Source organism: Streptomyces sp. NPDC047028 (assembly GCF_040644095.1).
Classification (GTDB): domain Bacteria; phylum Actinomycetota; class Actinomycetes; order Streptomycetales; family Streptomycetaceae; genus Streptomyces.
The window spans coordinates 57,672-105,693 of sequence record NZ_JBEYVS010000032.1 but is presented as its reverse complement, the minus strand read 5'-3'; the positions used below and the strand labels follow the sequence as shown (position 1 = coordinate 105,693).

Here is a 48,022-nt window from a genome sequence, read left to right as displayed (position 1 = left end):
GCAACGTCGCACCCACGTCCGACGTCCGCGTCGTCGTCATCGACTGCACCGACACCGGCGCGTCCCCGCCGACCGCCACGGATCCGACCTGGATCCGCCGGGACGGGCGGCGGGGCGCGACGGGCCGGGCCGGCACCTCGGGCAGGCCCAGCGGCACGGCCGTCACGGCGTCACTCCCGGTTCCCGGAGACGGTCTCGCGCATGGCCCGCAGCGACTCCTTCAGGGAGCCCATGGTGGCGAGGACGGCGGTCGGCTCGTAGCCGCAGTGCGCCATGCAGTTGGCGCAGCGCGGGTCCTTGCCCCGCCCGTACTTGTCCCAGTCCGTCTCCTCGATGAGTTCGCGGTACGTCGGCACGTAGCCGTCGCTCATCAGGTAGCAGGGGCGCTGCCAGCCGAAGAGGGAGTAGTTGGGGATCGCCCACGCGGTGCACGGGAAGTCGACCTTGCCCTCCAGGAAGTCCAGGAAGAGCGGGGAGTGGTTGAGCCGCCACTTGCGCCGGTTGCCGCCCGCGAAGGCCTTCTTGAACAGCTCGCGGGTCTGGGTCACACCGAGGAAGTGCTCCTGGTCGGGGGCCTTCTCGTAGGCGTAGGCGGGCGAGATCATCATCTCGTCCACCTTCAGGTCGTCGTTGAGGAAGTTGAGGACCTCGACGACGGTCTGCGGGGTGTCGGTGTTGAAGAAGGTGGAGTTGGTGGTCACCCGGAAGCCGCGCCGCTTGGCCTCCTTGATGGCCTCCACCGCCTCGTCGAACACCCCTTCCTTGGCCACGGACTCGTCGTGCCGCTCACGCAGCCCGTCGATGTGCACCGCGAACGCGAAGTAGGGCGACGGCGTGAATTTGTCCATCTTCTTGCGCAGCAGCATGGCGTTGGTGCACAGGAAGACGTACTTCTTCTTGGCCACCAACTGCCGCACGATCTCGTCGATCTGCGGGTGCATCAACGGTTCGCCACCGGCGATGGACACCATCGGCGCGCCGGACTCCAGCACCGCGCCCACGGCCTGGGCGACCGGCATGCGCTGCTTGAGCACCCCGGCCGGGTGCTGGATCTTGCCACAGCCCTCGCATTTGAGGTTGCAGGCGAACAGCGGTTCCAGCTCGACGATGAGCGGGAACTTGTCGCGCCTGCGCAGCTTCTGTTCGGCCAGGTATGTAGCGACCTTGATGGACTGACGCAACGGCATGGCCATCTGGCTCACCTCCGAGGGAGCAACAAAGAACGGTGCCATTCGAAAAAAGCGGGAAGGACCGAGCGAAGAACGCGGAAAGCCGATATTCCACCGCGCACCGTGCCGATCCGGACGAGTTCATGTTCTGGAGCGTCCACGACCACCCGGACGGCCGCAACCGGGCGCTCGCCCGCCCGGACGGCGCCCAGCAGCGTGGCCGCCGACTCCATGTCGACGGCGATCGCGCCGGTTCCGAGCAGGTCGGCGCGCTCGTGGCCGCGGACGACGTGGTCGGAGCCGGTGACCGGCCCGGTGTGGACGGTGCGGCCGGGCAGGGCCCGGACGAGTTCCTTGACCAGCAGGTCGGTGCCCACGCAAGGGACGCTGCCGCGCGGGTCGCGGGTCTCCTCGGCGACGACCAGGTCGCCGGGGTGCATGCCGGGGGCGAGCCCGGCACAGAACCCGGTGGCCAGTACGGCCGCGTCGGCCAGGGCCGGCTCGGCGAGCAGCCGGGTGACGGACCGTTCCGCCGCCCGGGGGCCCATCCCGGTCCGCACGAAGGTCACCGGCCCGGACGCGCCCTGGGTGCCCGGCTCGCCGCCGGGGCGCGTCCGGCCGGTGGCCCTGCGCCGGGCGCCGCGGTCGCCGGTGCGCAGGGCGAGGTGCTCGATGCCGAGCGCGCAGGCGATCAGCAGCGGGACCGGGGCGGGCTGGGCGCTCATGTCAGGTCCCCTGGGCCTCGGCGCCGGCCCGGGGGGACCCGCCGCCCTCGGTGAGCGGGATGGCCTTGGTGAGCGAGCCGGCCTCGGTGCGCAGACCGGACTCGGTGCGCGGGCCCGCCTCGGTGGGCGGTTTCGGCGTCTCCCGGCGCGGCTTCCTGGCCTGGGCGAGCGGCGGCCGCTCGAACGGGTCGCCGTGCAGGTACCGGCCGAGGGCGGTGAGCGGGAAGACCTGGCGGTAGAGGTGGTAGTTGATGGAGAAGTCCCAGGGGAAGCCGGTCCCGGTGAAGTACGGCTCGTCCCAGGAGCCGTCCTCGGCTTGAGTGCCGGCCAGCCACGCGATGCCTCGCTCGACGGCCCCGGACTCCCTCTCCCCCGCCGCGAGCAGTGCCATCAGCGCCCAGGCGGTCTGGGAGGCGGTGGAGGCGCCGCGGCCGCTCCACTCCCTGACGTACTTGTAGGAGCGCAGGTCCTCGCCCCAGCCGCCGTCCTCGTTCTGGACCTTCTCCAGCCAGGCGACCGCCCGGCGGATCGCGGGGTGCGAGCCCGGCAGGCCCGCCGTGGTCAGCGCGGGTACGACGGAGCCGGTGCCGTAGACGTAGTTGACGCCCCAGCGGCCGAACCAGGAACCGTCCTGCTCCTGTTCGGCGAGCAGCCACTCGATGCCGCGCCGGGTGCGCGGGTCGTGGGCGAGACCCTCGGCGGCGAGCATCTCCACGACGTGCGCGGTGACGTCGGCGGACGGCGGGTCGATGACCTCGCCGAAGTCGCAGAACGGCAGCCGGTTCGGGAACGGGCTGGTGTTGTCGACGTCGAAGGCGCCCCACGCGCCGTTCTTCGACTGCATCCCGAGGTTCCAGCGCACCGCGCGCCCGATGGCGTGGTCCATCCGCTCCGGGTCGTGGTGGCGGACCCGGCGCAGGGCGAGGGCGACCTCGGCGGTGTCGTCGATGTCGGGGTAGTTGTCGTTGTGGAACTCGAACGCCCAGCCGCCCGGCGGCAGCTGGGGCCGCTTGACGGCCCAGTCGCCGGGCCGGACGATCTCCTCGCCGAGCATCCAGTCGGCGGCCTTGACCAGTTGCGGGTGGTCGGCGGGCAGCCCCGCGTCGGCCAGCGCGATGGTGGCGAGGCAGGTGTCCCACACCGGGGACTGGCAGGCCTCGATCATCCGGGCGCCGTCCTCGCGCCAGACCGCGAACCGGTCCAGCGAGGCGAGGCCCTCGCGCATCACCGGGTGCTTCAGGTCGTAGCCCATCAGGTGCAGGGCGATGACCGAGTACACGGCCGGTGGCTGGATGCCGCCCCAGCAGCCGTCGTTCTCCTGCCGCTCGATGATCCAGCGGGCGGCGGTGTTCATCGCGGCCCGGCGCAGCCGGCGCGGGGCGACCTTGCGGAGCCGGTGCAGCGCCTTGTCCAGCCGCTGGAACGCACCGTCCCAGCTCGCCACGGGCGCCAGCGGCTGTTGCGGGTTGGGCCGGGCCGGGTCGGTGTGCAGCTCGTCCAGCGCGAACGGGGCCGGGCGGACCGGGCGCTTGGCCGAGACGATGGTGAGCGGCACGATGGTCTGCCGCGCCCAGCAGCCGAAGTCGTAGATGTTGAGCGGCATCCAGCTGGGGAACCAGATCAGCTCCGGCGGGAGTTCGGGCAGGTCCTCCCACTTCCACCAGCCGAACAGGGCCAGCCAGATCCGGGTGAAGACGCGGGCGGAGGCGATGCCGCCGCGCTCGCGGACCCAGGCGGAGGCGCGGGCCATGTGCGGCGCGTCGGGCGCGTCACCGGCCAGCCGCAGGGCGACGTACGCCTCGATGGTGGCGGACAGTTCGCCGGGGCCGCCGTAGAAGGTCGCCCAGGTGCCGTCCTCGCGCTGCTCGCCCCGGATGAACAGGGCGGCGGCGCGGGTCGTCGCCTCGTCGCGGATGCCGAGGAACTGGCGGAGCAGCAGGTCCTCGGCGTCCATGGTGACGTTCGTCTCCAGGTCGCCCTTCCACCAGCCCTGGGCGTCCTGCCGGGAGAGCAGGAAGTCGGTGGCCCGGCGGGCGGCGAGTTCGGCGGCTTGGTGTACCCCGGCCGCCGCGGGGGAGGTGAGGTCGGTGTCGCTGGCCGCGGCAGCGCGGGGCGGCAACGTCGCCCCGGTGCTTCCGTCGGTCGTCGCTGTCATGGCTTCCCCTTCGTGCAGTCGTGCGAGTCGTGCTGCTGTGGGTCCGCCGTCGGCCGGTGCGCTGGCTGCTCGCCGCACCGGCCGGCGACTACGCGAGGACTATTGGCCGATAGTGATCATCTCTTTCGTACGACGACGAAGTCGGCGAGTGCCGTGAACGCGGCCCGCACCCGGTCGGGCATGTCGACGGCGTCGAGGGCTTCGATGGCGATGGTGTGCTGACGGCGGGCCTCCTGGGCCGTCCACTCGCGGCCGCCCGCCTCCTCGATGAGGGCGGCGCGGGCCGCGAACTCCTCCTCCGAGAAGTTCTCGAAGTCGCTGGCCTTGGCGTCGGCGGCGAGGATCTCGCCGAGCCGCTCCGAGGCGTCGCCGCCCGCCGCGAGCGCGGCCACCACCGGCAGAGACTTCTTGCGCTGGCGCAGGTCGCTCCAGGTCTGCTTGCCGGTGGCGTCCGGGTCGCCCCAGATGCCGAGGAGGTCGTCGACGGCCTGGAAGGCCAGGCCCAGGTGGTAGCCGTACCGCTCCAGGGTGTCGGCGGTGCGGTCGTCGGCGCCGCCGAGGACCGCGCCGATCGAGGAGGCGCACGCGAGGAGCGCGCCGGTCTTGTTGCCCTCCATCTCCAGGCACTCCTCGACGCTGACCCGGTCACGGTGCTCGTAGGAGATGTCCTGCGCCTGACCGTCGATCAGGGCGCGGGTGGCGGTGGTCAGTCGGCGGGTGGCGCGGCCGGCCTCGACCGAGCCGAGTTCGAGGAGGACCTCGTTGGCGAGGGCGAACAGGGCGTCGCCGACCAGGATGGCCTGGGCGGGTCCGTGCACCTTCCAGACGGTGTCGCGGTGCCGGCGCTGCTCGTCGCCGTCCATCAGGTCGTCGTGCAGCAGGGAGAAGTTGTGGACCAGTTCGACGGCGACCGCTCCGGGGACGCCAATCTCCGGCATGGCGCCGGTGACCTCGGCGGAGAGCACGGCGAGGGCGGGGCGGACGGCCTTGCCGCCGTCGCCGTCGGCGGGGTTGCCGGCCGCGTCGATCCAGCCGAAGTGGTAGGCGGCGACCGTGTCCATGGGAGGCGCCAGGCGGTCCACGGCCGCCCGCAGGACCGGGGTGGCCAGCGTCCGGCCGCGCTCCAGCAGCGCGGTCACGTCCACCGCGTCGGCGGCTGTCGGGGCCGGGGGCACAGCGGGCACAGTGTCTCCTCTTGTTGCGGTACCGGAGATGCGGAAGCCTGCCACCGGCCCGTCCTGATCGAGCATCAGGCCGCCTCCTCGAACGCGAAGAGGTGGCTGGGGCGGGGCCGGCCCAGGGTGCGCAGCGCGGCGTCGGCCGCGCTGACTCCGCTGCGGACCGCACTCTCCATGGTCGCGGGCCACCCTGTGGCGGTCCACGCTCCGGCCAGGTACAGGCCGGGTGCCTTGGTGCGGGCGCCGGGCCGCAGCCGTCCGACGCCGGGGGTGGGCGCGAACGTCGCCGTACGCTCCCGGGTCACGAAGAAGTCCTGCACCACGGCGCGGCGGGTACCCGGAACGAGCCGTTCCAACTCGGGCAGGTAGCGCTCGCGCAGGACGGCGACCGGCGTGTCGATCTCGTCCTGGGCGGCGGACTGGGACACCGCCAGGTACTGGCCGGCGCGCAGCCCGGACGCGGCGGTGCGGTCGAACACCCATTGCACGGGGGTACCGAGGGCCGCGAAGAAGGGCCGGGCGAGCACCTTGCGGTCGTACACGACGTGGAGGTTGAGGATCGGGGCGGTGCCGATCCCGAGGAGCCGTTCGGGGGCGTCGAGGGCGCCGGGCGGCAGCAGGTCGTGGGCCTCGCGCTGGGCCACGGCGAGGACGACGGTGTCGGCCGTGAGCGTCTCGCCGGGAACCTGAACGCTCCACCCGCCCTTCTCGTAAGGGGAGATGGAGGTGACGCGTGTACGGACCTCGGTGCGCACGCCCGCGGAGTCGAGCGCCTTGCGGGCCAGCCGGTCGTGCAGTTCGCCCAGCGGGACGTGGGCCCAGCCGATGTCGGCCGCGCCCGGCTCGGACAGCAGACCGGTCTTGAACACCATCGCGGCGAGCCCGAGCGAGGCGTCGCCGGCGACCGCGTTGAGGGTGGCGACCCCGACCAGGTCCCACAGGGCCTCGACGGCGCGCGCCGACTGGCCGTGCCCGGCCAGCCAGCCGCCGAAGTCCTGGGTGTCCAGAGCCGGGTCGGCGAGGTCGAGCCCCTTGAGCGCGAGCGCGGCCCGCCCGACGGCGGCGCGCTCGGCGAGCGAGAGGTGCGGATAGGTGGCCAGGCTGCGTCCCAGGTGGAGGGGGACGGGCAGCGGGTCGCGCCGCAGCCGGCCGAGTCGTCGTCCCTCGGGCTTGGCGAGGTCGACGACGGGCACGTCCAGGCGGTCCTGCAGCGGGGCCAGCGCCGCGCCCTCGATCCGGTCGAGGAACCAGCGGTAGGCGGTGCAGCAGCGCAGGTACACGTGCTGGCCGTTGTCGACGGTCAGGTCGCCGCGCTGGAAGGAGAAGGCGAGGCCACCCAGTCTGGGCCTGCCTTCGAGCAGGGTGACGCGGACGCCGGCGTCGGCGAGGGCGAGCGCGGCGGTGATGCCGGCGAGTCCGCCGCCGATCACGACGGCGCTGCGGCCTGCCGGTCCGGGTGTGTCAGCGTGCGCCCCCTCCGGGCGCGAGCCGTCGCTCATCGTGCGTCCTTCCGTGCGTGCCGGCTGTGCTGGTTGAACCGTGCACGTCCGGCCGTCGCAGTCAGGGACGCCACGCCGCAGCGGAGGGTTGCGTCATGGAATACACCGGTGGCGGACACCGGGGCCACGGGGTCCATCAGGCACGCCTCCTGACGGCGCGCCGGGTCACGTGCCGGGTGTCGAGGCCGGACAGGCCGCGTACGGCGACGTAGGCCTTCTCGCGTCCGGGCAGCGAGACCCGGCCGCGCAGCACGGCCTCCGGCTCGCGCTCGATGCGGTCCAGCAGCCGGCGGTAGATGCCGGCCATGGCGGCGACGCAGGCGCCGCTGCGCCGGTCGAGCATGGGCAGCAGCCGGTAGCCCTCGGCGAACAGGGCGCGGGCCCGGCGGACTTCGAAGTGCACGAGGCCCGCGAAGTCCGAGCCCTCCGGCGGGGTGGGCCCGTCGAACCCGGCCGAGCAGCCGAACTTGGCGAGGTCGTCGGCGGGCAGGTAGGTGCGGCCGCCCTCGGCGTCCTCGCGGACGTCCCGGAGGATGTTGGTCAGCTGCAGCGCGAGACCGAGGGTGTCGGCGTACTCGGACGCGCGTTCGGCGCCGCGCGCGCCGGGTTCGGTGCCGAACACGCCGAGCGAGAGACGGCCGATGGCCCCGGCCACGCAGCGGCAGTAGACCTTCAGGTCGTCCCAGGTCTCGTAGGTCTCGCCGCGCACGTCCATCTGGACGCCGTCGATCAGCTCGTCCAGGCCGCCGAGCGGGATCGGGAAGGCGCTGGCGGCGTGGCTGAGGGCGACGGCCACCGGGTCGGTGTCGTCCTCCTCGACCTCGCCGGCCCGGATCCGGGTGAGCAGCGCCCGGGTGTCCTCCAGGCGCGCGACCTTGGCCTCGCCGGGCAGGTCGCCGTCGCCGATGTCGTCGACACGCCGGGACAGGGCGTAGAGCGCGGACATGGCGCGCCGCTTGGGCGCCGGCAGCAGCCGGATGCCGTAGGCGAAGTTGCGGGCCTGCTGCCCGGTGACGGTCTCGCAGTAGCTGTAGGCGGCGAGTACCGGTGCGGACGCGTGTGGCTCGGGATCCACGGTCCGGATCACCTCTCTCCTCGCAGGGTCACGCCCACCTCACGCAGCAGCTGAACCCTGCCGGATCCGGGCGGGCCGGGAAGTACGTCGTAATCAGCGGCGGCGATCGCCCTGATCGCCGCCCTTCCCCCCGCCACGAACCCTGCGAGCAGCAGCTTCAACCTGCCGTGGACGCTACCCACCAGGGGGGCGCCTTCATTCAGCAGATCGCGGGCGCGTTGGGCTTCGTATGCAACCAGGGCGCGCACCGACGCGCCCGTGGTTTTCGCGGCGAGGTCCGCTTCCTGGACGTGAAAGCGTTTCATGTCCTCGGCGGGCAGGTAGATCCGGTCGCGGCCGAAGTCCTCGGCGACGTCCTGGAGGTGCTCGACGATCTGCAGTGCGGTGCAGACCGCGTCGGACAGCCGGACCCGCTCGGGGCTGGTGGTGCCGGTGACGGCGAGGACGAGGCGGCCGACGGGGTTGGCAGACAGCTCGCAGTAGGCGAGGAGGTCGTCGTAGGTCTCGTACCGGGTGACGAGCTGGTCCTGGCGGTTGGCCGCGATCAGGCCGAGGAACGGCTCGGGGGTGAGCGCGCGGCGGCGGACGGTGGGCTGCAGTCGGCGCAGCAGGGGGTGGTGCGGGCGGCCGTCGAAGACGCGGCGCAGATCGGTCTCGAAGGCGTCGAGGACGACCATGCGGTCCTCCGCCTCCGTGGCCGACACGCCGAGGATGCGGGCGTCGGCGCCGCCGGGGGCGAGGTCGCCGTCGCCGATGTCGTCGACGAGACGGGCGAAGCCGTACACGGCCATCAGGTCCTCGCGCCACGCCCGGGGCAGGAAGAAGGGGGCCACGGGGAAGTTCTCGCTCGCGGCCTTGTCGAGGGTGGCGCGCTCCGTGTCGGGCGCCGTGTCGCCGCCGGTCACCGCTCGCTGCCCGGGAAGGGGACGGCACATGCTGCGTTGAGCTGGGGAGTTTCCGTAGCCATTGCCGTCACATCTCCCGTTCTACACTGCCGACCCAATACACACTATTTCGGACACGCCGCCCGGCCGTCCGTGGGGCCGCACCGGCGGAGGGTGTCGCGCATTATCGCCCCACTTGCCGCTTTCCGGGACCGGTACAGCTTACGTTGTACAACGCGACGTGGCCCGTCGGGGGTGTCCTGCACAACACAACAACACACCGATTGGTGTCAAGATTCCTGAGCCTGACCGGAGTTGACGCTTCCTTTGCAGACTCGGGCCCCGCCGGACGGGTTCCGGCGGGGCCCTGGGCCAAACGGGTCACTTGCCGGTGAACTTCTCGTACTCCTTGAGGACCTCTTCGGTGGGGCCGTCCATGCGCAGCTCACCGCGCTCCAGCCACAGCACCCGGTTGCAGGTGTCGCGGATGGACTTGTTGTTGTGGCTGACCAGGAAGACCGTGCCGGCCTCCTTGCGCAGCTCGCGGATCCGCTCCTCGGAACGCTTCTGGAAGGCGCGGTCACCGGTGGCGAGCGCCTCGTCGATCATCAGGACGTCGTGGTCCTTGGCCGCGGCGATGGAGAACCGCAGCCGGGCCGCCATGCCGGAGGAGTACGTCCGCATCGGAAGGGTGATGAAGTCGCCCTTCTCGTTGATCCCGGAGAACTCGACGATGCCCTGGTAGCGCTCCTTGACCTCCTCGCGGGACATGCCCATGGCGAGGCCGCCCAGGATGACGTTCCGCTCACCGGTGAGGTCGTTCATCAGGGCCGCGTTGACGCCCAGCAGGGAGGGCTGGCCGTCGGTGTAGACCTTGCCCCGCTCGGCGGGCAGCAGGCCGGCGATGGCGCGCAGCAGCGTCGACTTGCCGGAGCCGTTGGAGCCGATGAGGCCGATGGCCTCGCCCCGGTAGGCGACGAAGGAGACGCCCTTGACGGCGTGCACCTTGCGCACGCCGCGCTCCTCGCCCCGCTTGATGATCCGGCTGAGCGCGGCGGTCGCGCTGCCCTTGCCGGTCTTGGCCCCGTTGACCCGGTAGACGATGTGCAGCTCGTCCGCGATGACGGTCGGACGCCGGTCCTGGATGTTCTGCTCAGCCACGGCCGTACCTCTCCTCCGCCTTCCAGAAGTACACGAAGCCGCCGGCGAACACGGCCACGGCCCAGAACAGGGCGAGCGCCCACACGTGCGGCGGCAGGTTCGAGGCGCCGTAGCCGTCGATCAGCGCGTAGCGGATCAGGTCCATGTAGACGGCGGCCGGGTTGGCCTGGAGCGCCCGCGCGATCCACTCGGGGCGGCCCGCCAGCATCGTGGTGATGGAGAACATGACGCCGGACGCGTACATCCAGGTGCGCAGGATGAACGGCATCAGCTGCGCGAGGTCGGGCGTCTTGGCGCCCGCGCGGGCCACGATCAGCGCGAGTCCGGTGTTGAACAGGAACTGCAGCGCCAGCGCGGGGATGATCAGCAGCCAGGACAGGCTCGGGTAGCTGCCGAAGCCGATCGCCACGATGAACAGAACGATCATCGAGAACAGCAACTGCTGGAGCTGCTGGAGCGCGAAGGAGACCGGCAGCGCGGCGCGCGGGAAGTGCAGGGCGCGGACCAGGCCGAGGTTGCCCGAGATCGCGCGCACGCCCGACAGGACCGAGCTCTGCGTGAACGTGAACACGAAGACGCCGGTGACCAGGAACGGGATGTACACGTCGTGGGACATGCCCCGGCTGGCCTTGAGGATCAGGCCGAAGATGAGGTAGTACACGGCCGCGTTCAGCAGCGGGGTGGCGACCTGCCACACCTGGCCGAGCTTCGCCTGGCTGTACTGGGCCGTCAGCTTCGCCTGGGAGAAGGCGAGGATGAAGTGGCGCCGTCCCCACAGCTGCCGGACGTACTCGCCGAGCGAGGGCCGGGCGCCGCTCACGGCGAGCCCGTACTTGTCGGCGAGCCGTGCCGCCGTCAGTCCCTCGTCGGGCGACGGGGCCGCGCTCACCGCGACGCCTCCGTCATGGGTTCTCTCACTCACGGGTGGAAACTTTCGTCCTCGAGTTCGTCGTCGAGCTTGTCTTCGAGCTTGTCAGATGATGGGGGGCCGGCCCAGTCGGGTCAGCCGCCACACCGTACGCCACCGCATGGGCCGGCGGGGACCGCAGGGGCTGGTCCAGCCCTCCCGGAAGCCGCCGAACCAGGCCTTCAGGGCCGCTGTGGAGGGGCGGCGCGCCAGCGTGAGCAGCAGCCAGACCCCGAGGTAGACCGGGACCAGCGGCGCGGGGAGGTTGCGGCGGGCGAGCCAGACCCGGTTGCGGGCGACCATGCGGTGGTAGACCGCGTGCCGGGACGGGGCGGTCGTCGGGTGGAACAGCACCATGTCGGACCGGTAGTCGATCAGCCAGCCCGCGTCCAGGGCCCGCCACGCCAGATCGGTCTCCTCGTGGGCGTAGAAGAACTCGTCCGGCAGGCCGCCGACCTCGGCGAAGACCCGGGTGCGCACCGCGTTGGCGCCGCCCAGGAACGTGGTGACCCGGGAGGAGCGCATCGGGTCGGAGGCACGCAGCCGCGGCACGTGCCGGCGCTGGGTGACGCCGGTCTCCGGGTCGGCGATGCGGAAGCTGACGATGCCGAGCCTCGGGTCCGCGGCGAAGGCCTCGCGGCACAGTTCGGCGGTGTCGTCCTGGGCGAGCAGCCCGTCGTCGTCGAGGAAGAGCAGGACGTCGACGTCCTTGCCGCCGGGCCCGAAGGCCTCGATGCCGACGTTGCGCCCGCCGGGGATGCCCAGGTTCTCGGGCAGTTCGACGGTCCGCACGCCCGCGGGGACGTCCGGGACGGGCGAGCCGTTGCCGACGACGACGACCTCGACCGGGTCGCCCTTCTGCCTGGCGACCGAGTCGATCAGGGCGCGCAGTTCGTCGGGGCGGTTGCCCATGGTGATGATCACCGCGCCGACTTTCAGGCCGGAAGCCATCGCACTCACCTCAGCCTGCTGGACGCGAGGATGGACACCAGGTGCAGGAGGGTCTGCAGTACGGCGATGCCGGCGAGGACGGCGGTGCCGAGCCGGGTGAAGAACAGGTCACCGCGGATCTGGTCGATGATCGCGAGGACCAGGATCAACAGGGCGGCCTCGATGCCGAGGATCAGCCGGTGGAACTTCAGCGCGGAGGCGGCCCGGCGGGCCAGCGCCATGCCGGAGGAACGCGGCTCGGACGCCGCCTCCTTGACCGGTGGCCGCCCGGTCTGGTGCCGGGCGACACCGACCAGGTCGGTCTCGGCCTTGATCAGGATCGCGCCGAGGGCGGCGAGGGTGCCGAGGAAGGCCCACAGCCAGTCGATACGGCCGTCGCCCCACAGGTCGGCGGCGCGCAGCCCGAGTCCGACCAGGACGGCCGCGTCGGTCAGGTAGGCGCCGACCCGGTCGAGGTAGACCCCGGCCAGCGAGTACTGCTTCCGCCAGCGGGCGATCTCGCCGTCGACGCAATCCAGCAGCAAATACAGCTGGGTGGCGACGACTCCGAGGACGGCGCCCGCGACGCCCGGCACCAGCAGGGCCGGGGTCGCGAGGACGCCGCAGACGGTCATCAGGTACGTGAGCTGGTTGGGCGTGATCCTGGTGTTCACCAGGAAGCGGTCGACGCGCAGGGACACCTCGCGCATGTAGAGGCGTCCCGCCCAGTGCTCACCGCTGCGCCGGTCCTTCACCCCGGCGGGGTGGACGACCGGTCTGAGTTCAGCTACCGATGGCCTTGACATAGTCGGCGTAGATGTCCTTGATCTGGGTCGTCTTGAGGTCGAGGTGTTCGAGGATCGTGTAGCGGCCGGGCCTGGTCTCCGGGGCGAAGGCCACGGCGCGGACGAACTCGTCCACGGTGAAGCCGATCTCCTCCGGCAGGACCGGGAGGCCGTGCCGGCGCAGCACCGTGGCCATGTACGCCGACTCCTCGTGCGCCCCGCGCAGGTACATCGCGAAGGCGGCGCCGAGGCCGCACTGCTCACCATGGGCGGCGGCCCGCTTGGGGTAGAGCAGGTCGAAGGCGTGGTTGATCTCGTGGCAGGCGCCGGAGGAGGGGCGGGAGTCGCCCGACACGGACATGGCAATGCCGGTGAGGACCAGTGCCTCGGCCAGGACCTGGAGGAAGCCGTCGTCGCCGACGCCGCCGGGGTGGCGCAGCACCGCCTCGCCGGCCTGGCGGGCCATGGCGGCGGCGAGTCCGTCGATCTTCTCGCCGTTGACGCGGTGGGACAGTTCCCAGTCGGCGACGGCGGAGATGTTGGAGATGGCGTCGCCGATGCCCGAGCGGACGTACCGGACGGGTGCCTCGCGGATCACGTTGAGGTCGATGACGACCGCGATCGGGTTCGGCACCCCGTAGGAGCCGCGGCCCGCGTCGTTGTCGAGGGTCGCGACCGGTGAGCACAGGCCGTCGTGCGCGAGGTTGGTGGCGACGGCGACCAGCGGCAGGCCGACGCGGGCCGCGGCGAACTTGGCGCAGTCGATGATCTTGCCGCCGCCGAGGCCCACGACCGCGTCGTAGTGGCCGCCCTTCATGTCGCCCGCCAGGCGGACCGCGTCGTCGATGGTGCCGCCGCCGACCTCGTACCAGGTGGCGCCGGGCAGCGAGGGCGCGATGCGCTCGCGCAGCCGGGCGCCCGAACCGCCGCTGACGGCGATGGCGAGCCGGCCCGACTGCGAGATCCGCTCGTCGGCGAGCACGCATCCCAGGTCGTCGAGGGCACCCGCGCGGATGTCGACGACGACCGGTGAGGGGATGAGCCGGGTCAGTACTGGCACGCGATCTCCCGTCCCCGGGCGAGATCGTCGTGGTTGTCGATCTCCACCCACGCGACGTCGCCGATCGGCGCCACGTCGATCCGGAAGCCGCGGTCGACCAGTTCCTGGTAGCCGTGCTCGTAGAACTGCTGGGGGTCGGCCTCGAAGACGGTCTTCAGCGCGTCGGCCAGCTCGGCCGCCGCGTCGCCCTCGATGAGGGTGACGCCGATGTACTCGCCCGTCGCCTCGGCCGGGTCCATCAGCTTGGTGATCTTCGTCATGCCCTTCGCGGGATCGACGACGACCTTCATCTCCTCGTCGGCGAGCGACTTCACCGTGTCCAGGGCGAGGATGATCCTCTTGCCCTCGCCGCGGGCCGCGAGGAGCGTCTTCTCGACGGAGACCGGGTGCACGGTGTCGCCGTTGGCGAGGATCACGCCGTCCTTGAGGGCGTCCCGGCCGCACCACAGGGAGTAGGCGTTGTTCCACTCCTCGGCCTTGTCGTTGTCGATGAGGGTCAGCTTGACGCCGTACTTCTGCTCCAGGGCGGCCTTGCGCTCGTACACGGCCTCCTTGCGGTAGCCGACGATGACCGCGACCTCGGTCAGACCGATCTCGGCGAAGTTCGCGAGGGTCAGGTCCAGGACCGTGGGCTCTCCCTCTATGCCCGCGGGGCCCACCGGCACCAGAGCCTTGGGGAGGCTGTCGGTGTAGGGGCGAAGACGCCGTCCGGCGCCGGCCGCCAGCACGAGGCCGATCATGCGGGTTCTCCTTCATCGTGTACGGCTGGGGCTCCTGCGGAGACCCAGAAGCGGATGCTCTCGAAGAGCACCACGAGGGCGACGGCCACGGCGAGGACCGTGAGCGCGACCGTGAACTGTGCGGCCGTGAGCACCGCGGCGAGGACGGTGGCGAGCAGCGTCCGCCCTTCGTGCCCCCCGATGGCGCGCACCAGCCCGGCCGGCGGCGCCCCGGCGTTACCGCGGATGCGGTACACCGTGTCGTAGTGATGGTAGGCGACCGCCGCGACCAGGCCGAAGGCCGCGGGGAGGGCCCCGTGCACGTCCGCGTGGGCCGCGAGGATCAGGACGGTGCCGTACTCGGCGGCACGGAAGAGGGGCGGGACCAGCCAGTCGAGGGCGCCCTTGAGGGGGCCCTCGACGGCGAGGGCCGAGGTGAGGACGTAGAGCACGGCCCCGGCGACGGGCAGCGGCCCGCCGAAGCCGGTCAGCGCCGAGCAGGCCGTGACGGCGACGCCGCCCAGCAGCGCGACGGCGGGTACGGCGAGGCCGGGCAGCCGCTTCCCCGACACCCGGGCCACGGCCTGCGCGAGGGGGCCCGAGTCGGCGAGGTCCGCCAGCGCCCCCGCCGCACGGTCGGTGCGCCGCGCCTTGCGCGTCAGCGAACGCAGCACCCGGCCCGCCGTGGTGTAGGTCGCGGCGAAGGCACAGCCGATCAGGAGGACGTAGAAGGTGATCCGGGGGGTGGTGACGGCGGTGAGGACCGCGATCATCGCCCAGCGTTCGCCGATCGGCAGGACGATCATCCGGCGCAGCCAGACCGTCCAGCCGACGCTGTCCAGCTTGTCGGAGAGGGCGGCGGTGGGGCTGGTGTTGGCGGTCGCGTCGTGGTTGGCCTCGTTGAAGGAGAAGTCCACGACGTGCCGGCAGGTCTGCAGGACCATCGCGCCGAGGGCGAGGGCCCACACGTCGTCGCCGCCCCGGGCCGCGCCGAGGGCGAGGCCGGCGTAGTAGGCGTACTCCTTGGCCCGGTCGAAGGTGGCGTCGAGCCAGGCGCCGAGCGTGGAGTACTTCAGCGCGTAGCGGGCGAGCTGGCCGTCGGTGCAGTCCAGCACGAACGACGCGATCAGCAGCACGCCGGCCGCGACGAACCCGCCGCGGCTGCCGGTCGCCGCGCAGCCGGCCGCGATCAGGGCGGTGAGCAGCGAGGCGGTGGTGACCTGGTTCGGGGTGAGGCCGCGGCGGGCGCACCAGCGGGCCAGGTAGCGCGAGTACGGGCTGATGCAGAAGGTGGTGAAGAAGCCGTCGCGGGACTTGACGGCCGACTTCAGGCGTACGGCCTCCTCGTCGACGGCCGCGACGGCCTGCCGGACCTCGTTGCGGGCCTGCGGGTCCGCGGGTACGGCGGCGACGAGGCTGCCCAGTTCCGGGCGGTGCACGGCACTGCCGTCGGCGTCGAGGGCGGTGCCGACGCGGTCGGCGAGACTGCCGACGTCCCCCAGGGTCGTCTGGGCCCGCGCGGGCGCTCCCGCACCGGCCGTGGCGCCGCCGGAGGTCTCGCGGGCCATGGCCCGGGTCAGCGCCTGCCGCGCGGCGGGCTGGGCGGTGACGGCACCGGTGACCGCGGCGAGCGGGAACCGGGGGTCGGTGAGGCCGAGGCGCAGCGCGTGGGTGTGTCCGACGAAGCGGGCGTCGACGAGGGCGACGCGGCGGTCACCGGGGACGGCCGCGAGCAGGGACTCCGCCTCGGCGGCGTCGGCGGCCACTCGCACGTCGAAGCCGAGGGACCGCAGATCGTTCTCGAGGGACGATCCGGGGACCGGCTGACCGGTGACGATGGCGGTCGACAACCGAACTCACTCCCTGGGTGCCGGCGTGTCGACGCCGGTCTGCTGCGTGGTGGGGCACCCTTGCTGCGCGGCACCCGGGCGGCTTGTCGGCAGAGGCTATCGGATGCCGCGAGACCTCGGTTCACCGGCCGTTCACGGGCCGGCCCACGGTTGCCGCCCCGGCCGTTGCCGCGATCATCATCGGGGATCCGGGGGCCGCCCGACAAACCCGAGGGCGCAGATCCGGGCATCGGGGACATGGGCGTGGGGGCGGATTCCGCGGCATAGGGTGGGCCACCATGACGTGGCTGATCACCGGCGGGGCCGGATACATCGGGGCGCATGTGGCGCGGGTCATGGCCGGGGCCGGGGAGCGCGTGGTGGCACTGGACGACCTGTCGGCCGCCGTGCCGGAGCGGCTGCCCGCCGAGGTTCCGCTGGTGAGGGGCTCCACGCTGGACGGGGAGTTGCTGGGGCGGGTCTTCGCCGAGTACGGCGTGACGGGTGTGGTGCACCTCGCGGCGCGCAAGCAGGTCGCCGAGTCGGTCGCCGGGCCGGTCCGGTACTACCGGGAGAACGTGGGCGGCCTGGCCACCCTGCTGGACGCCGTGGCCGGCGCCGGGATCCGGCGGCTGGTGTTCTCCTCGTCGGCGGCCGTGTACGGCAACCCGGACGTGGACCTGATCACCGAGGACACCCCGTGCGCGCCGGTCAACCCGTACGGCGAGACGAAGCTGGCCGGGGAATGGCTGGTGCGGGCCGCCGGGCGGGCGCACGGGATCTCGACGGTGTGCCTGCGCTACTTCAACGTGGCGGGCGCGGCCGCGCCGGAACTCGCGGACACCGGGGTGTTCAACATCGTGCCGATGGTCTTCGACCGGCTCACCCGTGACGAGGCCCCGCGGATCTTCGGCGACGACTACCCGACGCCGGACGGCACCTGCGTGCGGGACTACATCCACGTGGCCGACCTCGCCGAGGCGCACCTCGCGGCGGCGCGCCGGCTCACCAGGGAGGACCACGGCGGCGATCTCACGCTGAACATCGGCCGCGGCGAGGGCGTCTCGGTGCGGGAGCTGATCACGGTCATCGGCGAGGTCTCCGGCGACCGCCGCCCCGCCGTGGTGGAGGGCCGCCGTCCCGGCGACGCGCCCCGCGCGGTCGCCTCCGCCGAGCGGGCCGCGAAGACCTTGGACTGGCGCGCCCGGCGCGGGGTGCGCGAGATGGCGGAGTCGGCCTGGCAGGGCTGGCGGCTGCACCACGGCCAGTGAGACGCCCGGCGCCCTGACCTGCGGTTGGTTTGCCCAGGTCAGGGCACATGACAACGGTGTTCAGTGCCGCGTTGCCCGATACCCCCCACCCGTAGTTGACTGGCCTTCCGGACCGAACGCGCAAGTGGCGGAAGAGGCGGTTTTCATGGGGGCTGGGCACGACCACGGGCACGCGCACACCCATGTGCCGGCCACGGGTACGGCCACGGCCGCGTACCGGGGACGGCTGCGCGTCGCGCTGGCGATCACGCTGGGCATCATGGTCGTGGAGATCGCGGGCGGCCTGCTCGCGGACTCCCTGGCGCTCATCGCGGACGCGGCGCACATGGCGACGGACGCGCTGGGCCTCGGCATGGCGCTGCTCGCCGTGCACTTCGCGAACCGCCCGCCGAGCACGAACCGCACCTTCGGGTTCGCGCGCGCCGAGATCCTCGCCGCCCTGGCCAACTGCCTGCTGCTGCTCGGTGTGGGCGGCTATGTGCTGTACGAGGCGGCGCAGCGGTTCGCGACGCCCGCGGACACCCGGGGCGGGCTGATGGTCGTGTTCGGTCTGATCGGCCTGGTGGCGAACTCCGTGTCGCTGACCCTGCTGATGCGCGGGCAGAAGGAGAGCCTGAACGTGCGCGGCGCCTTCCTGGAGGTGGCGGCGGACGCGCTGGGCTCGGTGGCGGTGCTGATCTCGGCGGCGGTGATCCTCACCACCGGCTGGCAGGCGGCCGACCCGGTCGCCTCGCTGGTGATCGGCCTGATGATCGTGCCGCGGACGCTGAAGCTGCTGCGCGAGACGCTGGACGTGCTGCTGGAGGCGGCGCCGAAGGACGTCGACATGGCCGAGGTGCGGGCGCACATCCTGGACCTGGACGGCGTGGAGGACGTGCACGACCTGCACGCCTGGACGATCACCTCGGGCCTGCCGGTGCTGTCCGCGCACGTGGTGGTCAGCTCGGAGGTGCTGAACGCGATCGGCAACGAGAAGATGCTGCACGAGCTGCAGGGCTGCCTGGGCGACCACTTCGACGTGGAGCACTGCACGTTCCAGCTGGAGCCGGGCGGGCACGCGGAGCACGAGGCCCGGCTCTGCCACTGAGGGCGTCTGCCACTGAGGGCGTCTGCCGCTGAGGGCGTCTGCCACTGAGAGCGTTCAGGTGCGCTCAGGTGTTCGACGGCCCGGGAAGGTTCCGCGGCGGCGGGCGCCGGGCACGATGATCTACCGGGTCCCGCGTCCGGCATCGCACCGCGCGCGGGACATGCGGACGTGCGGGAAGTGCCGGGAGTGCCGGATTCGTACGGCAGACTTGGGGTGCGAAGACCGAGGCGAAGGATGGGTATGCCGATCACACCTGCCACCGCGACGCACAGTTCGTCGAACGGCACCGCAGAGGCGATTTTGCTGGAACTGGTCGACGAGAAGGGCAGGACGACCGGTACCGCGGAGAAGCTCGCCGCCCATCAGCCGCCGGGGCAGCTGCACCGGGCGTTCTCGGTGTTCCTCTTCGACGAGCGGGGCCGGCTGCTGCTCCAGCAGCGCGCGCTGGGCAAGTACCACTCCCCCGGCGTGTGGTCCAACACCTGCTGCGGTCACCCCTACCCCGGCGAGGCGCCGTTCGCGGCCGCGGCCCGGCGGACGTACGAGGAGCTGGGCGTGTCCCCGTCGCTGCTCGCGGAGGCCGGCACGGTCCGCTACAACCACCCGGACCCCGCCTCGGGCCTGGTCGAGCAGGAGTTCAACCACCTCTTCGTGGGCCTGGTGCAGGCGCCGCTCGCGCCGGACGAGGACGAGGTCGCCTCGACCGCGTTCGTGACGGCGGCGGAGCTGACTGAGCGGCACGCCCGGGACACGTTCTCGGCGTGGTTCATGACCGTCCTGGACGCGGCCCGCCCGGCGGTACGCGAGCTGACCGGCCCGTCGGCGGGCTGGTAGCGGGCGGGACGAAGCCCCGTCGGCGGGCTGGCGGCTGCGGCCGGCGCTACGACAGCGTCGCCGGCTTGAGCGGCAGGGCGGCCCAGATCACCTTGCCGCCGCTCGCCGTGTGCTCCACGTCGACCACGCCGCCCGCCTCCCGGGCCACCTCGCGCACCAGGAGGAGCCCGCGGCCGCCGGTCTGGGCGTGGTCGGCCTCCAGGGCGGTCGGGCGGTAGGGGTGGCTGTCCTCCACGGACACCCGCACCCAATCGGCGCCGACGGCGACCTCCACGGCGAGGACGGGCGAGAGCAGGGCCGCGTGCCGGACCGCGTTGGTGACCAGCTCGGAGACGATCAGCAGCAGTCCGTGGACCAGGTCGTCGGGGGCCGGTACGCCCTGGCGCAGCAGCAGGTCCCGTACGGCGTGCCGCGCCTGCGGGACCGAGGCGTCCACGGCGGCGGCGGTGAACCGCCAGACCCCCTCGTACGGCAGTGCGTCCGGCGGCCGTTCGGCGCCCCCCGCTGGGCCCGGGTCGTCCCCGTGCCCGTGGTTGTCCATCGTCCGGTCGCCACCCTCGCGCTCGATTGTCACCACGCGTCGAGTGTTGGTAACGATGTGCTCTGTCCCACACGACTGAACACAAGTCAGCGGTTATCGATCGGTTCTGACCGGTCGCGCCCGGCTCGGTCGCCCGCGCGACCGTTCCTGCCGTTCACCACGCCGTTTCGCGAACTCTTCGGGTTGTACGGGTTGGCCGGTCCGGAGGGCGGGGGCGTGCGCGGTGCGGCGGGGGGCTGCGGATAGCATCCGGCGCATGGAGCCCCAGCTGCTGCACCGGGTCGCCGACGCGGTCGCCACCGTCGTCGTCCACCACCCGGCCAAACGCAACGCCATGACGGCCGCGATGTGGCGGGCGCTGCCGCCGTTGCTGGACGACCTGGCGGCCGACCCGGCGGTGCGGGCCCTGGTGCTGACCGGCGAGGGCGGGACCTTCTGCGCGGGCGCGGACATCTCCACGCTGCGGGGCTCACCGCGGGAGGCGCAGGGTCTCGCGGTGGCGGCCGAGGAGGCGCTGGCCGCGTTCCCCAAGCCGACGCTGGCCGCCGTGCGGGGCCACTGCGTGGGCGGCGGCTCCCAGCTCGCGGCGGCCTGCGATCTGCGACTGGCCGAGGAGGGCGCGCTGTTCGGCGTGACCCCGGCGAAGCTCGGCATCGTCTACCCGGCGTCCTCCACCCGGCGGCTGGTGGCGCTGGTCGGCCCGGCCACGGCGAAGTACCTCCTGTTCTCGGGCGAGTTGATCGACACGGGGCGGGCGCTGCGCACCGGGCTCGTCGACGAGGTGCTGCCCGCGGGCGACCTGGACAAGCGGGTCGCCGAGCTGACCCGGGTCCTGGTGTCCCGCTCGCAGCTGACCCAGGCCGCCGCGAAGGAGTTCGCCGACGGCCGCGCCGACCGTGACGCCCACTGGGCGGCGCAGGCGGCCGGCAGCGGCGACACAGCGGAGGGCGTCGCCGCGTTCCTGGAGCGCCGGCAGCCGCACTTCACCTGGGCCGTGTCCTAGGACGCCGTCGCGGTCAGTTCAGGACGAAGCGGCTCTTCTCGCGCCAGTCCTCGACCAGGTGCGCGGGCGCCTTCTTTGGGGAGCCGGCGTCGTAGGGCGGCTGCGGGTCGTACTCGGTCAGCAGCTGTACGGCCATGGCGGCGTCGTCGCCCGCGATCCGGCCCAGCAGGGTCAGGCCCATGTCGATGCCGGAGGACACTCCGGCGGCGGTGACGTACTTGCCGTCGAACACGACGCGCTCGCCGGTCGGTTCGGCCCCGTACCGCTTGAGGGTGTCCAGGGCGAGCCAGTGCGAGGTCGCCCGGCGGCCGTCGAGCAGTCCGGCGGCGGCCAGCAGCAGGGAGCCGGTGCACACGGACGTGGTCCAGGTGCTGGTGGCGTCGGCGGCGCGCAGCCAGTCCAGCAGCACGGCGTTGTCCATCTGCGGGGTCTGGCCGGGTCCGCCGGGGACGATCACGATGTCGGGGGACGGCGCGTCGGCGAGGGTGCGGTCGGCGGTGAGCGCGAGGTTCCCCGTGTCGGTGCGGACCGGCCCGGTGCGCTCGGCGACGAAGACGGTGTCCGCGCCGGGCAGCCGGCCCAGGGTCTCGTAGGGCCCCACGGCGTCGAGTGCGGTGAAGCGGTCGTAGAGGACGATGGCGATCTGCACGGGGCTGCCTTTCGGTCGGCGTGCTCGGTGGGCGGTCGGTGAGTGGTGGTCGGTGGTCGGGCGATCGGTGGTCAGGGGGCCGGGGCGGGGCGGAATCTGCGCCGGTATTCCGCCGGGGAGGCGCCGAGCGTGCGCAGGAAGGCGCGGCGCATGGCCTCGGGGGTGCCGTAGCCACTGGCGCGGGAGATCTCCTCGACGCCTCCGGCGGTGTCCTCCAGCAGGCGCCGGGCGTGTTCCAGGCGGACCCGGTCGACGTACCGGCCCGGCGTCATACCGGTCTCGGCCCGGAAGGCGCGGGCGAAGTGGCGGGGCGAGAGGGCGGCACGCGCGGCCAGGGAGTCGACGGACAGGTCGCCGTCCGGATGCTCGCTGATCCATTGCTGCACGTCCCTGAGCGGCTCCCGGCGGGCGGTCTGCGCGGCGAGCTGGGCACTGAACTGCGCCTGGTTGCCGGGTCTGCGCAGGAACACGACGAGCCGGCGGGCGACGGTCAGCGCGGCGTCCCGGCCGAGGTCCTCCTCGACGAGGGCGAGCGCGAGGTCGATGCCCGAGGTGACACCGGCGGAGGTGGCCACGTTCCCGTCGCGTACGAAGATCGGGTCGGGGTCGACCTCGACGGCGGGATGGTGCCGGGCGAGCGTGTCGCAGTACGCCCAGTGCGTGGTGACCCGGCGGCCGTCCAGGAGCCCCGCGCGGGCGAGTGGGATCGCGCCCGTGCACACCGAGACGAGCCGCCGCGCGCGCGGGCCGTGCTCGCGCAGCCACTCGACCAGCGCCGGATCCGCCTCCCGGGTCCCCTCACCGCCGGGCACCACCAGGGTGTGCGGCGCTGGCGCCCCGGCCAGCGATCCGTCCGGTACGACGGCGAGCCCGCTGGAAGTGCGCACCGCGGAGCCGTCCAGGGAGGCCGTACGGATGCGGTACGTCCCCGGCGCGTACTGCTCGGCACCGGCGAACACCTCCACGGGGCCGGTGACGTCGAGGCTCTGGACGCCGTCGAAGAGGACGACGAGAACGGTTCGCTGCGCCATGCTCCGATTCTTGGACCGCCCGGCGACGGCCGCAACGACGGGTTCCCCACCTTTTCTGCCATGCGGACCGCCGCCCGCTCCGGCGGTCTGCGGAGCGGTGGGGCATGGCGGGCGGGGACGGAGGTACCCGGCAGGCGCCCGGTCACGGTGGCCGGGAGGAAGGAGACGTTTCCCGTGTTCCGAGCCATCGCAGACGTACTGCGGCAGATCGGCGGCGCCATCGCCACGGTCGTCACGCTGCCGTTCCGCGCCCTGGCCCGCCTCTTCGGCGGCGCCTCGTCCACCACACGCCGCGGCGGGGCCTGAGCCCAGCGGCCCGGCGCCCCGCCGGGTGCCGCCCTGATCCCCGGTTGCCGGTGCCACCTGCCACAATTGCCGCGCAACCTCAGTGAGAAGGCGGTACGGGATCGTGACCACACCCGGGTCCCTGGAAACAGGGTCCATCGAAGGCAGGATCGCCGGGGAACTCGGCGTACGGGAGCGGCAGGTGAAGGCCGCGGTCGAGCTGCTCGACGGCGGTTCGACGGTGCCCTTCATCGCCCGCTACCGCAAGGAAGCGACCGAGATGCTCGACGACGCGCAGCTGCGCACGATCGAGGAGCGGCTGCGTTACTTGCGGGAGCTGGAGGAGCGGCGGACCGCGATCCTGGAGTCGGTGCGCGAGCAGGGCAAGCTCACCGAGGCGCTTCAGGCGCAGATCCGGGGCGCCGAGACGAAGGCGCGCCTGGAGGACGTCTACCTGCCGTACAAGCCCAAGCGGCGCACCAAGGCGCAGATCGCGCGGGAGGCGGGCCTTGAGCCGCTGGCCGAGGCACTGCTGGGCGATCCGTCGGTCGATCCGGTGGCGGCCGCCGCCGCGTTCGTGGACGCGGACAAGGGTGTCGCCGATCCGCAGGCCGCGCTGGACGGCGCCCGCGCGATCCTCACCGAGCGGTTCTCGGAGGACGCCGACCTGATCGGCGAGCTGCGCGAGCGCATGTGGGTGCGCGGGCGGCTGGCGGCGAAGGTCCGGGACGGCAAGGAGGAGGCCGGCGCCAAGTTCGCCGACTACTTCGACTTCACCGAGCCGTTCACCGAGCTTCCCTCGCACCGGATCCTGGCGATGCTGCGCGGTGAGAAGGAGGAGGTCCTGGACCTCGTCCTGGAGCCGGAGGAGCCGGCCGACGGCCCGTCGTCGTACGAGGGCATCGTCGCGCACCGGTTCGGGATCGCCGACCGGGGCCGGCCCGGCGACAAGTGGCTGACGGACACGGTCCGCTGGGCCTGGCGCACCCGCGTCCTGGTGCACCTCGGCATCGACCTGCGCCTGAGGCTGCGGACGGCCGCCGAGGACGAGGCCGTGAACGTGTTCGCGGCCAACCTGCGCGACCTGCTGCTGGCCGCCCCGGCCGGCACCCGCGCGACGCTCGGCCTGGACCCCGGCTTCCGTACGGGTGTGAAGGTCGCCGTGGTCGACGCGACCGGCAAGGCCGTCGCGACGGACGTCATCCACCCGCACGTCCCGGCCAACAAGTGGGACCAGGCGATCGCCACGCTGGCCCGGCTGGCGAAGGAGCACTCGGTCGACCTCGTCGCGATCGGCAACGGCACGGCGTCCCGCGAGACGGACAAGCTCGCCGGTGAACTCATCGCGAAACACCCGGAGCTGAAGCTCACCAAGGTGATGGTGTCCGAGGCCGGCGCGTCCGTGTACTCGGCGTCGCAGTACGCCTCGCAGGAGCTGCCCGGCATGGACGTGTCGCTGCGCGGCGCGGTGTCGATCGCCCGCCGGCTTCAGGACCCGCTGGCCGAGCTGGTGAAGATCGACCCCAAGTCGATCGGGGTCGGCCAGTACCAGCACGACCTGTCCGAGGTGAAGCTGTCCCGCTCGCTGGACGCGGTGGTCGAGGACTGTGTGAACGGCGTCGGCGTGGACGTCAACACGGCGTCCGTGCCGCTGCTCGCCCGGGTGTCGGGCATCTCCGCGGGTCTCGCCGAGAACATCGTCGCCCACCGGGACGCCAACGGTCCGTTCACGTCCCGGTCGGCGCTGAAGAAGGTGCCGCGCCTGGGCCCGAAGGCGTACGAGCAGTGCGCGGGCTTCCTGCGCATCCGCGGCGGCGACGACCCGCTGGACTTCTCCAGCGTGCACCCCGAGGCCTACCCGGTGGTCCGGCGCATGGTGAAGACCGCCGGCCAGGAGGTCGCCTCCCTGATCGGCAACACGGCCGCCCTGCGCTCGCTGCGGCCCGCCGACTTCGTGGACGAGACCTTCGGTCTGCCGACCGTCACCGACATCCTCAAGGAGCTCGAGAAGCCGGGCCGCGACCCCCGCCCCGCCTTCAAGACGGCCACGTTCAAGGAGGGTGTCGAGAAGATCTCCGACCTGTCCGCGGGGATGATCCTGGAGGGCGTCGTCACCAACGTGGCGGCCTTCGGCGCGTTCGTGGACATCGGCGTCCACCAGGACGGCCTCGTGCACGTCTCCGCGATGTCCAGGACCTTCGTCAAGGACCCGCGGGACGTGGCCAAGCCGGGCGACATCGTCAAGGTGAAGGTCCTCGACGTCGACATCCCCCGCAAGCGCATCGCCCTGACCCTCCGCCTGGACGACGAGGCGACCCCGAAGGACCAGGGAGACGCCCGTCAGCAGCGCGCCGGTGGCAACCGCCCGCCCCGGCAGCGCCAGGGCGGCCAGGGCCAGCGCCAAGGACAGCGCCAGGGTCGCGGCGGTGGCGGCGGGGGTGACCGGGGCGGCCGCCAGACCCCGCCCCCGGCCAACAGCGCGATGGCCGACGCCTTGCGCCGCGCGGGCCTGCTGGACCCGAAGAAGCGCTGAGCCAAGGGCCCGGGCGGGACGACCCGCCCGGGCCCGCTGCACCGAGTGCCCCTGTCAACAAGCCCTGGGGGGCAGCGCCCCGAAGGGGCGCGGGGAACTGCGCGACCAGCCCCCACCGGCCCGCGGCCGACGAACCACCCGCCCCCACGGCCACCACAAGCCCCTCAGCGCTCGGTGACTTCCCCTGACCCCACTTCCAGCCGCCGATTCACCCGAACAGCGTCCAGCATCCGCCGGTCATGCGTGACCAGCAACAACGTCCCCGCATAAGAATCCATCGCCGACTCCAACTGCTCGATGGCCGGCAGGTCCAGATGGTTCGTCGGCTCGTCCAGCACCAGCAGATTCACGCCCCGCCCCTGCAACAGCGCCAGCGCCGCCCGCGTCCGCTCCCCCGGCGACAGCGTCGCCGCCGGCCGCAGCACATGCGCCGCCTTCAGCCCGAACTTGGCGAGCAGCGTCCGCACCTCCGCCGGCTCCGTGTCGGGCACGGCCGCCTGGAACGCGTCCAGCAGCGACTCACCGCCGAGGAACAGCCCGCGTGCCTGATCGACCTCGCCGACGACCACGCCCGGGCCGAGGGCGGCGTGCCCGGCGTCCAGCGGGACCCGGCCGAGCAGCGCGCCGAGCAGCGTGGACTTGCCGGCCCCGTTCGCACCGGTCACCGCGACCCGGTCCGCCCAGTCGATCTGAAGTGAGACCGGTCCGAAGGTGAAGTCGCCGCGCCGTACCTCGGCGTCCCTGAGCGTGGCGACGACGGCGCCGGCCCGCGGGGCCGCCGCGATCTCCATGCGCAGCTCCCACTCCTTGCGCGGCTCCTCGACGACCTCCAGGCGCTCGATCATGCGCTGGGTCTGCCGCGCCTTCGCGGCCTGCTTCTCGCTGGCCTCGCTGCGGAACTTGCGGCCGATCTTGTCGTTGTCGTTGCCGGCCTTGCGCCGGGCGTTCTTCACGCCCTTGTCCATCCAGGAGCGCTGCATCTGCGCGCGGTCCTGCAGCGCGGCCCGTTTGTCGGCGTACTCCTCGAACTCCTCGCGGGCGTGCCGGCGGGCCACGTCCCGTTCCTCCAGGTAGGCCTCGTAGCCGCCGCCGTAGAGGTTGATCTGCCGCTGGGCGAGGTCGAGTTCGAGGACCTTGGTGACGGTGCGGGTGAGGAACTCGCGGTCGTGGCTGACGACGACCGTGCCGGCGCGCAGCCCGGTGACGAAGCGTTCCAGGCGCTCCAGGCCGTCCAGGTCGAGGTCGTTGGTGGGCTCGTCGAGGAGGAAGACGTCGTAGCGGGACAGCAGCAGGGAGGCGAGGCCGGCGCGGGCCGCCTGGCCGCCGGAGAGGGAGGTCATCGGCTGGTCCAGGCCGACGGCGAGGCCGAGGGAGTCGGCGACCTCCTCGGCGCGCTCCTCCAGGTCGGCGCCGCCGAGGTCCAGCCAGCGTTCCAGGCTCGCCGCGTAGGCGTCGTCGGCGCCGGGCGCGGAGTCGACCAGGGCCTGGGTCGCCTCGTCCATCACGCGTTGCGCCTCGGCGACGCCGGTGCGGCGGGCCAGGAACTCCCGGACCGTCTCCCCCGGCCGGCGCTCCGGCTCCTGCGGCAGGTGGCCGACGGCCGCGGTCGGCGGGGAGCAGCGCAGTTCGCCCTGTTCGGGCGGGGTGAGCCCGGCGAGCATGCGCAGCAGTGTGGACTTTCCCGCGCCGTTCGCGCCGACCAGTCCGATCACGTCGCCGGGCGCGACGACGAGGTCGAGCCCGGTGAAGAGGGAGCGGTCGCCGTGTCCGGCGGCGAGGTTCTTGGCGACGAGGGTGGCAGTCATCAGGAGGCCGATCCTAATGGCCCGCGGCGCCGCGCCCGGCCGCGCTTTCGCGTGGTCCGGCGGCCCGGCCGGTCCGGGCCCAGGCCGGTCCGGGCCCAGGCCGGTCCGGGCCCCGGCCGGTCCGGGCCCCGGCCGGGGCGTGGCGCCGGACCCGTCTTCGGGCCGGTCCGGTCAGGGTGCCGGGACCGCCTGTGCGTCCCGCGGTGCCCGGACTCCGGTCAGCGGACCCGGCCGCGGCGCGGCGGGCGCGGTGGCCGGGAGCGCGCGGGTGAGGGCGGGTGCGCCGCCGACCAGCGGGAGCCGGGCCGTCGTACGGGACAGGTCCAGCGTCAGGGTGGGCCGGGTGGACGGCGGGTCGATGAGGTTCCGGTCCGTGCCGGCGATGACGAGGGCCAGCCGGTGGCCCCGGGAGACCACGTGGTCGGTGGCGGCGAGGTCGAGGGTCATCGTGTACGCCCGGCCGGGGGTGAGCGGGACGCCCTTCCGCAGCGAGGCGTGGTGGCCGAGGTCGGCCCAGCCGCGGCTGAACACGGTGTAGTCGACGGCGGTCGTCTTCGCCGCGGTGTCCTTGAAGCAGGCGCTGTCCCCGGCGGTGCTCTCGCCCCAGCAGCTGCGACGGGTGAGGGTGGTGATGCCCTCGTCGGCGTCGGCGTAGTCCCGGATGGTGTCCGGGCCGAGGTCCACCAGGACGGCGGTCAGATGGGCCGTGGCGGTGGTCGGGGTGACCCGCACGGTGACGCGGCCCGAGCCGGACAGGCGCAGGTCCCGGGTGAGCGGGGCGGTGAGGAAGCCGGCCTTGTCTGGGGTGGGGGTGGTCAGGTGGGCGGCCCAGTCGGTCTCGCCGTGCCGGGGGTCGTCGGTGAAGGTCGCGGTCCCGGTGGCCGCCGGGCGCGCGCCGAGGGTGCCGACGCCGGGCACGCTGCCGGTGGCGGGGTGCAGCGTGGTCGTCCGGGTCCCGTGGGGCGGCCAGGCCCGGGAGGTGACCCAGTGGTCGGGGTGGCGTTCGATGTCGGCCATCGGCGCGCGGTCGATCCCGTTGTCGTAGCCGAGGAGTTCGTGGTCGAACCAGCGGTGCAGGGTGTCGACCCAGGCGCCGCGGCGGTAGTCGAAGGGGTCGACGTGACCGGTCTGGGACAGCCAGATCTTGCGCCGGACGCCGTGCCGGGCCAGCGCGTCCCACCACTGCCCGAGGTGCTTGGTACGGACGTTGAGATCCTGCATGCCCTGCACGGCGAACACGCTGGCCCGCACCCTGGCCGCGTCCTTGACGTAGTCGCGCGCGGTCCACAGCGGGGTCCAGTCGCCGCTGGGCGGGCTGCCGTCGGCGAGTTCCTTCCGTACGGCGGCGCAGTGGGCCTGCGCCGCGTCGCTCTGGACGTATCCGGCCAGTTCGTCGGGGCCGCCGTCGTACAGGGCGGCGCCCTGCGCGAAGTAGTAGTCGTACCAGGAGGAGATCGCGCTGATCGGGACGACGGTCCGCAGTCCCCTGACGCCGGTGGCCGCGACGCCGTTGGCGATGGTGCCGTCCCAGCTCTTGCCGATCATGCCGGTCCTGCCGTTGGTCCAGGTCGCCCTGACGGTTTTCCGGCCGGTGCGGGTGGTGTAGGCGGTGGCGCGGCCGTTCAGCCAGTCGATGACGGCCTTCGCGGACCGGATGTCGGAGCGGCCGCCGACGTCGACGCAGCCGTCGGAGCGGTTGGTGCCGGCGAGGTCGACGCCGACGACGGCGTAGCCGCGGGGCACGAAGTAGTTGTCGTAGAACAGCGGCATCCGGACGATGCGGCCGTGCGCGTCGTACGTCTTGACCTGACTCTCGTTGCCGCGCCCGCAGCACGAGTAGTACGGGCTGGCGTCCATGATCACCGGCACCTTGCGGCCCCGCCGGGCGGGTTCGGCGGGCCGGACGATGTCGGCGGCGACGCGGTCGGTCCGCCCGTCGCGGTCCTCGTCGAGCCCGGTGTCGACCCAGACGGACTCGCGGACGGCGTGCGCGTAGGAGTACACCGGCCGGCTTTCGTGGGGCGCGGCCTGTGCGACGGCGGCGGCCGGGGTGAGGAGGGCGGCGGTCAGGGTGGCGACGGCCGCGGTCGCGAGCGTTCTCCAGATCGTGAAGCGCGTGCGTATCGGCATGCGCGGACGGTACAGCGGTCAACTCCCGTGAGGTAGAGCGCTCTTCGGACACGCCCGGTGCTGTGACGGCCGAATGGCGATCGTGTGACACGAGGGGCCATGGACAGGTCAGGGGCCACAGGGACTCAATAGGCTCCGAACAGAGTTCCCGGCCCACTCCGGCCGGAGCTCCGAACGGCACTGCTGTCCCGACGACTTGGAGCTGACGTGCACCGCAGAATCTTCGTGCCGGGCGCTCTCGCGGCGGCCTCCCTGATGCTGGCGATCCCGGCATCGGCCGCGAGCTACACCCCCGGTGCGCCGGGGATCGGCGACCCCTACTACCCGTACTACGGCAACGGCGGCTACGACGTCTCGCACTACGACCTGAGGCTGCGCTACCAGCCGGAGACGGACCAACTGCAGGGCACGGCGACCGTCCTGGCCCGGACCACGCAGGACCTGTCCAGCTTCGACCTGGACTTCCTGCTGGACGTGAGCGAGGTGCGGGTCAACGGCGCGAAGGCGGCGTTCACGCACACCGGCGAGCACGAACTCGTGGTCACCCCGAAGCGGCCACTGGCCAAGGGCACGCCGATCACGGTCGTCGTCCGCTACAGCGGTGTGCCGTCGACGAAGAGCGCGTACGGCTTCACCACCTGGCACCGCACGCCCGACGGGGCGGTCGCCGCCGACGAGCCCGAGGCCGCCTGGTGGTGGTTCCCGAGCAACGACCACCCGAGCGACAAGGCCACCTACGACGTGTCGGTTGCCGTGCCGGACGGCACCCAGGCGATCTCCAACGGCACGCTCCAGTCGACGAGTTCGCAGCGCGGCTGGACCAGCTACAGCTGGCGGCAGAACAAGCCGCAGGCGACGTATCTGGCCACCCTCGCGCTCGGGAAGTTCGACATCACCACCAGCACCTCCGACGGCGGCGTCCCGGTGATCAACGCCTACAGCACGGACCTCGGCGACAACGACGGCGCGGCCCGCGCGAGCGTGGAGCGCACCGGGGAGATCGTCGACTGGCTGAGCGACTGGTTCGGGCCGTATCCGTTCAGCACGGCCGGCGGGTACGTGCCGAACACCACCACCGGGTACGCGCTGGAGACGCAGAGCCGGGTGTACTACAGCCCGAAGCAGTTCGCTAAGGGCTCCAACGTCTCCGTGGTCGTGCACGAACTCGCCCACCAGTGGTACGGCGACGACGTGTCGGTCAAGGACTGGAAGGACATCTGGCTCAACGAGGGCTTCGCCACGTACGCGCAGTGGCTGTGGTCGGAGCACGAGGGCGAGGGCACCACGCGGGAACTCGCCGACTACGTGTACGCCTCGCACCCGGCCGACGACCCGTTCTGGACGGTGGCGCCCGGCGACCCGGGCGCCGACCACCAGTTCGACGACGCCGTGTACGACCGGGGTGCCGCCGCCATCCAGGCGCTGCGGGACGGGGTCGGCGACACCGCGTTCTTCGCCATCCTCAAGGGCTGGCCGAAGGAGCACGCCTACGGCAACGCCTCCGTGGCCGACTTCGAGCGGTACGCCGAGCAGGTGTCCGGCAGGCCGCTGGCCGGCCTTTTCGACACGTGGCTGTTCCAGCCGTCGAAGCCGGCGGCGTCGGCCGCGCGTTCCCTGGCGAAGGGCGGCGACGGTGCAGGCAAGCCGGTGACGAGGCCGAAGTCGTGGACGAGCATCGAGGCGGCCCACGGCGGCCACGGACACTGAGGTCTCACCGGTCCGCTGCGGCGGCCGCCTGCTCGATCAGGTCGTCCCGGCCTATAGCGTCCGTGCGGGTGGCCGGGACGGTGCACGCGTACGCCCCGGCGACGGACCCGAACAGGGCGCACCGCCGGGGCGGTTCGCCGGTGAGGCGGCCGTAGAGGAACGCGGCGGCGAAGGCGTCGCCCGCGCCGTTTGAGTCGACCACCGGCGCGGGCGGGGCCACGGCCGGTACGCGGGTCAGCTCGCCGTCCGCCAGCAGGTACGCGCCCTCGGCTCCGGCGGTGGCGACGACCGTCTCGGCGCGGCCCCGTTCGGCGATGTGCCGCATCGTGCGCTCGGGGTCGGTCAGGGCGGCGGCCGAGAGGAAGACGACGTCCGCCGCGTGGGCGAAGGGCCGGTGGTACGGGTTCTCGCCGTCCCAGTCGTGCAGGTCGGTGGAGAGGGGCACGCCGGTGTCCCGGAGCACGGGCAGGGCGTGGGCGCCGGGCTGGGTGATGGTGAGGTGCACGTGCCGGGCGCCGGCGGCCAGCGCGCGGAGGGTGCCCTCGGGGTAGCGGTCGCCGGGGTCGGCGCGGCTGGTGTCGTACAGCGACAGCCGGCCACCGTCCGGGCTCACCAGGTTGACCGCCCGTTTGGTGCCGGCGGGCTGCGGGATGGCGGTGAGCGCGATCCCGCGCTCCCGGTGCAGCTCACGCACGAGGTCGCCCTCGGGATCGTCCCCGAGCAGATCGATGTGGTGCGTGACCAGCCCGAGCGCACTCAGCCCCACGGCGACGAAGTCCCCGGTCTGCCCGGCCCGGGTCCGGATCCCAGAGTCGATCATGTAACTGTCCGCATACGGCAACGGCAACACGGGAACGCCCACAATCGTGTCCGCCCCGGCCCCACCCACCACGAGCACGTCCGTACGCCCGGTCATCAGCCGCCCCCTCCGTGGTCATAAACCGTCACGGCGATGCCCCGCCCCGTCAGCCGTTCGGTGATGAGCGGCTCGATCCGGGACCACTTCCCGCCCGCCAGACCGCAGCCTATGCGGGGCATGTGCACGGACGCGCCGAGGGCGGCCGCTTCGTCGGCGAGCCGGCCGAGTGCCGTGTCGATCGCCTCGTAGCGGACGGGGACGCCCTTGCTGCCGGTCTTGATCCCGCGCTGGCCGACCATGTTCGCGACCCACAGAGCCCGCCCCACCGGCACCAGTTGCACCGCGCCCAGGGCGAAGTCGTTGTGGGCGCGGTCGCGGTGCCAGGCGCGGTAGGCCGCCTCCGGCTCCGGCCAGCGGCGCGAGAGCGCGAGGACGAAGCCCTTGCCCCAGCCCCCGATGTCGTTGCAGACATGGGCGATCACCTTGGGGCCCTTGGCCGACGGGACGGTGGCGTCACCCCGGACGTATGTGATCTCCGACATGACGTCACCGTAGGCGATGGCACTGACAGTGGCCCTGGGCTTTCCCGGCGGCAGCGGACGTCGCTACTTCGTCAGTCGGGTGAGTTCCTCGTCGGTGTCGGTGGCGACGCGGCGGCGGACGGCGAACCAGCCGGCGATGAGGAGGGCGGCGAGGAGGGGGACGAGGTAGAGGGTCTTGCGGCCGACGTCGGGGTCGTTCCACATCATCCCGAGGCAGGCCAGGAGGAAGGCGATCGTGGCGATCTCGGTGACGGGGCTGAACTTGAGCTGGAAGGACGGGCGGGCGACGAGGCCGGCGCGGGCGCGGCGGACGAAGACCAGGTGGCAGATCATGATGATCACCCAGGTGCTGACGATGCCGAGGGAGGCCACGTTCAGCACGATCTCGAAGGCCTGGCTGGGCACCAGGTAGTTGAGGCCGACGCCGAGCACACAGACGCCGCAGGTCAGCAGGATGCCGCCGTAGGGCACCTGGCTGCGGTTCATACGGGCGGTGAACCTGGGCGCGGAGCCGGCCATCGCCATCGAACGCAGGATGCGGCCCGTGGAGTACAGCCCGGAGTTCAGGGAGGACATGGCGGCGGTCAGCACGACCAGGTTCATCACGTCGCCGGCCGCCGGAATGCCGATCTTCGACAGCACCGTCACGAACGGGCTCTCGTCGGCCGAGTACACCGACCCGGGCAGCAGCAGGGCGAGCAGCACGACGGAGCCGACGTAGAACAGGCCCACCCGCCACATGATCGAGTTCACCGCGCGCGGGACGACCTTCTCCGGCTCGGCGGTCTCGCCGGCGGCGACACCGACCAGTTCCAGCGCGGCGTACGCGAAGATCACGCCCTGCATGACGAGCACGGCGGGCATCGCGCCGTGCGGCAGGAGGCCGCCGTGGTCGCTGATCACGCTGATGCCGGGCGTCTGCCCGTCGACCGGGTGCTGGGTGGCCAGCAGGAAGATGCCGATCAGCATGAAGGCGACGAGCGTGGCCACCTTGACGATGGAGAACCAGAACTCCATCTCGCCGAAGATCTTCACCGAGATCAGGTTCACGGCGAGCACGACCGCCAGGGCGATCAGCGCCAGCACCCACTGCGGGATGGACGTGAACATGCTCCAGTAGTGCGTGTACAACGCGATCGCGGTGATGTCGGCGATGCCGGTGGTCGACCAGTTCAGGAAGTACATCCAGCCGGCGACATAGGCGCCCTTCTCGCCGAGGAACTCGCGCGCGTAGCTCACGAAGGACCCGGAGGAGGGCCGGTAGAGCACCAGCTCGCCCAGCGCCCGTACGACGAAGAAGGCGAAGACCCCGCACACCAGGTAGGCCACCGCGAGCGCCGGTCCCGCGGTGTGCAGGCGGCCACCGGCGCCGAGGAAGAGGCCTGTGCCGATGGCACCGCCGATGGCGATCATGTTGATGTGGCGGGCCTTGAGGTCCTTGCTGTAGCCGGCGTCGCCCGCGTCGGCGGGCGTTCGGGCCGCCTCGGGGCGGGCGGCGACCGGTGCCGAGGGCACGGCGTCCTTGCTCACGGGTGGTACCACTTCCTGTGCCCCGGACCTCGTGGGCCCGGGTGTCCGTACAGTTCAGCCCGCACCACCCCTGGGTGTGTCGCGGCACAGACCAAGGCAGCAGCTTCCCAGAGAAGGCACCCGGTATGCGGTGTTCCGGATCACAGAGCGGCGCTTCTCACAGGGGCTCCACGAGTAGCCCACGGGTTTCACAGCACTGGTGAGACAGCGATACTGCTGCACATGACGACCGACGCGAGGACCGGTGCTCCGACCGGTGCGCCCGACGCCGAGGAGACGGCCCTCACCATCGACGAGCTGGCCGCCCGGGCCGGCGTCACGGTCCGGACCGTCCGCTTCTACGGCAGCAGGGGGCTGCTGCCGCCCCCGGTGATCGGCCCGCGCCGGGTGGGGCGCTACGGGGCGGGGCACCTGGCACGGCTGGCGCTGATCGAGGAGCTGCAGCGGCAGGGCATGACCCTGGCGGCGATCGAGCGGTACCTGCGGCAACTGCCGGCGGACCTCTCCCCGCACGACCTGGCCATCCACCGCGCGGTGGTCGCCTCCTGGGCCCCGGACGTGGTGGAGACGCTGCCGCGCGAGGAACTGGAGCGGCGGGCCGGCCGGCCACTCGACGACGCGGACCTTCAGCGGCTCACGGCGATGAACGTCGTCCTCACGGAGGACGGCGCCATGGCCTCGGGCGGCAGCGCGACGGCCGACGACGCCGAAACCGTCCGGGTCGATTCCGGGCTGTTGCGGCTCGGCGTTCAGCTCCTGGACGTGCCGCTGTCGCAGGAGGTGATCCTCGCGGCGCGCGAGGTGCTCGCCGAGCACTCGCGCGCCGCCGCCCATGAGCTGGCCCTGCTCTTCCGCGGCGAGGTCGCGGAGCGTGACGCCCGGGACGTGAAGTCCCTGTCGGCGCACATGCACCCGTTGGTGGTACAGGCGCTGCTGACCACGTTCCAGCGGTCGCTGCGGGAAGAGCTGGGCGAGTGGCTCGCGGGGTCAGACGCGGGCTGAGTCGGTGAACCGCTCCCCCTTCCCGGCCTTCTCCACGAGCAGCGCGGGCGGGGCGAAGCGCTCGCCGTAGCGCTCGGCGAGTTCCCGCGCGCGGGCGACGAAGCCGGGCAGGCCGCCCTCGTAGCCGTTGATGTACTGCAGGACGCCCCCGGTCCAGCCGGGGAACCCGATGCCGAGGATCGAGCCGATGTTGGCGTCGGCGACGGAGGTCAGGACGCCCTCCTGAAGGAGCTTGACCGTGTCGAGTGCCTCGGCGAAGAGCATCCGCTCCTGCATGTCCCGGAACGGGATCTCCTGGCCCGCCCGCGTGAAGTGCTCGCGCAGGCCCGGCCAGAGCCCGGCGCGCTTGCCGTCCTCGCCGTACTCGTAGAAGCCCGCGCCGCCGCTGCGGCCGGGGCGGCCGAACTCGTCGACCATGCGGTCGATGACCGCCTCCGCGGGGTGCGCCGCCCAGGTGCCGCCCGCCTCCTCGACGGCCCGCTTCGACTCGTTGCGGATCTTGCGGGGCAGCGTGAGGGTCAGCTCGTCCATGAGGGACAGCACCTTGGCCGGGTAGCCGGCCTGGGCCGCCGCCTGTTCGACCGATGCGGGCTCGATGCCCTCGCCGACCATGGCGACGCCCTCGTTGATGAAGTGGCCGATCACCCGGGAGGTGAAGAAGCCGCGCGAGTCGTTGACGACGATGGGCGTCTTGTTGATCTGGCGGACCAGGTCGAAGGCGCGCGCGAGGGCCTCGTCCCCGGTGCGCTCACCCTTGATGATCTCGACCAGCGGCATCTTGTCGACCGGCGAGAAGAAGTGCAGCCCGATGAAGTCGGCCTGGCGCTCCACCCCCTCGGCGAGGGCGGTGATGGGCAGGGTGGAGGTGTTGGAGCACAGCAGCGCGTCCGGCTCGACGACGTGCTGGATCTCCTGGAAGACCTTGTGCTTGAGGGCCGGGTCCTCGAACACGGCCTCGATGACCGCGTCGCAGCCGGCGAGGTCGGCGGCGTCGGCGGTGGGCGTGATGCGGGCGAGCAGCGCGTCCGCCTTCTCCTGGGTGGTACGGCCCTTGGCGACGGCCTTGGCGCACAGCTTCTCGGAGTAGCCCTTGCCCTTGAGGGCCGCCTCCAGGGAGACGTCCTTGAGGACGACCTCGATGCCCGCGCGGGCACACGAGTAGGCGATGCCGGCGCCCATCATCCCCGCACCGAGCACGGCGGCCCTGCGCACCTGGCGGGGCTCGACTCCCTTGGGGCGGTTGGCGCCGGAGTTGACGGCCTGGAGGTCGAAGAAGAACGCCTGGATCATGTTCTTCGAGGTCTGTCCTGCGGCCAGTTCGACGAAGTAGCGGGCCTCGATGACCTGCGCGGTCTCGAAGTCGACCTGGGCGCCCTCGACGGCCGCGGCGAGGATGTTGCGCGGCGCCGGGTAGGGGGCGCCGCCCGTCTGCTTGCGCAGGGTGGCCGGGAAGGCGGGCAGGTTCGCGGCGAACTTCGGGTTGGCGGGCGTACCGCCGGGAATCCGGTAGCCGGGCTTGTCCCAGGGCTGCTGCGACTCGGGGTTGGCGTCGATGAAGGCGCGGGCCCTGGCGAGGAGTTCCTCGGGGGTGGCGGCGACCTCGTGGACCAGGCCGTTCTCCTGGGCGCGGCGCGCGTTGTACTGGGTGCCCTGGAGGAGCACCTTCAGCAGGGCGTCCGCGATGCCGAGCAGCCGGACGGTGCGCACGACCCCGCCGCCGCCGGGGAGCAGGCCGAGGGTGACCTCGGGGCAGCCGATCTTGGTGCCGGGGGTGTCGAGGGCGACCCGGTGGTGGCAGGCCAGGGCGAGTTCGAATCCGCCGCCGAGCGCGGCGCCGTTGACGGCGGCGACGACCGGCTTGCCGAGGGTCTCGATGCGGCGCAGGTTCCGCTTGATGGCGAGGCCGCCGTCGAGGAGCTGCTGCGCGGTGTCGGGCGTCACGCGGATCAGGTCGCGCAGGTCGCCGCCGGCGAAGAAGGTCTTCTTCGCCGAGGTGAGGATGACGCCGCGGATGGAGTCCCTCTCGGCCTCGAGGCGGTCGGTGACCGCGGTGAGGGAGTCGCGGAACGCCTGGTTCATGGTGTTCGCGGACTGGTGGGGGTCGTCGAGGACGAGGGTGACGACGCCGGTGTCGTCCTGCTCCCAGCGGATGGTGGTGCTCTCGGTCATGACAGTGGTCTCCGTTGAGGTCTGGGGGTTTCCGCGGGGAGTTCAGACGCGCTCGACGACGGTGGCGATGCCCATGCCGCCGCCGACGCAGAGGGTCGCGAGGCCGTACCGCTTGTCCTGGCGCTCAAGTTCGTCGATGAGGGAGCCGAGGATCATCGCGCCGGTGGCGCCAAGGGGGTGGCCGAGGGCGATGGCGCCGCCGTTGACGTTGACCTTGTCGAGGCTGAGGCCCATGTCCTTCACGAAGCGCAGCACGACGGCGGCGAACGCCTCGTTGATCTCGACGAGGTCGATGTCGTCGATGGTCAGCCCGGCCTTGGCGAGGGCCTTGCGGGTGGCGGGCGCGGGCCCGGTGAGCATGATGGTGGGCTCGGAGCCGGAGACGGCGGCGGAGACGATCCGCGCGCGCGGGGTGAGGCCGTGGCGCTCGCCGACCTCGCGGGAGCCGATGGCCACCAGGGAGGCGCCGTCGACGATGCCGGAGGAGTTGCCCGCGTGGTGGACGTGGTCGATCTTCTCCACCCAGTGGTACTTCTGCAGCGCGACGGCGTCGAAGCCGCCCAGCTCGCCGATGTCCGCGAACGAGGCCTTGAGCTTCGCGAGGGAGTCGGCGGTGGTGCCGGGGCGCAGGTGCTCGTCGTGGTCGAGGACGACGAGTCCGCTGCGGTCCTTCACGGGGACGACGGAGCGGTCGAAGCGGCCTTCCTTCCAAGCGGTGGCGGCGCGCTCCTGGGACAGGGCCGCGTACTCGTCGACGTCGCGGCGGGAGAAGCCCTCAATGGTGGCGATGAGGTCGGCGCCGATGCCCTGGGGCACGAAGTTGACGGCGAGGTTCGTCATCGGGTCGTTGAACCAGGCGCCGCCGTCCGAGGCCATCGGGACGCGGGACATGGATTCCACACCGCCGGCGAGGACGAGGTCCTCCCAGCCGGAGCGGACCTTGGCGGCGGCCAGGTTGACGGCTTCCAGGCCGGAGGCACAGAAGCGGTTCTCCTGGAGTCCGGCGACCGTGTCGGGCAGTCCGGCGGCGATGGCGGCGATCCGGGCGATGTCGGACCCCTGGTCGCCGACGGGGCCGACGACGCCGAGGACGATGTCGTCGACGGCGGCCGGGTCGAGGCCCGGGAAGCGGTCGCGGATCTCGTGGATGAGGCCGACGACCAGGTCGATCGGCTTCGTGCCGTGCAGGGCGCCGGTCGCCTTGCCGCGGCCGCGCGGGGTGCGGATCGCGTCGTACACGTACGCTTCGGTGCTCACTTCGGTGCCTTTCGGAGGGTGGGCGGAGCGGGGCGGGAGCAGGGAGGGGCGGTTGAGTCGCGGTCCGCCACGGGGTCGTCGTCGAGCAGGGCGGGTATCTCCCAGTCCCGGGCCACCGCGCGGGTGTCCGCGCCCGGGAGGGCGGGGCCGGAGCGGACGGTGGTGGGGGTGGCGGAGAATCGGGGGGCCGGGGCGGGCTGGGTGAGGCCGCCGGGGTCGGTGAAGGTGCCGCGGGCGGCCAGGTGCGGGTGGTGCGGGGCCTCGCGCAGGGACAGCACGGGGGCCACGCACGCGTCGGAGTCCGCGAAGACGGCCGTCCACTCGTCCCGGGTGCGGGACTGGAAGCGGGCGGCGACGCGCTCGCGTAGCTCACTCCAGCGGGTGACGTCCGTGCGGGCGGCGGCCAGGTCGTCCAGGCCGAGGAGGCGCAGGAACTCCGCGTAGAACCGCTCCTCCAGGGCGCCGACCGCCATGTGTCCCCCGTCGGCGGTCTCGTAGGTGCCGTAGTACGGACAGCCGCCGTCCAGGAGGTTGGCGCCGCGCCGGTCCTGCCAGCCGCCGGCGGCCAGCATGCCGTGGATCATCGAGGCGAGGTGGGCGGAGCCGTCGACGATGGCCGCGTCGACCACCTGGCCGGCGCCGGTGGCACGCGCGTGGTGCAGGGCCGCGAGGACGCCGACGACCAGGTAGAGCGAGCCGCCCGCGTAGTCGCCGACCAGGTTGGCGGGGATCGCCGGGGGTTCGCCGGCCCGGCCGATCAGGCCGAGGGTGCCGGTGACCGCGATGTACGCCACGTCGTGGCCGGCGCGCTGGGCGAGGGGGCCGTCCTGGCCCCAGCCGGTCATCCGGCCGTAGACGAGCCGGGGGTTGCGGGCGTGACAGGCCTCGGGGCCGACGCCGAGGCGCTCGGCGACGCCGGGGCGGTAGCCCTCGATCAGGATGTCGGCGCGCTCGGCGAGGTCCAGGACGCGCGCGGGGCCGTCCGGTGCCTTCAGGTCGACGACGACCGAGCGTTTGTTGCGGTTGGTGATGTCGTACGCCGGGTCGATCCCCAGGCCGGGGCCGTTCGGGCGGTCGACACGGACCACGTCGGCGCCCAGGTCGGCGAGGAGCATCGCGGCGAACGGGCCGGGCCCGATGCCGGCCAACTCGATCACGCGCACGCCGGCGAGCGGGCCGTGTCCCGGCGCTCCTGCCGTCCCTGCGGTCGTCATGCCGTCCTGCCCCCAGCCCTTGTGACACAAGTGATGTAACACCGGTGATGTTAAGAACACGTTCCACCGGACACAAGACCTGAACGAGCAAGCGCTTAGCCAAGTGCCCGACGCACCGCGGTTCACCCGGGTGAGTGAGGCCCCGGGCCGGTCGCCCGGCCCGGCACTCCTCACGCTAGCCTCAGCGACCGACAGCGGCGCGGCTGCGGAACCGAGGGGTGTCATGAATAGGCCAAACAGGACGGACCGTCCCTACGACGTCGTGCTCTTCGGAGCCACGGGCTTCGTCGGCGTGCTCACGGCGGAGTACCTCGCCGCGCACGGGCCGAGCGAGCTGCGCTGGGCGATCGCGGGCCGCGACGAGCTCAAGCTGGAGCGGCTGCGCGAACGGCTGCCCGGCGGCCGCGAGGTCCCGGTGCTGCGGGCCGACGTGAGCGACCCGGCCGGCCTGCGCGCCCTCGCCGAGCAGGCGCGCGTGGTGGCCACGACCGTCGGCCCGTACCTCACCCACGGCGAGGAGCTGGTCGCCGCCTGCGCGGACATGGGCACCGACTACCTCGACCTCACCGGCGAGCCCGAGTTCGTGGACCTGATGTACGTCCGGCACGACGCACGCGCGCGGGAGACCGGCGCCCGGCTGCTGCACGCCTGCGGCTTCGACTCCGTCCCGCACGACCTGGGCGTCTACTTCACCGTCCGGCAACTGCCCGAGGACGTACCGCTGACGGTGGACGGCTTCGTGACCGCGGACGCGGCCTTCTCCGGCGGCACGCTGGCCTCGGCGCTGAACCAGTTCGCGCGCGGCCGGCACATGCTGGCCGCCGCGCGGGACCGCGGCCGGCACGAGCCCCGGCTGGTGGGGCGCCGGGTGGCGGCGCCCACGGGCGCGCCGCGCTTCGCGAAGGAGGTCGGCGCGTGGGCGCTGCCGCTTCCGACCATCGACCCGCAGATCGTGCGCCGCTCGGCCAAGGCCCTGGACCGCTACGGCCCCGACTTCCGCTACCGGCACTACGCGGCGGTCCGGCACCTGCCGGTCGCCGTCGGCGGGATCGCCGCCGTCGGCGCGGTGGCCACGGCGGCCCAGCTGCCGCCGGCCCGCCGCTGGCTGTCGGACCGGCTCAAGCCGGGTGACGGGCCGAGTGCCGAGAAGCGGGCGGACAGCTGGTTCTCGGTGCGCTTCGTCGGCGAGGGCGGCGGGCGGCGCGTGTTCACCGAGGTCGCCGGCGGCGACCCGGGCTACGACGAGACCGCGAAGATGTTCGCCGAGGCCGCCCTGTCCCTGGCCTTCGACGACCTGCCGCCCACGGCGGGCCAGGTGACCACGGCCCAGGCGATGGGCGACGCGCTCATCGAACGGCTCCGCGCGGCGGGCATCACGTTCCGGGTGGCGGCGAAGCGGTAGCCGACGGCGGGGGCGGGAGCGGCGGCCGCGCGGGACCGACGGTGCGGGCCGCAGTCGGCGTCCCCGTCGCCCCCCGCGGCCCCTGACCGACCGCCTCGCGCAGGGCCCGGCGGCAGAGGGTGTCCGCTCGGCGGGTCGTCTCCGGGAGGCGGTATGCCGGGGTCAGGGCGAGGACGTGGGCCACGGCGTTGTCCAGGCCGACCCGGTGGCCGACCGAGACGAAGACGGGCTTGACGCCGTCCCGGGTGCGCAGGGCGCGGCCGACCTCCTCGGTGCCGGCGAGGAGCGGCGCGGTGCTGCCCCGGCGCGGGCCCGGATCGTCGTAGGTGAAGGTGAACGGGTTCTTGGCGACGCCGATCGTGGGCAGCCCGGTGAGCACGCCGAGGTGGCTGGCGAGGCCGAAGCGGCGCGGGTGGGCCAGGCCGTAGCCGTCGCACACCACGAGGCCGGGCGGGCACGGCAGGGCGTCCAGGCCCGCACGCACGGTCGGGATCTCCCTGAAGGCGAGCAGCCCGGGCACGTACGGGAATGACACCCGGCCGACGGCCGTCGTCTCGGCCACGACCGCCAGGGTGGCCGCGTCCAGCACGACGGCCGCCGCGGCGACGAGGTCGCGCTCGTCGTCGTAGGCCACGTCGACCCCCGTGACGTGGCCGCTGCCGGGCGGCGGGCCGGTCTCGTCGAGCACCACGCGCGCACGCAGGGCGTCCTGGACGGCGCGCGCCTCTTCCTCGGTCGCGGGCCCGCCCGCGCCTTCGCCTACGGTCGTCATCGTGACCCGACTGTACGGGGCGGGTGACGGACCGTGGAACCTCGGGGGTAGGCTCGCGATCATGTTCGTACTGGAGCTGACCTACACCGCCCCGCTCGACGCCGTGGACGCCGCGCTGCCGGCCCATGTGACCTGGCTGGAGCAGCAGTACGAGAAGGGTCTCTTCCTGGCGTCGGGGCGCAAGAACCCCCGCGACGGCGGGGTGATCCTGGCCGTCGCGGAGGACCGCGCCCGGATGGAGGAACTGGTCGCGTCCGACCCGTTCGTGACCGCCGGGGTGTGCGAGTACCGGGTCACGGAGTTCGTCGCGACGAAGACCGTGCCCGAACTCGCCGGTTACCGGCAGACCCTGGGCTGAGCCGGCGGGTCAGCCCTTCTTGGCGTTCAGCGCGTTGCGCAGCTGGTCCTTGTTCATGTTCGAACGGCCCTCGATGCCGCGCTGCTTGGCCTCGTTGTAGAGCTGGTCGCGGGTCGGGCCCTGGGAGCCGGTCCGGTTGCCCGACCGCTGCCCGCCGCGCTTGCTCGACGACATGTCCTGGGTGGAGCTGCGGCTGGCCGTCCTGGACTCACCGGAGCGGGCCCGCTCCTTGTTCACGGTCCGCGCCGCGATCTCCTTGGCGCGCCCCGCGCTCTCCCCGCGGTCCTGCGCGCTCTCCTTGATGTGCTCGTACTGACGTTCCCGCTTGGGGCTGGAACCGGCCGGCATGATCACTCCTTTCTCTCCGCCGCGGAGGATCGCGTTACCCGAGATCGCGTGACACGGGATCACGTGGCACGGAATCACATGGCACGGGATCACCCGCGGCGGGAGACGAGTACCCGGCTCGCCGGTCCTTACGTCAGCGTTCCAGCCGGGCCACCCGGCCCTGTTCTCCGGCCGCCCAGCAACTCAGGTCCGGGGTGCAGTCCACCGTGTCGTACGAGCCGGTGTCGATCGTCCGCCAGGTGCGGCCGCCGTCCGTGGTGAGATCGGTGCCGGTGGGGCCGACGGCGAGTGCGGCGGTACGGCTGTGCGGCAGCCAGGCCACGCCGGAGCGGTACGCCGGCACCGGTGCGGCGGCCGGCCGCCACGTGCGGCCGCCGTCGCGCGTGACTGCGGCGGCTCGCGGGGAGGCCTGGCCGGCGCTGTAGTCACCGCCGACGGCCAGACCGTGCGTGCGGTCGCGGAAGGCGAGCGCGAACACCCCGCGCGCGGGGTCGCCGGCCGGGATCGGCGTGTCGGCGGCCGCCCAGGTCAGGCCGCGGTCGGCGGAGTGCAGCACGCGCGCGTGGGCGCCGCCGCCGGTGGCGAGCCAGGCGTCCTTCGGCCCGGAGGTGACCAGGCACTGCCCGCTCGCGGCGAAGCCCGCCTCGCCCGCCAGGGCGGCCGGCATCCCGGCGGCGGGCAGGACGTGCCAGGAGCGGCCACCGTCGCCGGTGGACAGGATCCGGAACCTGCCGTCGACCGGGTCGCTCATGGCGAGGCCATGGCGGTGGTCGAAGAAGGCCATGCAGTCGTAGAACGCCTTCGGGTCGGTGTTGCGGAAGGACTCCGTCCAGGTCGCTCCGCCGTCGTCGGTGCGGTACACCCGGGAGGCCTCGCCCTCGCCGATGGCCAGCACGACCGCGCGCCGCGCGTCGAACGCCTCGACGTCCCGGAACTCCAGCCCGGCGGCGCCCGGCGGAGAGACGTTCCGCCAGCTCGCGCCGCCGTCCGTGGTGCGCAGCACGGTGCCGCCGGTGCCGGCCAGCCAGGCGGTGTGCCGGCTGACGGCGGCCAGCCCGCGGAACCGCGCCTGCGGAGCGCCGCTGTCCTTCGGCGCCCAGTGCAGGCCCGGTGTGCCGTGGCCGCCGTCGTGCCCGGCGCCGTGGCCGAGTGACCGCGCCTCGGCGGCCGGCACCGTCAGCACGGCCAGGGCCGCCCCGCAGGCCACCCCGGCGGCCATCATCCGGGTCGTACGTCCCCTGCGTCGCGTGTTCCCCAAGCGCCTCATGGCGGGCGAAGCTAGCCCACCGGCATCGCGCCGTCCAGAGGGCCCAACCCGCCCACGGGACGGCGCACATGGGCCGGAACGAATCGTCACACGGGCCGGAACGGACCGGCGCGCACGGGCCTGCGCCGATCGGGTGCATGAACGCGGTGACCGAGGTCACTCGTCCCGCGTGTGCACGCTCTGGCCCATTCCGACGTCTCTTCCAGTGCCAGGCCTCGCACGCCGCCGAGCACGTCCAGCCGTCACAAGGGAGCAAGGCGTTGTCCACCGTCATCGAGCAGCCCGTAGAGGCCCGTCTCGTCGCCGCCGCACCGCGCATGCCGAGCATTCCCGCAACGCTGCGCTACGACCGGCGCGACCCGTTCGCCGTCCGTATGACCTTCCCGGCGCCGGCCACCCTGGAGGGTGTCGAGGTCTGCTGGACGTTCTCCCGCGAGCTGCTGACGGCCGGCCTGCACGCCCCGGAGGGGCACGGTGACGTCCGCGTGCGGCCGTACGGCTACGACCGCACCGTGCTGGAGTTCCACGCCCCGGAGGGCACCGCGGTCGTGCACGTGCGCAGTGGTGAGATCCGGCGGTTCCTGGAGGCGACCGGCTCGCTGGTGCCGGTCGGCCTGGAGCACCTCCAGCTGGACCTCGACCACGATCTGGCCGAGCTGATGCGGGACGCCTGCTGAGCGACGGCGGGTGACCGCCACGCGCGCGTGGGCCAGCTCCCGTTCTACGCGCGCGTGGACCGGCTCCTGTCCGCGCACGCCGGTAATTTCCGTTGACACTCCTCCCGCCGTCCCCGTACGGTGTATGACGGTTCTGTTGCCGCCGATAGGAGAAGGACGTTGCTCGTCTGAGGTCTTGAGACACCGCGTCACACCGGTGAGGTGTGCGTGGCGTACGACCTCGGCGTCCGAGCCGTCCCCCTGGCACAGGCCCTTTCTTTCGTGCTTCAGGCTTTCGGTTTCCGCCTCGCGGTGTCTCGACACGCGCTCGCCCCGACCGCACTCCAGTACCCGCGAGGCCTGTATGTCATCTTCCCTCACCTGTACGTCCCTGTCCTTCGCCTGGCCCGACGGCACCACCGTCCTCGACGGCCTCGACATCGTCTTCGGTCCCGGCAGGACCGGGCTCGTCGGCGTGAACGGATCAGGGAAATCAACCCTGTTGAAGCTGCTCGCCGGTGAACTCGTCCCGGCGGACGGCACCGTGAAGGCGACCGGCGAGGTCGGTCACCTCCCGCAGAACGTCACGCTCGACACCTCGCTCCGCGTCGACGAAACCCTCGGCATCGCCGGCAAGCGGGCCGCGCTGCACGCCATCGAGGCGGGCGACGCGGCCGAGGAGTACTTCGAGACCGTCGGCGACGACTGGGACGTGGAGGAGCGCGCCCTGGTGACCCTCGGCGAGCTGGGGCTCGGCCACATCGGCCTGGACCGCACGGTCGGCGAGGTGTCCGGAGGCGAGTCGGTCCTGCTGCGCCTGGCCGCGCTGCTGCTGCGCCGTCCCGACGTCCTGCTGCTCGACGAACCCACCAACAACCTGGACCTGTACGCGCGCCGGCGGCTGTACGCGGCCGTCGCCGCCTGGCCCGGCGTGCTGATCGTGGTCAGCCACGACCGTGAACTGCTGGACCTGGTCGACCAGATCGCGGAGCTGCGCTCCGGTGAGGTCGCCTGGTACGGCGGGAACTTCTCGGCGTACGAGGGGGCACTGGCCGTCGAACAGGACGCGGCCGAACGGATGGTGCGCGTGGCCGAGGCGGATCTGCGCAAGCAGAAACGCGAACTGGCCGACGCCCAGGTCAAACTGGCCCGCCGCAAGCGGTACGGCCAGAAGATGTGGGACTCCAAACGCGAGCCGAAGATCGTGATGGGCGCCCGCAAACGCGCCGCCCAGGAGTCCGCCGGAAAGCACCGCATCATGCACGAGGAGCGGCTCGCCGGGGCCAGGGAGCGCCTGGACGAGGCGGTGGAGGCGGTGCGGGACGACGACGAGATCCGGGTCGACCTCCCGTACACGGCCGTACCGCCCGGCCGTCAGGTGCTCACCCTGGAGAACCTGCGGATGGCCTACGGGGCCCGGGTGGAGGGGATCCTCGATCTGCGGGGCCCGGAGCGGATCGCGCTGATCGGGCGCAACGGCTCCGGGAAGACGACGCTGCTGCGGACCGTCGCCGGGGAGCTGGCGCCGGACGGCGGCCAGGCGCGGGCGCATGTGCCGCTGCGCTTCCTGCCGCAGCGGCTCGACGTCCTGGACGAGGAGCTGACCGTAGCCGAGAACGTGGGCCGGTTCGCGCCGGGCGCCACCAACAACCGGGTCCGGGCGCGGCTCGCCCGCTTCCTGTTCCGGGGCGGCCGGGCCGACCAGAAGGCGGCCACGCTCTCCGGCGGCGAGCGGTTCAGGGCGGCCCTGGCCGCGCTGATGCTCGCCGAGCCCGCTCCCCAGCTGCTGCTGCTCGACGAGCCGACGAACAACCTCGACATGGCGAGCGTGCGGCAGCTGACCTCGGCCCTGGAGTCGTACGAAGGGGCCCTGGTGGTGGCGAGCCACGACCTGCCGTTCCTGGAGTCCCTCGGGATCACCCGGTGGCTGCTGATGACGGACGGGGAGCTGCGGGAGACCTCGGCCGAGGAGGTGGCGGCGGCAGGCCGGTAGGCGGTCTCAAGAGGGGCACAGCCCCGCGACGGGGGTTTTGTGCGCGCCGGTCCGCCCTGCATGATGGCGGACCGGCGCCGTATGACCGGCGCCCAGGGCCTGTCCGGCTCCGGACAGGCCCTGAAGCCGCACCCCCGAATCCGGAGATATTCCTCGTGCCCAGCAAGAAGGCCCTCGTCCGCCGTCCCGGCCCGCGTCTCGCCGAAGGCCTGGTGACGCACATCGAGCGGGAGAAGGTCGACGTGGACCTCGCCGTCCGGCAGTGGGAGGCGTACGTCGAGGCCCTGGGGGCGCACGGCTGGGAGACGATCGAGGTCGAGGCCGCCGACGAGTGCCCGGACGCGGTGTTCGTCGAGGACACCGTCGTCATGTACCGCAACGTCGCCCTGATCACGCGGCCCGGCGCCGAGCCGCGGCGCGCGGAGACGGCCGGTGTCGAGGAGGCGGTGGCCCGGCTCGGCTGCTCGGTGAACTGGGTGTGGGAGCCCGGCACGCTGGACGGCGGCGACGTCCTGAAGATCGGCGACACCGTCTACGTCGGCCGGGGCGGGCGGACGAACGCGGCCGGTGTGCAGCAGCTGAGGGCCGCGTTCGAGCCGCTGGGCGCGCGGGTGGTGGCCGTGCCGGTGAGCAAGGTGCTGCACCTGAAGTCCGCGGTGACCGCGCTGCCCGACGGGACGGTGATCGGGCACATCCCCCTGGTGGACCGGCCCTCGCTGTTCCCGGGCTTCCTGGCTGTGCCGGAGGAGTCGGGCGCGCACGTGGTGCTGCTGGGCGGTCACCGGCTGCTCATGGCCGCGAGCGCCCCGAAGACGGCGGACCTGCTGACCGATCTCGGGCACGAGGTGGTCACGGTGGACATCAGCGAGTTCGAGAAGCTGGAGGGATGTGTGACGTGCCTCTCGGTGCGGCTGCGGGGGCTGTACACCTGACCGGGTGACGCCGTCACCCTTCCGGCCCTGGGACCTGCGGGTCGGGGAGCTGTCCGGCATTCGCCCGGATCCCTTGCCCACCCGATCTGATCAGCGGTGTTTACGGCGGCCTTAACCTACGGCTTCGTAACCTACGGATTCGTAGCCTACGATCTCGTAGGTTTCCGGCACCGCTCGCCGGTTCGCCCCTCTTCTCCCCCGTTGTTCATGTTCGGCGTCCCCCTGGAGTACCCCGTGACGATCACTTCCCCTCACCTCGCCGGCCCGTCCGTGTGGACCGACGCGCGGCTGCTGTACGCGCTGGAGGAAGTGGTCGAGACGGAACTGAACCGGCATCTGAAGGTCGCCAAGGACTGGATGCCGCACGAGTACGTGCCGTGGAGCGACGCCCGCAACTTCCCGGGGCTGTTCGAGGACGGCGAGGCCTGGTCCAAGGAGCAGTCCCAGGTCACGGAGATCGGCCGGACGGCGCTCGTGGTCAACCTCCTCACCGAGGACAACCTGCCCAGCTACCACCACGAGATAGCCTCGCTCTTCGGCCGCGACGGCGCCTGGGGCACCTGGGTGCACCGCTGGACGGCGGAGGAGGGCCGGCACGGCATCGTCATGCGGGACTACCTGCTCGCCTCGCGCGCGGTGGACCCGGACAAGCTGGAGCAGTTCCGCATGGCCCACATGAGCGAGGGCTTCGAGTCCGACAACCGGCACTCGATGCTCCACTCGATCGCCTACGTCGCCTTCCAGGAGCTGGCCACCCGGATCTCGCACC

At 72.5% G+C, this 48,022-nt stretch carries 44 protein-coding genes (1 of these 44 running past the window's edge); 14 read left to right on the top strand and 30 right to left on the bottom strand.

What is annotated here, in order from left to right:
• The 16 genes from ABZ854_RS26375 to ABZ854_RS26300 all read right to left on the bottom strand — a co-directional run.
• Positions 1 to 166 (bottom strand): flavodoxin-dependent (E)-4-hydroxy-3-methylbut-2-enyl-diphosphate synthase (locus ABZ854_RS26375; RefSeq protein WP_361215089.1); only part of this gene is annotated, 166 nt, incomplete at its 3' end.
• A 4-nt stretch (positions 167 to 170) separates the two neighbouring features.
• A complete protein-coding gene (gene hpnH / locus ABZ854_RS26370; protein ID WP_361215079.1) occupies positions 171 to 1,193 on the bottom strand; it encodes an adenosyl-hopene transferase HpnH in 1,023 nt (340 codons plus the stop codon).
• 5 nt (positions 1,194 to 1,198) lie between these two features.
• Positions 1,199 to 1,894: a 1-hydroxy-2-methyl-2-butenyl 4-diphosphate reductase gene (locus ABZ854_RS26365; RefSeq protein ID WP_361215077.1), complete on the bottom strand. Its 696-nt coding sequence runs from the start codon at positions 1,892 to 1,894 to the stop codon at positions 1,199 to 1,201.
• Position 1,895: 1 nt separating this feature from the next.
• Complete coding sequence (shc, locus tag ABZ854_RS26360; protein ID WP_361215075.1) at positions 1,896 to 4,049, bottom strand: squalene--hopene cyclase; 2,154 nt, start codon at positions 4,047 to 4,049, stop codon at positions 1,896 to 1,898.
• Positions 4,050 to 4,165: 116 nt separating this feature from the next.
• On the bottom strand, positions 4,166 to 5,299 hold the full coding sequence (locus tag ABZ854_RS26355; RefSeq protein ID WP_361215073.1) for a polyprenyl synthetase family protein: 1,134 nt from the start codon (positions 5,297 to 5,299) through the stop codon (positions 4,166 to 4,168).
• Positions 5,299 to 6,726: a hydroxysqualene dehydroxylase HpnE gene (hpnE, locus tag ABZ854_RS26350; RefSeq protein ID WP_361215071.1), complete on the bottom strand. Its 1,428-nt coding sequence runs from the start codon at positions 6,724 to 6,726 to the stop codon at positions 5,299 to 5,301. Before hpnE ends, ABZ854_RS26355 begins: the two co-directional genes overlap by 1 nt.
• Positions 6,723 to 6,863, bottom strand: a complete 141-nt coding sequence (locus ABZ854_RS26345) for a DUF6380 family protein (RefSeq protein ID WP_361215069.1) — start codon at positions 6,861 to 6,863, stop codon at positions 6,723 to 6,725. The genes hpnE and ABZ854_RS26345 overlap by 4 nt, the downstream gene beginning before the upstream one ends.
• Positions 6,863 to 7,813 (bottom strand): presqualene diphosphate synthase HpnD, encoded by a 951-nt coding sequence (gene hpnD / locus ABZ854_RS26340; protein ID WP_361215067.1) that lies wholly within the window; start codon positions 7,811 to 7,813, stop codon positions 6,863 to 6,865. The genes ABZ854_RS26345 and hpnD overlap by 1 nt, the downstream gene beginning before the upstream one ends.
• Entirely contained in the window at positions 7,810 to 8,736 is a 927-nt protein-coding gene (gene hpnC / locus ABZ854_RS26335; protein WP_361215065.1) for a squalene synthase HpnC, read from the bottom strand. Before hpnC ends, hpnD begins: the two co-directional genes overlap by 4 nt.
• Before the next feature lie 330 nt (positions 8,737 to 9,066).
• Positions 9,067 to 9,846 carry an ABC transporter ATP-binding protein gene (locus tag ABZ854_RS26330; protein ID WP_361215063.1) on the bottom strand — a complete coding sequence of 260 codons (780 nt, stop codon included), beginning with the start codon at positions 9,844 to 9,846 and terminating at the stop codon, positions 9,067 to 9,069.
• Complete coding sequence (locus tag ABZ854_RS26325) at positions 9,839 to 10,768, bottom strand: ABC transporter permease (protein WP_361215061.1); 930 nt, start codon at positions 10,766 to 10,768, stop codon at positions 9,839 to 9,841. Before ABZ854_RS26325 ends, ABZ854_RS26330 begins: the two co-directional genes overlap by 8 nt.
• A gap of 51 nt (positions 10,769 to 10,819) precedes the next feature.
• Positions 10,820 to 11,704: a glycosyltransferase gene (locus tag ABZ854_RS26320; RefSeq protein WP_361215059.1), complete on the bottom strand. Its 885-nt coding sequence runs from the start codon at positions 11,702 to 11,704 to the stop codon at positions 10,820 to 10,822.
• A gap of 5 nt (positions 11,705 to 11,709) precedes the next feature.
• Positions 11,710 to 12,489 (bottom strand): CDP-alcohol phosphatidyltransferase family protein, encoded by a 780-nt coding sequence (locus ABZ854_RS26315; RefSeq protein ID WP_361215058.1) that lies wholly within the window; start codon positions 12,487 to 12,489, stop codon positions 11,710 to 11,712.
• Entirely contained in the window at positions 12,467 to 13,528 is a 1,062-nt protein-coding gene (locus tag ABZ854_RS26310) for an iron-containing alcohol dehydrogenase family protein (protein WP_361215056.1), read from the bottom strand. Before ABZ854_RS26310 ends, ABZ854_RS26315 begins: the two co-directional genes overlap by 23 nt.
• Positions 13,516 to 14,268 (bottom strand): phosphocholine cytidylyltransferase family protein, encoded by a 753-nt coding sequence (locus tag ABZ854_RS26305; protein WP_361215054.1) that lies wholly within the window; start codon positions 14,266 to 14,268, stop codon positions 13,516 to 13,518. Before ABZ854_RS26305 ends, ABZ854_RS26310 begins: the two co-directional genes overlap by 13 nt.
• Complete coding sequence (locus ABZ854_RS26300; protein ID WP_361215052.1) at positions 14,265 to 16,097, bottom strand: DUF5941 domain-containing protein; 1,833 nt, start codon at positions 16,095 to 16,097, stop codon at positions 14,265 to 14,267. The genes ABZ854_RS26305 and ABZ854_RS26300 overlap by 4 nt, the downstream gene beginning before the upstream one ends.
• 278 nt (positions 16,098 to 16,375) lie before the next feature.
• Between ABZ854_RS26300 and galE the strand changes: the two genes are divergently transcribed.
• From galE to idi, 3 genes are all read left to right on the top strand, one after another.
• Positions 16,376 to 17,347: a UDP-glucose 4-epimerase GalE gene (galE, locus tag ABZ854_RS26295; RefSeq protein ID WP_361215050.1), complete on the top strand. Its 972-nt coding sequence runs from the start codon at positions 16,376 to 16,378 to the stop codon at positions 17,345 to 17,347.
• A 145-nt stretch (positions 17,348 to 17,492) separates the two neighbouring features.
• Entirely contained in the window at positions 17,493 to 18,434 is a 942-nt protein-coding gene (locus tag ABZ854_RS26290) for a cation diffusion facilitator family transporter (RefSeq protein ID WP_361215048.1), read from the top strand.
• 240 nt (positions 18,435 to 18,674) lie between these two features.
• Entirely contained in the window at positions 18,675 to 19,268 is a 594-nt protein-coding gene (idi, locus tag ABZ854_RS26285) for an isopentenyl-diphosphate Delta-isomerase (RefSeq protein WP_361215046.1), read from the top strand.
• Between the two features lie 46 nt (positions 19,269 to 19,314).
• Here the strand turns inward: idi and ABZ854_RS26280 are convergent, their stop codons facing one another.
• Positions 19,315 to 19,809, bottom strand: coding sequence for an ATP-binding protein (locus ABZ854_RS26280; RefSeq protein ID WP_361215087.1), 495 nt, complete (start codon positions 19,807 to 19,809; stop codon positions 19,315 to 19,317).
• 256 nt (positions 19,810 to 20,065) lie between these two features.
• On the opposite strand from ABZ854_RS26280, the gene ABZ854_RS26275 reads away from it, so the two are divergent.
• Positions 20,066 to 20,812, top strand: coding sequence for an enoyl-CoA hydratase/isomerase family protein (locus ABZ854_RS26275; RefSeq protein ID WP_361215044.1), 747 nt, complete (start codon positions 20,066 to 20,068; stop codon positions 20,810 to 20,812).
• 13 nt (positions 20,813 to 20,825) lie between these two features.
• Here the strand turns inward: ABZ854_RS26275 and ABZ854_RS26270 are convergent, their stop codons facing one another.
• Together ABZ854_RS26270 and ABZ854_RS26265 are read right to left on the bottom strand one after the other, a co-directional pair.
• Positions 20,826 to 21,461 (bottom strand): DJ-1/PfpI family protein, encoded by a 636-nt coding sequence (locus ABZ854_RS26270; protein ID WP_361215042.1) that lies wholly within the window; start codon positions 21,459 to 21,461, stop codon positions 20,826 to 20,828.
• Positions 21,462 to 21,532: 71 nt separating this feature from the next.
• A complete protein-coding gene (locus ABZ854_RS26265; RefSeq protein WP_361215040.1) occupies positions 21,533 to 22,492 on the bottom strand; it encodes a GlxA family transcriptional regulator in 960 nt (319 codons plus the stop codon).
• A gap of 174 nt (positions 22,493 to 22,666) precedes the next feature.
• Here ABZ854_RS26265 and ABZ854_RS26260 point away from each other — a divergent pair, with 174 nt between their 5' ends.
• Positions 22,667 to 22,798 (top strand): LPFR motif small protein, encoded by a 132-nt coding sequence (locus ABZ854_RS26260; RefSeq protein ID WP_361215038.1) that lies wholly within the window; start codon positions 22,667 to 22,669, stop codon positions 22,796 to 22,798.
• Positions 22,799 to 22,901: 103 nt separating this feature from the next.
• A complete protein-coding gene (locus tag ABZ854_RS26255; protein ID WP_361215036.1) occupies positions 22,902 to 25,310 on the top strand; it encodes a Tex family protein in 2,409 nt (802 codons plus the stop codon).
• Between the two features lie 164 nt (positions 25,311 to 25,474).
• Here ABZ854_RS26255 and ABZ854_RS26250 read toward each other — a convergent pair whose 3' ends face one another.
• Entirely contained in the window at positions 25,475 to 27,115 is a 1,641-nt protein-coding gene (locus tag ABZ854_RS26250; protein ID WP_361215034.1) for an ABC-F family ATP-binding cassette domain-containing protein, read from the bottom strand.
• A gap of 171 nt (positions 27,116 to 27,286) precedes the next feature.
• Positions 27,287 to 29,245 carry a Xaa-Pro dipeptidyl-peptidase gene (locus ABZ854_RS26245; protein WP_361215032.1) on the bottom strand — a complete coding sequence of 653 codons (1,959 nt, stop codon included), beginning with the start codon at positions 29,243 to 29,245 and terminating at the stop codon, positions 27,287 to 27,289.
• 207 nt (positions 29,246 to 29,452) lie between these two features.
• Here ABZ854_RS26245 and ABZ854_RS26240 point away from each other — a divergent pair, with 207 nt between their 5' ends.
• The gene (locus ABZ854_RS26240) at positions 29,453 to 30,952 is read left to right on the top strand and encodes a M1 family metallopeptidase (protein WP_361215030.1); all 1,500 of its coding nucleotides are present in this window, start codon (positions 29,453 to 29,455) and stop codon (positions 30,950 to 30,952) included.
• A 4-nt stretch (positions 30,953 to 30,956) separates the two neighbouring features.
• On the opposite strand, the gene ABZ854_RS26235 is transcribed toward ABZ854_RS26240, so the two are convergent.
• The 3 genes from ABZ854_RS26235 to ABZ854_RS26225 all read right to left on the bottom strand — a co-directional run bounded on the left by ABZ854_RS26235 (position 30,957) and on the right by ABZ854_RS26225 (position 33,883).
• The gene (locus ABZ854_RS26235; protein WP_361215028.1) at positions 30,957 to 31,868 is read right to left on the bottom strand and encodes a PfkB family carbohydrate kinase; all 912 of its coding nucleotides are present in this window, start codon (positions 31,866 to 31,868) and stop codon (positions 30,957 to 30,959) included.
• On the bottom strand, positions 31,868 to 32,353 hold the full coding sequence (locus tag ABZ854_RS26230) for a macro domain-containing protein (RefSeq protein ID WP_361215026.1): 486 nt from the start codon (positions 32,351 to 32,353) through the stop codon (positions 31,868 to 31,870). The genes ABZ854_RS26235 and ABZ854_RS26230 overlap by 1 nt, the downstream gene beginning before the upstream one ends.
• Positions 32,354 to 32,416: 63 nt before the next feature.
• Positions 32,417 to 33,883, bottom strand: a complete 1,467-nt coding sequence (locus ABZ854_RS26225; RefSeq protein ID WP_361215024.1) for an amino acid permease — start codon at positions 33,881 to 33,883, stop codon at positions 32,417 to 32,419.
• A gap of 222 nt (positions 33,884 to 34,105) precedes the next feature.
• Between ABZ854_RS26225 and ABZ854_RS26220 the strand changes: the two genes are divergently transcribed.
• Complete coding sequence (locus ABZ854_RS26220; RefSeq protein WP_361215022.1) at positions 34,106 to 34,885, top strand: MerR family transcriptional regulator; 780 nt, start codon at positions 34,106 to 34,108, stop codon at positions 34,883 to 34,885.
• Here ABZ854_RS26220 and ABZ854_RS26215 read toward each other — a convergent pair.
• From ABZ854_RS26215 to ABZ854_RS26205, 3 genes are read right to left on the bottom strand one after another with little or no spacing between them, the layout of a single operon-like run.
• The gene (locus ABZ854_RS26215) at positions 34,871 to 37,054 is read right to left on the bottom strand and encodes a 3-hydroxyacyl-CoA dehydrogenase NAD-binding domain-containing protein (RefSeq protein ID WP_361215020.1); all 2,184 of its coding nucleotides are present in this window, start codon (positions 37,052 to 37,054) and stop codon (positions 34,871 to 34,873) included. The two genes, ABZ854_RS26220 and ABZ854_RS26215, sit on opposite strands and share 15 nt — an antisense overlap.
• 42 nt (positions 37,055 to 37,096) lie before the next feature.
• Positions 37,097 to 38,311, bottom strand: coding sequence for an acetyl-CoA C-acetyltransferase (locus ABZ854_RS26210; RefSeq protein ID WP_129305584.1), 1,215 nt, complete (start codon positions 38,309 to 38,311; stop codon positions 37,097 to 37,099).
• Positions 38,308 to 39,525, bottom strand: a complete 1,218-nt coding sequence (locus ABZ854_RS26205) for a CaiB/BaiF CoA-transferase family protein (protein WP_361215018.1) — start codon at positions 39,523 to 39,525, stop codon at positions 38,308 to 38,310. Before ABZ854_RS26205 ends, ABZ854_RS26210 begins: the two co-directional genes overlap by 4 nt.
• 223 nt (positions 39,526 to 39,748) lie before the next feature.
• On the opposite strand from ABZ854_RS26205, the gene ABZ854_RS26200 reads away from it, so the two are divergent.
• Positions 39,749 to 40,927: a saccharopine dehydrogenase NADP-binding domain-containing protein gene (locus ABZ854_RS26200; RefSeq protein ID WP_361215016.1), complete on the top strand. Its 1,179-nt coding sequence runs from the start codon at positions 39,749 to 39,751 to the stop codon at positions 40,925 to 40,927.
• Here the strand turns inward: ABZ854_RS26200 and ABZ854_RS26195 are convergent.
• The gene (locus tag ABZ854_RS26195) at positions 40,899 to 41,699 is read right to left on the bottom strand and encodes an endonuclease V (protein WP_361215014.1); all 801 of its coding nucleotides are present in this window, start codon (positions 41,697 to 41,699) and stop codon (positions 40,899 to 40,901) included. The genes ABZ854_RS26200 and ABZ854_RS26195 overlap by 29 nt on opposite strands.
• Positions 41,700 to 41,760: 61 nt before the next feature.
• On the opposite strand from ABZ854_RS26195, the gene ABZ854_RS26190 reads away from it, so the two are divergent.
• Positions 41,761 to 42,057, top strand: coding sequence for a YciI family protein (locus ABZ854_RS26190; protein ID WP_361215012.1), 297 nt, complete (start codon positions 41,761 to 41,763; stop codon positions 42,055 to 42,057).
• A gap of 9 nt (positions 42,058 to 42,066) precedes the next feature.
• Here ABZ854_RS26190 and ABZ854_RS26185 read toward each other — a convergent pair whose 3' ends face one another.
• Positions 42,067 to 42,405: a plasmid stabilization protein gene (locus tag ABZ854_RS26185; RefSeq protein WP_361215010.1), complete on the bottom strand. Its 339-nt coding sequence runs from the start codon at positions 42,403 to 42,405 to the stop codon at positions 42,067 to 42,069.
• 133 nt (positions 42,406 to 42,538) lie between these two features.
• Positions 42,539 to 43,627, bottom strand: a complete 1,089-nt coding sequence (locus tag ABZ854_RS26180) for an oxidoreductase (protein ID WP_361215085.1) — start codon at positions 43,625 to 43,627, stop codon at positions 42,539 to 42,541.
• Positions 43,628 to 43,932: 305 nt separating this feature from the next.
• On the opposite strand from ABZ854_RS26180, the gene ABZ854_RS26175 reads away from it, so the two are divergent.
• The 4 genes from ABZ854_RS26175 to ABZ854_RS26160 all read left to right on the top strand — a co-directional run.
• Entirely contained in the window at positions 43,933 to 44,349 is a 417-nt protein-coding gene (locus ABZ854_RS26175; protein WP_361215008.1) for an SsgA family sporulation/cell division regulator, read from the top strand.
• A gap of 343 nt (positions 44,350 to 44,692) precedes the next feature.
• The gene (locus ABZ854_RS26170) at positions 44,693 to 46,321 is read left to right on the top strand and encodes an ABC-F family ATP-binding cassette domain-containing protein (RefSeq protein ID WP_361215006.1); all 1,629 of its coding nucleotides are present in this window, start codon (positions 44,693 to 44,695) and stop codon (positions 46,319 to 46,321) included.
• A gap of 155 nt (positions 46,322 to 46,476) precedes the next feature.
• Positions 46,477 to 47,253 (top strand): dimethylargininase, encoded by a 777-nt coding sequence (gene ddaH, locus ABZ854_RS26165; protein WP_361215005.1) that lies wholly within the window; start codon positions 46,477 to 46,479, stop codon positions 47,251 to 47,253.
• Between the two features lie 234 nt (positions 47,254 to 47,487).
• On the top strand, positions 47,488 to 48,022 hold the 5' portion of the coding sequence (locus ABZ854_RS26160; protein WP_361215003.1) for an acyl-ACP desaturase. Its footprint extends 437 nt past the window's final position; only the first 535 of its 972 coding nucleotides appear in the window; its start codon is at positions 47,488 to 47,490; the stop codon falls past the right edge of the window.

Coding starts and splice junctions, on each gene's coding strand:
- hpnH (WP_361215079.1), bottom strand. CDS start 1,193: ATGGCCATGCCGTTGCGTCAGTCCATCAAGGTCGCTACATACCTGGCC.
- ABZ854_RS26365 (WP_361215077.1), bottom strand. CDS start 1,894: ATGAGCGCCCAGCCCGCCCCGGTCCCGCTGCTGATCGCCTGCGCGCTC.
- shc (WP_361215075.1), bottom strand. CDS start 4,049: ATGACAGCGACGACCGACGGAAGCACCGGGGCGACGTTGCCGCCCCGC.
- ABZ854_RS26355 (WP_361215073.1), bottom strand. CDS start 5,299: ATGCTCGATCAGGACGGGCCGGTGGCAGGCTTCCGCATCTCCGGTACC.
- hpnE (WP_361215071.1), bottom strand. CDS start 6,726: ATGAGCGACGGCTCGCGCCCGGAGGGGGCGCACGCTGACACACCCGGA.
- ABZ854_RS26345 (WP_361215069.1), bottom strand. CDS start 6,863: ATGGACCCCGTGGCCCCGGTGTCCGCCACCGGTGTATTCCATGACGCA.
- hpnC (WP_361215065.1), bottom strand. CDS start 8,736: ATGTGCCGTCCCCTTCCCGGGCAGCGAGCGGTGACCGGCGGCGACACG.
- ABZ854_RS26320 (WP_361215059.1), bottom strand. CDS start 11,704: ATGGCTTCCGGCCTGAAAGTCGGCGCGGTGATCATCACCATGGGCAAC.
- ABZ854_RS26315 (WP_361215058.1), bottom strand. CDS start 12,489: ATGTCAAGGCCATCGGTAGCTGAACTCAGACCGGTCGTCCACCCCGCC.
- ABZ854_RS26305 (WP_361215054.1), bottom strand. CDS start 14,268: ATGATCGGCCTCGTGCTGGCGGCCGGCGCCGGACGGCGTCTTCGCCCC.
- galE (WP_361215050.1), top strand. CDS start 16,376: ATGACGTGGCTGATCACCGGCGGGGCCGGATACATCGGGGCGCATGTG.
- ABZ854_RS26290 (WP_361215048.1), top strand. CDS start 17,493: ATGGGGGCTGGGCACGACCACGGGCACGCGCACACCCATGTGCCGGCC.
- idi (WP_361215046.1), top strand. CDS start 18,675: ATGCCGATCACACCTGCCACCGCGACGCACAGTTCGTCGAACGGCACC.
- ABZ854_RS26280 (WP_361215087.1), bottom strand. CDS start 19,809: ATGGACAACCACGGGCACGGGGACGACCCGGGCCCAGCGGGGGGCGCC.
- ABZ854_RS26275 (WP_361215044.1), top strand. CDS start 20,066: ATGGAGCCCCAGCTGCTGCACCGGGTCGCCGACGCGGTCGCCACCGTC.
- ABZ854_RS26265 (WP_361215040.1), bottom strand. CDS start 22,492: ATGGCGCAGCGAACCGTTCTCGTCGTCCTCTTCGACGGCGTCCAGAGC.
- ABZ854_RS26250 (WP_361215034.1), bottom strand. CDS start 27,115: ATGACTGCCACCCTCGTCGCCAAGAACCTCGCCGCCGGACACGGCGAC.
- ABZ854_RS26245 (WP_361215032.1), bottom strand. CDS start 29,245: ATGCCGATACGCACGCGCTTCACGATCTGGAGAACGCTCGCGACCGCG.
- ABZ854_RS26235 (WP_361215028.1), bottom strand. CDS start 31,868: ATGACCGGGCGTACGGACGTGCTCGTGGTGGGTGGGGCCGGGGCGGAC.
- ABZ854_RS26230 (WP_361215026.1), bottom strand. CDS start 32,353: ATGTCGGAGATCACATACGTCCGGGGTGACGCCACCGTCCCGTCGGCC.
- ABZ854_RS26220 (WP_361215022.1), top strand. CDS start 34,106: ATGACGACCGACGCGAGGACCGGTGCTCCGACCGGTGCGCCCGACGCC.
- ABZ854_RS26215 (WP_361215020.1), bottom strand. CDS start 37,054: ATGACCGAGAGCACCACCATCCGCTGGGAGCAGGACGACACCGGCGTC.
- ABZ854_RS26205 (WP_361215018.1), bottom strand. CDS start 39,525: ATGACGACCGCAGGGACGGCAGGAGCGCCGGGACACGGCCCGCTCGCC.
- ABZ854_RS26200 (WP_361215016.1), top strand. CDS start 39,749: ATGAATAGGCCAAACAGGACGGACCGTCCCTACGACGTCGTGCTCTTC.
- ABZ854_RS26195 (WP_361215014.1), bottom strand. CDS start 41,699: ATGACGACCGTAGGCGAAGGCGCGGGCGGGCCCGCGACCGAGGAAGAG.
- ABZ854_RS26190 (WP_361215012.1), top strand. CDS start 41,761: ATGTTCGTACTGGAGCTGACCTACACCGCCCCGCTCGACGCCGTGGAC.
- ABZ854_RS26185 (WP_361215010.1), bottom strand. CDS start 42,405: ATGCCGGCCGGTTCCAGCCCCAAGCGGGAACGTCAGTACGAGCACATC.
- ABZ854_RS26180 (WP_361215085.1), bottom strand. CDS start 43,627: ATGATGGCCGCCGGGGTGGCCTGCGGGGCGGCCCTGGCCGTGCTGACG.
- ABZ854_RS26170 (WP_361215006.1), top strand. CDS start 44,693: ATGTCATCTTCCCTCACCTGTACGTCCCTGTCCTTCGCCTGGCCCGAC.